At 69.2% G+C, this 55257-nt stretch carries 56 protein-coding genes, 1 tRNA gene and 1 riboswitch (1 of these 58 only partly in view); of the genes, 25 read left to right on the forward strand and 32 right to left on the reverse strand.

From position 1 onward, the window contains the following. Nucleotides 1-98: 98 nt before the first annotated feature. Nucleotides 99-187, reverse strand: a tRNA-Ser gene (locus AB0M51_RS14900). A 252-nt stretch (nucleotides 188-439) separates the two neighbouring features. Here AB0M51_RS14900 and AB0M51_RS14905 point away from each other — a divergent pair. The 3 genes from AB0M51_RS14905 to AB0M51_RS14915 all read left to right on the forward strand — a co-directional run bounded on the left by AB0M51_RS14905 (nucleotide 440) and on the right by AB0M51_RS14915 (nucleotide 3816). Further along, nucleotides 440-1711 carry an MFS transporter gene (locus AB0M51_RS14905; protein ID WP_363749478.1) on the forward strand — a complete coding sequence of 424 codons (1272 nt, stop codon included), beginning with the start codon at nucleotides 440-442 and terminating at the stop codon, nucleotides 1709-1711. 42 nt (nucleotides 1712-1753) lie between these two features. After that, a complete protein-coding gene (locus AB0M51_RS14910) occupies nucleotides 1754-2971 on the forward strand; it encodes an MFS transporter (RefSeq protein ID WP_344188941.1) in 1218 nt (405 codons plus the stop codon). Nucleotides 2972-3216: 245 nt separating this feature from the next. After that, complete coding sequence (locus AB0M51_RS14915; RefSeq protein ID WP_344188940.1) at nucleotides 3217-3816, forward strand: gamma carbonic anhydrase family protein; 600 nt, start codon at nucleotides 3217-3219, stop codon at nucleotides 3814-3816. Here AB0M51_RS14915 and AB0M51_RS14920 read toward each other — a convergent pair. The 5 genes from AB0M51_RS14920 to AB0M51_RS14940 all read right to left on the reverse strand — a co-directional run bounded on the left by AB0M51_RS14920 (nucleotide 3788) and on the right by AB0M51_RS14940 (nucleotide 8515). Then, nucleotides 3788-4759, reverse strand: coding sequence for a sucrase ferredoxin (locus tag AB0M51_RS14920; RefSeq protein ID WP_344188939.1), 972 nt, complete (start codon nucleotides 4757-4759; stop codon nucleotides 3788-3790). The two genes, AB0M51_RS14915 and AB0M51_RS14920, sit on opposite strands and share 29 nt — an antisense overlap. After that, a complete protein-coding gene (locus AB0M51_RS14925) occupies nucleotides 4756-6003 on the reverse strand; it encodes a cupin domain-containing protein (protein ID WP_344188938.1) in 1248 nt (415 codons plus the stop codon). The genes AB0M51_RS14920 and AB0M51_RS14925 overlap by 4 nt, the downstream gene beginning before the upstream one ends. Next, a complete protein-coding gene (locus AB0M51_RS14930; protein ID WP_344188937.1) occupies nucleotides 6000-6515 on the reverse strand; it encodes a hypothetical protein in 516 nt (171 codons plus the stop codon). Before AB0M51_RS14930 ends, AB0M51_RS14925 begins: the two co-directional genes overlap by 4 nt. A gap of 124 nt (nucleotides 6516-6639) precedes the next feature. Continuing rightward, a complete protein-coding gene (cobC, locus tag AB0M51_RS14935; RefSeq protein WP_344188936.1) occupies nucleotides 6640-7668 on the reverse strand; it encodes an Rv2231c family pyridoxal phosphate-dependent protein CobC in 1029 nt (342 codons plus the stop codon). Between the two features lie 55 nt (nucleotides 7669-7723). Next, nucleotides 7724-8515 carry a carbon-nitrogen hydrolase family protein gene (locus AB0M51_RS14940; RefSeq protein ID WP_344188935.1) on the reverse strand — a complete coding sequence of 264 codons (792 nt, stop codon included), beginning with the start codon at nucleotides 8513-8515 and terminating at the stop codon, nucleotides 7724-7726. 97 nt (nucleotides 8516-8612) lie between these two features. On the opposite strand from AB0M51_RS14940, the gene AB0M51_RS14945 reads away from it, so the two are divergent. From AB0M51_RS14945 to AB0M51_RS14955, 3 genes are read left to right on the forward strand one after another with little or no spacing between them, the layout of a single operon-like run. Beyond that, complete coding sequence (locus AB0M51_RS14945) at nucleotides 8613-9134, forward strand: NTP transferase domain-containing protein (RefSeq protein WP_363749847.1); 522 nt, start codon at nucleotides 8613-8615, stop codon at nucleotides 9132-9134. Between the two features lie 33 nt (nucleotides 9135-9167). Continuing rightward, nucleotides 9168-10025, forward strand: a complete 858-nt coding sequence (locus AB0M51_RS14950; RefSeq protein WP_344188933.1) for an aminoglycoside phosphotransferase family protein — start codon at nucleotides 9168-9170, stop codon at nucleotides 10023-10025. A gap of 10 nt (nucleotides 10026-10035) precedes the next feature. Beyond that, nucleotides 10036-11013: an NAD(P)H-quinone oxidoreductase gene (locus AB0M51_RS14955; protein ID WP_344188932.1), complete on the forward strand. Its 978-nt coding sequence runs from the start codon at nucleotides 10036-10038 to the stop codon at nucleotides 11011-11013. 114 nt (nucleotides 11014-11127) lie between these two features. Here AB0M51_RS14955 and AB0M51_RS14960 read toward each other — a convergent pair whose 3' ends face one another. Continuing rightward, a complete protein-coding gene (locus AB0M51_RS14960; RefSeq protein ID WP_344188931.1) occupies nucleotides 11128-11547 on the reverse strand; it encodes a VOC family protein in 420 nt (139 codons plus the stop codon). 73 nt (nucleotides 11548-11620) lie between these two features. On the opposite strand from AB0M51_RS14960, the gene AB0M51_RS14965 reads away from it, so the two are divergent. The 6 genes from AB0M51_RS14965 (at nucleotide 11621) to AB0M51_RS14990 (ending at nucleotide 17440) form a co-directional block, all read left to right on the forward strand. Then, nucleotides 11621-12193: a TetR family transcriptional regulator gene (locus AB0M51_RS14965; protein ID WP_344188930.1), complete on the forward strand. Its 573-nt coding sequence runs from the start codon at nucleotides 11621-11623 to the stop codon at nucleotides 12191-12193. Nucleotides 12194-12227: 34 nt separating this feature from the next. Further along, nucleotides 12228-12800 (forward strand): helix-turn-helix transcriptional regulator, encoded by a 573-nt coding sequence (locus tag AB0M51_RS14970; RefSeq protein WP_344188929.1) that lies wholly within the window; start codon nucleotides 12228-12230, stop codon nucleotides 12798-12800. Beyond that, nucleotides 12797-13513 carry an ABC transporter ATP-binding protein gene (locus tag AB0M51_RS14975; protein ID WP_344188928.1) on the forward strand — a complete coding sequence of 239 codons (717 nt, stop codon included), beginning with the start codon at nucleotides 12797-12799 and terminating at the stop codon, nucleotides 13511-13513. The genes AB0M51_RS14970 and AB0M51_RS14975 overlap by 4 nt, the downstream gene beginning before the upstream one ends. Beyond that, on the forward strand, nucleotides 13513-16122 hold the full coding sequence (locus AB0M51_RS14980) for an FtsX-like permease family protein (protein ID WP_344188927.1): 2610 nt from the start codon (nucleotides 13513-13515) through the stop codon (nucleotides 16120-16122). Before AB0M51_RS14975 ends, AB0M51_RS14980 begins: the two co-directional genes overlap by 1 nt. A gap of 169 nt (nucleotides 16123-16291) precedes the next feature. Then, complete coding sequence (locus tag AB0M51_RS14985; RefSeq protein ID WP_344188926.1) at nucleotides 16292-16828, forward strand: CGNR zinc finger domain-containing protein; 537 nt, start codon at nucleotides 16292-16294, stop codon at nucleotides 16826-16828. 9 nt (nucleotides 16829-16837) lie between these two features. Continuing rightward, nucleotides 16838-17440: a bacterial proteasome activator family protein gene (locus tag AB0M51_RS14990; protein WP_344188925.1), complete on the forward strand. Its 603-nt coding sequence runs from the start codon at nucleotides 16838-16840 to the stop codon at nucleotides 17438-17440. A 6-nt stretch (nucleotides 17441-17446) separates the two neighbouring features. Here the strand turns inward: AB0M51_RS14990 and AB0M51_RS14995 are convergent, their stop codons facing one another. Next, nucleotides 17447-18256, reverse strand: a complete 810-nt coding sequence (locus AB0M51_RS14995) for an HAD-IIB family hydrolase (protein ID WP_344188924.1) — start codon at nucleotides 18254-18256, stop codon at nucleotides 17447-17449. Nucleotides 18257-18877: 621 nt separating this feature from the next. Between AB0M51_RS14995 and AB0M51_RS15000 the strand changes: the two genes are divergently transcribed. Then, nucleotides 18878-19384, forward strand: coding sequence for a WhiB family transcriptional regulator (locus AB0M51_RS15000; RefSeq protein WP_344188923.1), 507 nt, complete (start codon nucleotides 18878-18880; stop codon nucleotides 19382-19384). Between the two features lie 122 nt (nucleotides 19385-19506). Here AB0M51_RS15000 and AB0M51_RS15005 read toward each other — a convergent pair whose 3' ends face one another. Then, a complete protein-coding gene (locus tag AB0M51_RS15005) occupies nucleotides 19507-20295 on the reverse strand; it encodes an HAD family hydrolase (protein ID WP_344188922.1) in 789 nt (262 codons plus the stop codon). Next, nucleotides 20292-21566 carry a serine--tRNA ligase gene (gene serS / locus AB0M51_RS15010; RefSeq protein WP_344188921.1) on the reverse strand — a complete coding sequence of 425 codons (1275 nt, stop codon included), beginning with the start codon at nucleotides 21564-21566 and terminating at the stop codon, nucleotides 20292-20294. Before serS ends, AB0M51_RS15005 begins: the two co-directional genes overlap by 4 nt. 93 nt (nucleotides 21567-21659) lie before the next feature. Between serS and AB0M51_RS15015 the strand changes: the two genes are divergently transcribed. Continuing rightward, nucleotides 21660-23255 (forward strand): diacylglycerol kinase family protein, encoded by a 1596-nt coding sequence (locus AB0M51_RS15015; RefSeq protein WP_344188920.1) that lies wholly within the window; start codon nucleotides 21660-21662, stop codon nucleotides 23253-23255. Between the two features lie 74 nt (nucleotides 23256-23329). On the opposite strand, the gene AB0M51_RS15020 is transcribed toward AB0M51_RS15015, so the two are convergent. Then, nucleotides 23330-23809: a DUF4446 family protein gene (locus AB0M51_RS15020; protein WP_344188919.1), complete on the reverse strand. Its 480-nt coding sequence runs from the start codon at nucleotides 23807-23809 to the stop codon at nucleotides 23330-23332. A 113-nt stretch (nucleotides 23810-23922) separates the two neighbouring features. Here AB0M51_RS15020 and larB point away from each other — a divergent pair, with 113 nt between their 5' ends. After that, complete coding sequence (gene larB / locus AB0M51_RS15025; protein ID WP_344188918.1) at nucleotides 23923-24639, forward strand: nickel pincer cofactor biosynthesis protein LarB; 717 nt, start codon at nucleotides 23923-23925, stop codon at nucleotides 24637-24639. Further along, entirely contained in the window at nucleotides 24639-25901 is a 1263-nt protein-coding gene (larC, locus tag AB0M51_RS15030; RefSeq protein ID WP_344188917.1) for a nickel pincer cofactor biosynthesis protein LarC, read from the forward strand. Before larB ends, larC begins: the two co-directional genes overlap by 1 nt. Here larC and AB0M51_RS15035 read toward each other — a convergent pair whose 3' ends face one another. Then, complete coding sequence (locus AB0M51_RS15035) at nucleotides 25902-27446, reverse strand: DUF2029 domain-containing protein (RefSeq protein WP_344188916.1); 1545 nt, start codon at nucleotides 27444-27446, stop codon at nucleotides 25902-25904. It abuts the gene before it with no gap. Further along, nucleotides 27446-28252, reverse strand: coding sequence for a glycosyltransferase (locus AB0M51_RS15040; protein ID WP_344188915.1), 807 nt, complete (start codon nucleotides 28250-28252; stop codon nucleotides 27446-27448). Before AB0M51_RS15040 ends, AB0M51_RS15035 begins: the two co-directional genes overlap by 1 nt. 171 nt (nucleotides 28253-28423) lie before the next feature. Between AB0M51_RS15040 and AB0M51_RS15045 the strand changes: the two genes are divergently transcribed. Together AB0M51_RS15045 and AB0M51_RS15050 are read left to right on the forward strand one after the other, a co-directional pair. Further along, complete coding sequence (locus AB0M51_RS15045) at nucleotides 28424-29014, forward strand: dihydrofolate reductase family protein (RefSeq protein WP_344188914.1); 591 nt, start codon at nucleotides 28424-28426, stop codon at nucleotides 29012-29014. 68 nt (nucleotides 29015-29082) lie between these two features. Continuing rightward, a complete protein-coding gene (locus tag AB0M51_RS15050) occupies nucleotides 29083-30282 on the forward strand; it encodes an arginine deiminase (protein WP_344188913.1) in 1200 nt (399 codons plus the stop codon). 220 nt (nucleotides 30283-30502) lie between these two features. On the opposite strand, the gene AB0M51_RS15055 is transcribed toward AB0M51_RS15050, so the two are convergent. The 9 genes from AB0M51_RS15055 to AB0M51_RS15095 all read right to left on the reverse strand — a co-directional run bounded on the left by AB0M51_RS15055 (nucleotide 30503) and on the right by AB0M51_RS15095 (nucleotide 37610). After that, nucleotides 30503-31474: a DUF5926 family protein gene (locus AB0M51_RS15055; RefSeq protein ID WP_344188912.1), complete on the reverse strand. Its 972-nt coding sequence runs from the start codon at nucleotides 31472-31474 to the stop codon at nucleotides 30503-30505. A 61-nt stretch (nucleotides 31475-31535) separates the two neighbouring features. After that, nucleotides 31536-31952, reverse strand: a complete 417-nt coding sequence (locus tag AB0M51_RS15060) for an ATP-binding protein (RefSeq protein WP_344188911.1) — start codon at nucleotides 31950-31952, stop codon at nucleotides 31536-31538. 240 nt (nucleotides 31953-32192) lie between these two features. After that, complete coding sequence (locus AB0M51_RS15065; RefSeq protein WP_344188910.1) at nucleotides 32193-32972, reverse strand: glycerophosphodiester phosphodiesterase family protein; 780 nt, start codon at nucleotides 32970-32972, stop codon at nucleotides 32193-32195. An 85-nt stretch (nucleotides 32973-33057) separates the two neighbouring features. Further along, the gene (locus AB0M51_RS15070; protein ID WP_363749479.1) at nucleotides 33058-34395 is read right to left on the reverse strand and encodes an LLM class flavin-dependent oxidoreductase; all 1338 of its coding nucleotides are present in this window, start codon (nucleotides 34393-34395) and stop codon (nucleotides 33058-33060) included. Continuing rightward, complete coding sequence (locus AB0M51_RS15075) at nucleotides 34392-35105, reverse strand: ABC transporter ATP-binding protein (RefSeq protein WP_344188908.1); 714 nt, start codon at nucleotides 35103-35105, stop codon at nucleotides 34392-34394. The genes AB0M51_RS15070 and AB0M51_RS15075 overlap by 4 nt, the downstream gene beginning before the upstream one ends. Next, entirely contained in the window at nucleotides 35081-35917 is an 837-nt protein-coding gene (locus AB0M51_RS15080; RefSeq protein WP_344188907.1) for an ABC transporter permease, read from the reverse strand. Before AB0M51_RS15080 ends, AB0M51_RS15075 begins: the two co-directional genes overlap by 25 nt. Next, entirely contained in the window at nucleotides 35914-36948 is a 1035-nt protein-coding gene (locus AB0M51_RS15085) for an ABC transporter substrate-binding protein (protein ID WP_344188906.1), read from the reverse strand. The genes AB0M51_RS15080 and AB0M51_RS15085 overlap by 4 nt, the downstream gene beginning before the upstream one ends. Then, nucleotides 36938-37468 carry a flavin reductase family protein gene (locus AB0M51_RS15090; protein ID WP_344188905.1) on the reverse strand — a complete coding sequence of 177 codons (531 nt, stop codon included), beginning with the start codon at nucleotides 37466-37468 and terminating at the stop codon, nucleotides 36938-36940. Before AB0M51_RS15090 ends, AB0M51_RS15085 begins: the two co-directional genes overlap by 11 nt. A gap of 61 nt (nucleotides 37469-37529) precedes the next feature. Continuing rightward, nucleotides 37530-37610 carry a putative leader peptide gene (locus AB0M51_RS15095; RefSeq protein WP_363749849.1) on the reverse strand — a complete coding sequence of 27 codons (81 nt, stop codon included), beginning with the start codon at nucleotides 37608-37610 and terminating at the stop codon, nucleotides 37530-37532. An 84-nt stretch (nucleotides 37611-37694) separates the two neighbouring features. Here AB0M51_RS15095 and AB0M51_RS15100 point away from each other — a divergent pair, with 84 nt between their 5' ends. Then, nucleotides 37695-38177, forward strand: coding sequence for a sigma-70 family RNA polymerase sigma factor (locus tag AB0M51_RS15100; RefSeq protein WP_344188904.1), 483 nt, complete (start codon nucleotides 37695-37697; stop codon nucleotides 38175-38177). Continuing rightward, on the forward strand, nucleotides 38170-38736 hold the full coding sequence (locus tag AB0M51_RS15105) for a methylated-DNA--[protein]-cysteine S-methyltransferase (RefSeq protein WP_344188903.1): 567 nt from the start codon (nucleotides 38170-38172) through the stop codon (nucleotides 38734-38736). Before AB0M51_RS15100 ends, AB0M51_RS15105 begins: the two co-directional genes overlap by 8 nt. Nucleotides 38737-38824: 88 nt before the next feature. Here the strand turns inward: AB0M51_RS15105 and AB0M51_RS15110 are convergent, their stop codons facing one another. Beyond that, on the reverse strand, nucleotides 38825-39511 hold the full coding sequence (locus AB0M51_RS15110; protein WP_344188902.1) for a methyltransferase domain-containing protein: 687 nt from the start codon (nucleotides 39509-39511) through the stop codon (nucleotides 38825-38827). A 136-nt stretch (nucleotides 39512-39647) separates the two neighbouring features. Next, nucleotides 39648-39971, reverse strand: a complete 324-nt coding sequence (locus AB0M51_RS15115; RefSeq protein ID WP_344188901.1) for a hypothetical protein — start codon at nucleotides 39969-39971, stop codon at nucleotides 39648-39650. A 512-nt stretch (nucleotides 39972-40483) separates the two neighbouring features. Here AB0M51_RS15115 and AB0M51_RS15120 point away from each other — a divergent pair. Next, the gene (locus AB0M51_RS15120; RefSeq protein ID WP_344188900.1) at nucleotides 40484-41140 is read left to right on the forward strand and encodes a helix-turn-helix transcriptional regulator; all 657 of its coding nucleotides are present in this window, start codon (nucleotides 40484-40486) and stop codon (nucleotides 41138-41140) included. A 2-nt stretch (nucleotides 41141-41142) separates the two neighbouring features. Here AB0M51_RS15120 and AB0M51_RS15125 read toward each other — a convergent pair whose 3' ends face one another. Next, nucleotides 41143-42045: a pyridoxal-phosphate dependent enzyme gene (locus AB0M51_RS15125; protein ID WP_344188899.1), complete on the reverse strand. Its 903-nt coding sequence runs from the start codon at nucleotides 42043-42045 to the stop codon at nucleotides 41143-41145. Nucleotides 42046-42162: 117 nt separating this feature from the next. Between AB0M51_RS15125 and AB0M51_RS15130 the strand changes: the two genes are divergently transcribed. Beyond that, nucleotides 42163-42738 (forward strand): HD domain-containing protein, encoded by a 576-nt coding sequence (locus AB0M51_RS15130; protein WP_344188898.1) that lies wholly within the window; start codon nucleotides 42163-42165, stop codon nucleotides 42736-42738. 63 nt (nucleotides 42739-42801) lie between these two features. Further along, complete coding sequence (locus AB0M51_RS15135) at nucleotides 42802-43347, forward strand: flavoprotein (protein ID WP_344188897.1); 546 nt, start codon at nucleotides 42802-42804, stop codon at nucleotides 43345-43347. Nucleotides 43348-43514: 167 nt separating this feature from the next. Here AB0M51_RS15135 and AB0M51_RS15140 read toward each other — a convergent pair whose 3' ends face one another. The 5 genes from AB0M51_RS15140 to AB0M51_RS15160 all read right to left on the reverse strand — a co-directional run bounded on the left by AB0M51_RS15140 (nucleotide 43515) and on the right by AB0M51_RS15160 (nucleotide 48555). Beyond that, complete coding sequence (locus AB0M51_RS15140) at nucleotides 43515-44843, reverse strand: cytosine permease (protein WP_363749480.1); 1329 nt, start codon at nucleotides 44841-44843, stop codon at nucleotides 43515-43517. Then, nucleotides 44839-44955, reverse strand: a riboswitch (TPP riboswitch). It overlaps the preceding gene by 5 nt. A gap of 17 nt (nucleotides 44956-44972) precedes the next feature. Next, entirely contained in the window at nucleotides 44973-45632 is a 660-nt protein-coding gene (locus tag AB0M51_RS15145; RefSeq protein WP_344188895.1) for an alpha/beta hydrolase, read from the reverse strand. Next, entirely contained in the window at nucleotides 45629-46441 is an 813-nt protein-coding gene (locus AB0M51_RS15150; RefSeq protein WP_344188894.1) for a hypothetical protein, read from the reverse strand. The genes AB0M51_RS15145 and AB0M51_RS15150 overlap by 4 nt, the downstream gene beginning before the upstream one ends. Before the next feature lie 29 nt (nucleotides 46442-46470). Continuing rightward, a complete protein-coding gene (locus tag AB0M51_RS15155; protein WP_363749481.1) occupies nucleotides 46471-47313 on the reverse strand; it encodes a DUF3152 domain-containing protein in 843 nt (280 codons plus the stop codon). A gap of 48 nt (nucleotides 47314-47361) precedes the next feature. Continuing rightward, nucleotides 47362-48555, reverse strand: a complete 1194-nt coding sequence (locus tag AB0M51_RS15160) for an ATP-binding protein (RefSeq protein WP_344188892.1) — start codon at nucleotides 48553-48555, stop codon at nucleotides 47362-47364. A gap of 150 nt (nucleotides 48556-48705) precedes the next feature. Between AB0M51_RS15160 and AB0M51_RS15165 the strand changes: the two genes are divergently transcribed. Continuing rightward, nucleotides 48706-49719, forward strand: coding sequence for a (p)ppGpp synthetase (locus AB0M51_RS15165; protein ID WP_363749482.1), 1014 nt, complete (start codon nucleotides 48706-48708; stop codon nucleotides 49717-49719). On the opposite strand, the gene AB0M51_RS15170 is transcribed toward AB0M51_RS15165, so the two are convergent. Then, a complete protein-coding gene (locus AB0M51_RS15170) occupies nucleotides 49691-51109 on the reverse strand; it encodes a DHA2 family efflux MFS transporter permease subunit (protein WP_363749483.1) in 1419 nt (472 codons plus the stop codon). The two genes, AB0M51_RS15165 and AB0M51_RS15170, sit on opposite strands and share 29 nt — an antisense overlap. 55 nt (nucleotides 51110-51164) lie before the next feature. Continuing rightward, on the reverse strand, nucleotides 51165-55037 hold the full coding sequence (locus tag AB0M51_RS15175) for a S8 family serine peptidase (RefSeq protein WP_344188887.1): 3873 nt from the start codon (nucleotides 55035-55037) through the stop codon (nucleotides 51165-51167). A gap of 114 nt (nucleotides 55038-55151) precedes the next feature. On the opposite strand from AB0M51_RS15175, the gene AB0M51_RS15180 reads away from it, so the two are divergent. Continuing rightward, on the forward strand, nucleotides 55152-55257 hold the start of the coding sequence (locus tag AB0M51_RS15180; RefSeq protein ID WP_344188886.1) for a helix-turn-helix domain-containing protein. 842 nt of this gene lie beyond the right edge of the window; the window shows 106 of its 948 coding nt (coding positions 1-106); its start codon is at nucleotides 55152-55154; the stop codon falls past the right edge of the window.

The raw sequence follows: 55257 nt of genomic DNA on the forward strand, positions 1-55257 counted from the left end.
AACCCACCGGCAGACCACCCGGCCCCGTCCCCAAAAAGAACAGGTGAACCCACGAATCGTGGGTTCACCTGTCGCCGATGTCTTGAGACATCACACAGCGGAGGGCGTGGGATTCGAACCCACGATGACGGTCACCCGCCATACCGGTTTTCAAGACCAGCGCACTCGGCCACTATGCGAGCCCTCCTGGCGGAATCCGCCGAAGGTCGAGGATAGCGCAGGGAGCGTGGGCAGAATCGGAGTGCGGGGGCGGGGTGCGGCCGGTACGGTGTGCGGAGCGGCGGGTCGTCGCGGGTACGGACGGAGGTGGGAGCAATGTCTACGTCGTTCGAGGACATGGCACACACCGTCCGGTCGGTGCGCTGACGCGGCTGACCGGGCGGACCGCCGGCTGGAGAAGCCGGTGTCCCGTCGTTCCGTCATGCCCTCAGGAGTTCAGATGCGTTCCCTTGGCGCGTACGTCGTTCCGGCCGAGCTCGGAGCCGACTTCCGCAAGATCTTCCCGGCCGCGATCATCTCGAACCTCGGCGACGGCGCCATGCTCGCCGCCGGGCCGTTGCTGGTCGCCTCGATCACCACCCAGCCGGCGGCCGTCGGAGCCGCCGCGTTCGTCCAGCAGTTGCCGTGGCTGCTGTTCGCCCTGTTCAGCGGCGTCCTGGTCGACCGGCTCGATCGGCGCCTGATGATCGTTGCCGCTGGCACCTTTCGCGCACTGGTGCTGGCCGCGCTCGGTGCCTCCGTACTGTTCCACACCGCACCGCTGTGGGCGGTCTATGCTGCCCTGTTCCTTCTAGGCACCGCGGAAACGCTTGCAGACAACGCATCCGGCGCACTGCTCGTCAGCGCCGTACCGAAGGAGCATCTCGGCCAGGCCAACGCACGACTGTTCGCCAGCGGCACCGTGCTTCAGCAGCTCGGCGGCCCGCCGCTCGGTGCGTTGCTGTTCGCTGCCGGCGCCGGCATCCCGCTCGTCTTCGACGCGGTCACCTTCGCGGCGGCCGCGGCCCTTGTAGCGCGTGTCGCCGTGCGGCCGCCGCTGCCCGACCCTGCGACCCGTTCGGCGCTCTGGGGCGAAGTACGTGAAGGTGTCCGCTGGCTCTGGCAGCACTCCGGCGTACGGACGTTGGCCTTGTCGATTCTGGTCATGAACATCACGTTCTGTGCCGGCTTCGCGACCTGGGTGTTGTTCGCCCGCGAGCGGCTCGGGCTGACCGACACCCAGTTCGGTCTGCTCGTGTCGGTCGGTGCGGTGGGCGGGGTGCTCGGCATGCCGACGTACCACTTCCTGGAGCCGCGGGTCGGCTCGGTGACGTTGCTGCGCGTCGGGCTGGTCATCGAGACGGCCGTCCATCTCATCCTGGCGCTCACCAGGAACCCGTGGGTGGCCGGCGCGACTATGGCGGTGTTCGGCGTCCACGCGGTGGTGTGGGGCATTGTGTCGACCACTACGCGTCAGCTGGCCACACCGGATCAGCTGATGGGCAGGGTCAACAGCGTGTACCTCCTCGCGTCGGTGGGCGGTGCTGCGGTCGGCTCCGCGCTGGGCGGCGTACTGGCGCAACGCTTCGGTCTGGCTGCACCGTTCGCGATCGCCTTCGGGGCGATGGTGGTGACGACACTGGTGGCGTGGCGTCCGTTGCGGCACGTCGCAGCACGACGGTACCCGCTACGGAGTGAAATCGGCTGGATGGGCCCGCCGAACGCTTGCTAGTGTTCGCCAGCCGCCGAGATGACCCGATGGGAGCGCTTCGCCATGCCCGCAGCCGCGTCACTCGGCCTCCCGAACGTCCGTGGCCGGGTACCGCTGCTGGCCGGGCTGGCGATCGACTCGTTCGGCGGCGGCTGCGCCGGTCCGCTGCTGCTCCTGTACTTCAACAAGGTCGCGGACATCCCGCTCGGCACGGCCGGCGTGATGCTGACCGTCGCGACGCTGTTCTCGATCGCGGCACCGGCCGCGGTCGGGGTGATCATCGACCGGATCGGACCGCGGAACATCGTGGTCGGCGCGCAGTTCGCCCAGGGGCTGGCCTTCACCGGCTTCTTCCTGGGACGGTCGATCTGGCTGCTGTTCCTGTGCTCACTGGTGATGTCCACCGGGCAGCGGGTGTTCTGGTCGGCGATCTTCAGCCTGCTCGCGGACGTCGCCGACGAGGGCGAGCGCGACAAGTGGTTCGGGCTGGGCGGGATGATGCAGGCCGGCGGTGTGGCCATCGGCGCTCTGGCCGCGGGCTGGCTGCTGGCGATCGGCGGCAACGGGCCGTTCCTGATCGCGATGGCCGTGAACGCGCTGAGCTTCTACCTGGCCGGTCTGCTGCTCCTACGCCTGCACCCGTCGCACCACGAGCGCACCAGGCAGGACAGCGGCCCTGCGCCACTGCTGCGGAAAGACCGGACGTTCCTGGTGCTGATCGGCGCCAACACCTTGCTGGCGCTCTGCACGATGATGCTCGGCGTCGGCCTGCCGGTGTATGTCACGGAAGCGCTCACGGTGCCGAAGTGGCTGGTCGGCGTACTGATCGCGGCGACGGCCGTCGTACTGGCGACCGGCCAGACGCTCGTAGTACGCCACACCGAGCAGCGACGCCGTACGAACGTCATGGTGGTTGCCGGGATCACGTACGCCGCCTGGGCTTTGCTGATGGCGCTGCAGGTGCACATCCCGGGCGGGTGGGTCGTGCCGGTGCTGGTGCTGGCCACGGCCTGTTTCGCATTCGCCGACGTACTGCATGCGGCGACCAACAACGCGCTGTCGGCTGCTATCTCGCCGGCGGTCGGGCGCGGAAAGTACCTGTCGTACTGGCAGTACTCGTTCACGTTCTCGAGCGTGCTGGCGCCGGGATTCTTCGCGCAGCTCTTCGAGGTGCACCACGAGCTGCCCTGGGTGGTGCTGGCGGGGCTGGCGCTGCTGGCGAGCCTGACGATCTACGTGCTCGCCCGGGTCGCTCCGCGGCTCAGCGCCGAGCGGATCTGAGCGGCGTTTCCTGACCTGTCAGGATGCGTTGCAATCACTCGAACATCTGTTCTAATGTTGGCTCAGTTCGCGGTTCTCCACCCCGGATTGTCCGACGGACCGAGCCTCCCACCTCGACGTGGACGGCCCGGAGGACACCGCCGCCCGGGTTGTGAGGACCCGGGCAGTGGAGAGTCCGCACGCAGATCGGGTACAGCTGGAGGAGGTCAGGCTAGGAGAGGACACCGACAGATGTTGATGGTCAGATGTTGATGGAACACCGCGGCCGCCGACCGGTCGTGCCTGCCTCCGCGTACGTCGCCCCATCGGCCGTGCTCTGCGGCGCCGTCATCCTCGGCGAGGGCAGCAGAGTCCTGCACGGTGCGGTGCTGACGGCGGAGAACGGCGAGGTCCGGCTCGGCGAGAACAGTGTGGTGATGGAGAACGCCCTGGTGCGCGGCCGGGCGGATCATCCCGCAGTGATCGGCGACGCGGTTCTGGTAGGTCCCCATGCACACGTCAACGGCGCCACGGTCGAGGACGAGGTCTTCATCGCCACGGGCGCCGCGTTGTTCCCCGGTTCCGTCGCCGGCGCAGGCGCGGAGCTTCGGATCAACAGCGTGCTGCATGTGAACTCGCGGCTGGCAGCAGGCACGGTCCTCCCGATCGGATGGATCGCGGCCGGCGATCCGGCACAGCTCTTCTCCCCGGACCGGCACGAGGAGCTGTGGCAGGTCCAACGCGAGCTGGACTTCCCGGGCACGGTGTACGGCGTGCCCCGCGGTACGCCGATGCGCGAGCTGATGGCCCGCCAGTCGGAGTACTACGGCGCGCACGTCACGGACCGCGCAGTGGATCCGGGCTGAGCTGGTCGAGCTCGAACCGGCGGACCTGCGCAGGAGAGGAACCTGCACAGGTCAGACGGGCCTCGACGGTGTCGAGGTGAGCCGAGACCTCGACGGCCAACGGGCCGTTGGTGGATGCGAGGAGGATCCGCCAGCGGTTCACGGAGAGCTGCTCGATCCTCCGCGGGAGAAGGTTGCCAAGAGCAAGCGAGTGACCGGCGGTCCGGGCGAAGTGCTGCGCGGCCTGTACGGGCGGGACGAACGCGCCTGATCCACGGAGGAGATCGGGTACGACGACACTCCGGTCGTACTGTGTCGCGAGCTCGACGGCGCGCGCCGGTGGGACCTGCCCGTAGAACAGGCTGTGCGGCAGCAGGACCACGTTCGCCGCGAACCGGTCGCCTCCGATGTGACTGCACTCCCAGGTCCGCTCCGGGTACACCGCTGCTAGCGCCGCCGCGACCGGCCGACCCCACACGGCACAGCAGGCGTCGTGGCGACCGTGGGTACAGACGAGGTACACCGGCTCGGCGCTATGCGTGCCTGGATCCTTGCCGTCCAGAACATCCAGCAGGTGTTCGTCCGACGGCAGGTCGCCCCACCGCACGCTCTCCCGGCCCGGACGGCAGTCGACCAGTCCCCACCGGCGCCGGCGGGCCGGATCCACGCGTCCGGATCGGCGTATCAGCACGGGCCGGATCCCCAGCTCCGCACACCGCCGCGACACCACGTGTCCAGTTGAGCGCTCCGAGAGTGCGGCCACGGCTCGGCCGGGCAAGGGTGTGCGGGACGCCATGGGGGTTTGCGAGCGCGACCCGCCGTGGAGTGCGGTCAGCGCCTGGCGGGGCCAGGGGGTGCGGGACTCGATGAGGAGCCAGCGTTCGGCGGGTGGAGCGGTGGCGATCAGCGGCTCCCGGCGGAGGATTGCCTGGGCGGCGCAGCCGGTCTCCGGGCGGTACTTCATCGGTGGTCGGTGACAAGAACAGCTTCGGTGAGGAGACGACGTACGAGCACCAACTGGTCTGATTCGTCCAGCGCAGGCAGCTCGCCGACCTTGCAGTCGGCGCCGGAGATCAGTTGCCCAACGGCGGCCGCCGTGCTCGGCGGGAACGTGATCGTCCGGTCCGGGAGCTGCAGTACGAGCGGGTCACCAGGCACCAGACGGCAGCGGAGGCCCGCGCGCAGGCGGACCGTCGTACCGACGGCGAGCGACGCGATCGCCGCGGCGTGGGCGAGAGGCGCAAGCGGTGCGGGGCGGTTGCTGGACCAGGTGCGGCGACGCAGGCGCTCGGACAGGGCCTCGGGCGTCTCGGACTGGAGTTGCTGCGTGAAGAGGTCGATCACCTCGGGCAGTACCTGTGCCAGCTGGTCCGGATCACCAGGGTCGAAGCCGAGCGGCAACGCAGTCCGCAGCGATGCCTCGTTCGCGGCCAGCGCGGCCAGCTCTTGGACCAATAGGTAGCGCGTCATGGTGTGCAGGCCCACCGTCAGGTGCGCGCTGACACCACCGAGTGCCTTGGCCGAGTGCAGGAACCCACGCGGTACGTAGAGCGCGTCACCGGGTCGCAGTACCTCGTCAACCACGGGAGCGGTGTCGCGGGCGGCCCTCTCGACAGCACGCGCGTGGTCGGTCCACGGCTGGTTTCGGAGCGGGTCGACATACACGGGCTCGTGCACGGTCCAGTGTTTCTCGCCCGCGACCTGAAGGACGAACACGTCGTGGACGTCGTAGTGCGCGGAGAAACCCTGCGACTCGGGCGGGGTGATGTACGCGTTGATCTGGACCGGATGGCCGGTGTCGGCGGCCAACTGCGTGGAGAAGTCGACGAGCGCCGGCCACGTGCGGTGCAGCGCCTGGAGTACGACGGTGTGCCCGCCCGCGAACAGCGCGGCCACCTTGTCGTCGCGGACCTGGTCGGCGATCTCTGCTCCAGCACCGGCCGATCCGGTGAACTGGTTGTCGCCGACAACCGATCCGTTCTTCGCAATGCGCAGGAACGGGGTACGCAGCCCCCGGCGGGACAGCAGTTCGTCGACCGCGTCGAGGCTGAACAGGTCGTCGTACGGCGCGGGGAGGTCCGGACCGCGGGACAGCAGCGCGCGGGAACCCCAGTGGGAGTTGGCGAACTCGTCGAGGTCGCCTGCTACACAGCGCCGGAGTGCCGGGCGCTCATCCCGCAACGACCCGGCCTCCGGCACCGTACTCACCAGCTTCCGGAGTTCCCGCCGGCGCCGCCGTCCGCGCCACCGTCGGCACCGTTGTCCGAGCCACCAGACCCCGAACCTTCGCCGTCTCCACCACCAGAACCTTCACCGTAGCCACCGCCGCCACCGGATCCGGAGTCGCCGCCGGCCCCGCCATCGGCACCGCCGTCCTGACCGCCCTGCGAAGCGCCACCGTCAGCAGGACCTTCGCCGGCCCCACCAGAACCTTCACCGTATCCGCCGCCACCGCCGGAACCGGAGTCACCGCCGCCGTAGCCGCCCGCGCCACCGTCGGCGCCGCCGTCCTGACCGCCCTGCGAGGCTCCACCGTCAGCAGGTCCCTCGCCGGGACCGCCCTCGGACGAGCCGCCGTAGCCGCCGCCCTGCTCGGCCGACTCGCCGGACGAGCCTTGGCCGTACCCGCCCTCCGACCGTTCGCCTTCGTTCGAGCCGCCGTACTCGCCTTGGTTCTCGCCCCCGGAGGAGGTGTTCATGTCATCGTCGTTGAGACCCATTGTGCTGCTCCCTTCGCGAACGGCCAGAAAGTTGCCCGGTGAAACCGAACGGGCACCTGGCCATCTTGTGCGCAAAGTGGACCTCAGCTAAACCCCCCGCCGCGTTACAGCGCCAACTCGATTGTCACCGCAGCAGATCCGACAGCACCTTCACAAATCCGTCGGTGACATCCTCCGGCCGTACGGCGATCCGCAACCAGTCCGGCCCCAGCCCCGGGAACGTGTCACCCCGCCGGACCGCAAAACCCTGTGTACGCAGGGATTCCCGCACTTCGGCAGCATCCGGAACTTGCACCAGCACGAACGGCGCCCGCGGTACGCCGTACATCGAAACGCCGGGAACCGTACCGAGACTGTCAACCAAATGGACACGTTGCCGTTCGATGTCGAGCGCCGCCTGAGCCGCCTCGGCAACCGAACGCTCGTTGCTGCAGGCAATCGCCGCCGCGAGCGCAGGAGTGGACACCGGCCAGTGCGGTTGTACAGCCGCCAACTGCTCGATCAGGCTCGCGTGCGCGAGCACGTACCCGATCCGCAGCCCGGCCAGACCCCATGTCTTCGTCAGGCTCCGGACCACCACCAGCCCCGGGATCGACGCACCGGCGAGCGACTCGGGCTCACCGGGTACGGCGTCCATGAACGCCTCGTCGACGACCAGGATCCGGTCCGGCCGCGCGAGCTCGCGCAGATCGTCGGCGCGATGCAGTACCGAGGTCGGGTTGGTCGGGTTGCCGACAACGACCAGATCGGCATCACGCGGTACGGCAGCCGGATCCAGGACGAACCCGTCCTCCGGCCGCAGGAGCACCCGGTCGACCAGGTGCCCGGCCGAACGAAGCGCCGCCTCCGGCTCGGTGAACTGCGGATGGACCACCACCGGATGCCGCGGCCGGAACGCCCGCGCGATCAGGACGAACGCCTCCGCCGCTCCGGCGGTCAGCAGTACCCGATCGGATGCGACCTCGTGCCGCCCGGCGACCGCGGCGACCGCTGCGGCAGGTCGTGGGTACGCCGCCAGGTCGGCCAGGCTCGCGGTGATCGCGGACAGCAGCCACGGCGGCGGAGTGCCCGCGCGGACGTTGACGGCGAGGTCGACGAGCCCCTCGCCGACCTCGAGATCGCCGTGATGTTCCAGATCAAACCCATCCAGCACGCTCAGGAGGTTAACGCGTCAGCGGGTTTTCCGGACCAGGCGGTCCGCTCACTGGTCAGCGGGGCGTGACCGAGTACCGGCGGTTCTGCAGGGACGGGTTGCGCTTCCGTACGTCGGCCAGCCGCTCGGCGGTGATCTCGGCGTACGCGATGCCGTCCGACTCGCCCGCGGAGGCCAGCGCGACGCCTTGCGGGTCTACGACCTGGCTGAGGCCGCAGTACTTCTTGCCGTTCTGTGCGGCTGCGGCGACGTAGCAGGTGTTCTCCACAGCGCGTGCCGTGAGCAGGGTGGTCCAGTGGTGTTCCTTCAGCGGTCCACGGACCCAGGCGGCTGGGACGACCAGTACCTCGGCGCCTGCGTCGACCAGCGCGCGTGACAGCTCCGGGAACCGTAGGTCGTAGCAGGTCATCAGCCCGAGCTGGTGATCCCCGACCTGGATCACCACCGGCGCTACGTCGCCAGCCGTGAGCTGATCGGACTCCTTGTACCCGAAGGCGTCGTACAGATGGATCTTGCGGTAGGCGCCCAGCAGGACGCCGTCGGCGCCTACGGCAAGCAGGGTGTTGTACGGGCGGTGCTGGTCGCAGCTGAGCTCGAACATGCCGGCCACGATCGCCACGTTGTGTTCGACGGCCGCCTTCCGGAGCGTTGCGACGAACTCCCCGTCCAGGGACTCGGCGGCGTCCGCGACCGAGTCTCCTTCGACGGCGAAGTCGGACATCATCGCTTCCGGCAGTACGACGAGATCCGGCCGACTCTGCGCGGCCTCCGCGACCAGGCGGGTGACCAGGTCCCGGTTGGCGACCTTGTCGTAGCTGCTGGCGGTCTGCACCACGGCGATCCTCATCTCTCCATGGTGCCGCACAACGCACGGCCAGATGCGCCGAGCACGCGAGGAGCTGTTCCACAGGGAGTAGCGTGCCGGGGTGGACTTTGATGCGGTGGTGTTGGCCGGGGGTGGGTCTACGCGGTTCGGCGGAGTGGACAAAGCGATGCTCGTGCTGGACGGGGTGTCGTTGCTGGACCGGGTGCTGACGGCCACGACAGCGGCAACTTCGACCGTGGTGGTGGGGCCCGTGCGTACTGCGTGCCGGCCCGTCCAGTGGACTCTCGAGAACCCGCCGTCCGGCGGACCCGTGGCGGGCTTGGCCGCGGGGCTGGCGTACGGCGTGGCGCCGGTCGTCGTGGTGGTCAGCTGCGACCTGCCGTGGATCACCGCGGCCGACGTGCAGAACCTGGTGGACGGACTCGGCGAGCACGACGGGTTCGGCCTCCGCGACACCTCGGGCCAGGAGCAGCAGCTCGCCGCGGCCTACCGCCGTACCGCCCTGGCCGCTGCCGTCGCCCAGGTAGGCGACCCGCGCGACAAGTCGGTACGCCGTACTCTCGCCGCCCTCGACGTCGCCTGGACCGAGCCGACCCGCGCCGGCGACGACGTCGACACCTGGGCAGACCTCGACGACTGAAACCCGCTGGACGGCACCCATAGGTTCGACGGCATGGATGTCGCGCGACTGGTCGAGGACGCACTCCACGTCAAGGCCGGCACAGCAACGGAACGCACCGGCGGCCAGCTGAGCACCGTGTACGAGGTGCAGACCGCGGACGCCCCGGTCATCGTGAAGGTCTACGCGCCCGAGTGGCGCTGGAAGCAGGCCAAAGAAGTCCACGTCTACGGGATGCTCGAGCCCGAGGTCGGCGGGCAGATCCCGAAAGTCCTGCACGTCGGCGACGGCGTCACGATCCTCAGCAAGCTCGACGGCGTACCGCTCTCGCAGGCAGAACCGGCCGATTGGCGTACGACGTACGCACAGCTCGGCGAGCTGCTCCGGAAGATCCACCGCATCGGGCAACCGGAGTACGGCTACCTGACCGACCGGATCCTCGACCCGGTGCCGGACAACGACCAGTACATGCGCCGCCAGTTCACGAAGAAGCTGCACGAATTCGAGGAGCTGGGCGGCGACCCGCACCTGCACACGAAGATCGCCGAGCACGTCGAGCGCCACCAGCACCTGTTCGCGGACAACCAGGCCGCCGTGCTCTGCCACAACGACTTCCACGAAGGCAACATCCTCGTCGACCCGACGACCTGGCGGATCAACGGCTTCATCGACGTCGAGAACGCGATCGCCGCCGACCCGCTGGTCGACCTGGCGAAGACGATCCAGTACTCGGCCCACGACAACGCCGCCAAGCTCGCGGGGCTGACAGACGGGTACGGCGCCGTGCCACAGGACCGGGTCGACCTCTACCGGCTGTACCACTCGCTCGAGCTCTGGGACTGGTTCAAGTCGACAGGCGAAACCACTTACCTGGACAGCATCGCCCAGGACATGGAGAAGCTCGTCAAGTAGGTTGAACATCATGCGAGCTGTCGTGGTTGATGGTGCCGGTGGAATCGACGTGCTCGGGATCGGCGAGATCCCGGATCCGGAACCGGCTGTCGACGAGGTCGTCATCGACGTCGTCGCGGCCGGCGTGAACCGTGCGGATCTGCTGCAGCGCCAGGGCTTCTACCCGCCGCCACCCGGGGCCCCCGGCACGATCGGGCTGGAGGTGTCCGGCCGGATCGCCGCGGTCGGCGCCGAGGTCGAGGGCTGGTCGGTCGGTGACGAGTGCTGCGCGCTGCTGGCCGGCGGCGGGTACGCCGAGAAGGTCGCCGTACCGGCGCCGCAGGTGATGCCGGTGCCGGACGGGCTCGACCTGGTCAGCGCGGCCGCGCTGCCGGAGGTCGTGGCGACCGTCTGGTCCAACGTGTTCATGACCGCGCATCTGAAGGCCGGCGAGACGCTGCTCGTGCACGGCGGCTCGTCGGGGATCGGGACGATGGCGATCCAGCTCGGCGTGGCGCACGGCGCGCGGGTGCTGACCACAGTCGGGACCACGGAGAAGATGGAGTTCTGCACCCGGCTCGGCGCGGACGTCGCGATCAACTACAAGGAAGCCGAGTGGGCGTCCGTGGTCGACGAGGCCACCAAGGGCGCGGGCGCCGACGTGATCCTCGACATCATGGGCGCGAAGTACCTCACCGACAACGTGAAGACGCTCGCGTACGACGGGCGGTTGGTGGTGATCGGGATGCAGGGCGGCGCCAAGGGTGAGCTGGACCTCGGCCGGCTGCTCAGCAAGCGCGGCTCGGTGATCGCGACCGGACTCCGGTTCCGCTCGGTCGAGGACAAGGGCCGGATCATCTCCGAGGTGGTCGGCCACGTCTGGCCGCTGATAGCGGAGAAGAAGGTCCGCCCGATCGTGCACTCCACGTTCCCGCTCGCCGAGGTCGCCAAGGCGCACGAGACGCTGGAGCAGTCCACCCAGCTCGGCAAGGTTCTCCTCACCGTCTGAGGCGGACCCCCAACACTCACCAACGCCGGGCGGCGCGGTCGTCTCAGGCTCAGCGAGCCGCCGTCCGCGCCGCTCAGACGGACTTGGTGAGTGCCGGAGGTCCGCAACGGCGGATCATGGGGCCGTGGGTAGGTTGGCCGCGACCCAATCCGGGTCGGGTTCGACCAGCTGGATGACGTCGATCCAGGTGCCGGCCGGGTCGCGGACGAAGAAGTGCCGCTGGCCGAAGGGCTCCGTCACCGGTTCGCCTTCCAGCCGCACGCCGCCTTCGCGGAGCGCGTTCGCGACCTTGTCCGCGTCGTCCACGACGAAGCCGAACACCGTGCCGGTCTCGGTCAGCGCCGACACCGCGGCCGGGATCGTCGGGTGCCCGCGCTCCATGATCGCGAGCTCCCAGTCGGCCGCACCACGGCGCACCGTGATGAACCAGCCGAGGTCGATCCCGAGCTGCAGGTCGAGGTACTGCGTGTAGAACGCGGCGACGTCCGCGGGCCGGTCGGTGACCACGGTCGCGCCGAATGCTGCGGGTTGCATACGCTCTCCTAAGTACTACAGCTGTTGTTGTTGTGTACGACAGTTGTAGTGGATCACCTGCTATCCTGTCAACATGCCCCGGAACCCGGAACGCCGTACCCAGCTCGCCGACGCCGGTCTCGACGTACTCGCCACCCAAGGCGCCCGCGGCCTGACCCACCGCGCCGTCGACGCGGCCGCCGGACTCCCGGCCGGTACGGCGTCCAACTACTTCAAGTCCCGCGACGCCTTGCTCGGCGCCCTCGGCGAGCGGATCTTCGAACGCCTCGCCCCCGACGAGGCCGTCCTCGAACCACTGGCGGAGCGCGAGCCGGGTCTCGACCTCGCGATCGACTACGTGCACTACATCGTCGAGCGCCTGCTCGCCCGCCCCGACCTCACGCTCGCCCTGTTCGAGCTGCGCCTCGAAGCGGCCCGCCGGCCCGGCCTGCACGAGATCCTGTCCCGCACGCTTAGGCAGGGTTTCGACGCGGACGTCGCCTTCAACGCTCACGCCGGCCTGCCGGGCGGCGCGGAGGAGATCCGGCTGCTGCACTTCGCGATCGACGGCCTGATGCTCGACCAGCTGACGCCGGGCACCGGCCGCCCGTACGACGTGGACGCGATCACCGAGCGCCTGGTCCGCCGCCTGCACCGCGAGGATTGACGGCAGGCATACCCGGTATGCATACTCGGTATCCATGTCGATCAAGCATGGATTGCTGGCGCTGCTCCAGGACGAGCCGAAGTACGGCTACCAGCTCCGCGGCGAGTTCGAAGCCGCCACCGGAGCGACCTGGCCGCTGAACATCGGGCAGGTCTACACCACGCTCACCCGCCTGGAACGTGACGGCCTGGTCCGGGCCGCGTCCAGTGAGGGCGACGGACGGTCGATGTACGAGATCACCGACGCCGGCCGGACCGAGCTGGCGAAGTGGTTCGCGACTCCGGTGACCCGGGAGTCCCGGCCGCGCGACGAGCTGGCGATCAAGCTCGCGCTCGCTCTCGCCGTACCGGGGATCGACGTCAGCGCCGTGGTCCAGCGGCAGCGGATGTCGACGATGCAGTCCCTGCAGGAACTGACCCGGCTGAAGCGGAACAGCACCGAGGCCGAGATCTCCTGGCAGCTCGTGATCGAGTCGATGATCTTCGGCGCCGAGGCCGAGATCCGCTGGCTCGACCACTGCGAGGCGATGCTCTTACGCCACCGCGGCAAACCCCGCGCCGTACCACAGAAGTACGACGCCCCGGCGGAGCAGGAGACCCGCTCATGATCCTCGACATCCGCAACCTGACCAGGACGCACGGCGACGGCGAGCAGGCCGTCCACGCCTTGCGTGGCGTGGATCTGGGCGTCGCCGCCGGTGAACTGGTCGCGGTGATGGGCCCGTCCGGATCCGGCAAGTCCACGTTGCTGACGTGTGCCGGCGGTCTCGATCGCCCGACCGGCGGCGAGGTGCTTGTCGACGGCAACGACCTGGCCACGCTGAGCACGAAGGCCGTGGCCGCGCTCCGGCGGCGCCGGATCGGCTACGTGTTCCAGGACTTCAACCTGATCCCGGCACTGACCGCCGCCGAGAACGTCGCGCTGCCGCTCGAACTGGACGGCACCCGCAGCCGCACCGCACGCAGGTACGCCGTCGCCGCGCTCGAGGAGGTGGGCATCGGCGACCTCGCCGACCGCTTCCCCGACGACATGTCCGGTGGCCAGCGGCAACGCGTGGCGATCGCCCGCGCGATCGTCGGCGAACGCCGGCTGCTGCTCGCCGACGAGCCGACCGGCGCACTCGACTCGGAGACCGGCGAGGCCGTACTGCGACTGCTCCGCGATCGCTGCGACCAGCACGGTATCGGCGGGGTACTCGTCACGCACGACGCCCGCCATGCCGCCTGGGCGGATCGCGTGGTCTACCTGCGCGACGGCGTACTGGTCGGGCAGGCAGGTCCGCTGCTCGAGGCGGATGCGCTGCTGCAGGACAGCAACTGATGGGCCAGTGGGGTCCGCCGCTCCGGATCGCTCGCCGGACGGCACGACGATCGCTCGGCCGGACGCTCCTCGTCGCGGCGCTGATCGGTCTACCGGTACTGGCGGCGACCTGGCTCGGCATCGTGTTGAAGAGCGCGCACCCGAGCGGCGAAACGCTCGCGAACAACACGATCGGGCGGGCGGACGCACGCCTCGACGTCACGCAGTACGACAAGGTCCAGGTCGTCCCGGGGCAGGAGATCTACGGCGAGCCGCCGCCGGCCGACGGACACGACAAGGCAGTACGGACACCGGGTACGTTCGACCCGCTGCCGCTGCTGCCGCCCGGGAGCAAGATCGCGCGGCAGCTCGTCGACGGCGGGATGGCCGAGCTGCGGACGCCGGACTCGAGGACCTCCGCCACGCTGATCGTCGGCGACGGCGCGAGTCCGCTCGCCGCCGGGACCGTCAAGGTGGACAAGGGCCGGATGCCCGCGAAGGCCGACGAGGTTGCGATCTCGCCGGCACTCGCCGAGAAGCTCGGGTCGACCGGCACCGTGGTCAGCGCCGACGGCACGAAGTACACCGTCGTCGGCATCGCGCGGATGCTCCTCGGCCAGAGCCTGCCGACCGTCTTCGGTACGCCGGACATCGCCCTGGCCGAACCTGATCCGACCCGCACTGTCTCCTACCTCGTGGACCTGCCGGACTCGGCCGACCCCGGTCGGCTCGGGCCGAAGCTCGTCGACCAGGGCCTCTTTCTCTTGCCGCGGGCAACTATCATCGATCCGCCGCCGGCGCCGTACGGCACCTCCGCGGCCGACATCGGTCCGTACGCCGCGATGGCGCTGGTGATCGGTTTCGGCATCCTGGAGATCGTGCTGCTGGCCGGAACGGCGTTCGCGGTCGGCGCGCGCCGGCAGACGCGGGAACTCGGCCTGGTGATGGCCGCCGGCGGTACGCCGGGCGACGTCCGGCGGATCGTCCTGGTGCAGGGGCTGTTCGCCGGACTGGTCGGGGTACTCGGCGGGCTCGTGGTCGCCGGCGCGGCCGTGTTCAGCGCGAAGCCGCTCTGGGAGGCGATGACCGACTCGATCTTCACCGCCTGGCAGATCCCGTGGGGCACGACCGCCGGGATCGCGGTCCTCGGGGTCGGCGCCGGGCTCGCGGCGGCCGTCGTACCGGCGATCAGCGCCGGGCGGCAGGCACCCATGGCAGCGCTGGCCGGCCGGTTCGCGGTGACCGCGAAGGCGGCCCGGATTCGGGTCGTCGCCGTCGTGCTGCTGGTCGGCGGACTGGTCTGCGTGTTCGCGGGCAGCGCCCAGATCGCCGCGGCGCTGAAGTCGGCGCGGAACTCACAGCTGGGGACCCAGGCGACCGCGACGCCGAACGGCCCGATCGCGCTGGTGCTCGTCGGGATCACGGCGGCGGTCATCGCGCTGGTGTGGATGCTTCCGAGCCTGGTCGCGAAAGCGGCCGGTCTGGCCCGGGTGCTGCCGTTGAGCGGCCGGATGGCGCTCCGCGACGCGTCCCGGCACCGGCACCGCACAGGCCCGGCGACCGCGGCGATCATGATGGCGGTCGCCGGCACCGCGGCGGTCGCGTTCGCCGCCGCCAACTCGATCGCGGCGGACGAGGCGAACTACGTCGCGGTCAGCAAGCACGGCAACGCCGTCCTGCGGTTCGACAACGGCGTCCCAGGGGCGCAGGCGTATCGTCCGGAGTTGATCACCAGCCTGGACGGGATCCTTCCGGTGCGGCAGCAGTACGAGCTCGGCGACGTACTGTTGCCGAACGCAAAGGCCAACCAGTACGGCTACACGCCGGTCCTCGCGGTGGCCACCCCGCAGAACTTCGAGGGATCCAACGGGTTCGCGCTGCTGTCGGTGGATCCGGCGTTCGTCGCGAAGTTCGGTGCGTACGGCGAGCAAGCGGCGGCTGCGCTGCGGGACGGCAAGGTGGTTCTGCCCGGCGTACCGTTGAAGGCCGGACAGAAGGTTGCCCTGCACAACGATGACAGCGATCGCATGCTGAAGAACCTGGACGCGGTCTCGTTCGGGACGCCGCCTGCCGTGCACTTCCTGCGCGACACCGCGCTGATCAGTCCGGCGGCGGCGCGGCAGCTGGGCACGATCCGGGTCTCCGAGGTGCACTTCGAGCTGACCCGCGATCCGTCGAAGGACCAGCTCGCCGCGGTCAGCCGGCTGCTCGGGACGGATGACGGCCTGAAGGTGGAGAAGGGATACCAGAATCCGGGACGGCTGTTCCTGATCGGGGTCCTGGCCGCGGCCACGGTGGTGACCCTGCTCGGGGTCGCGATCTCGGTGTCGCTGTCCGCCGCCGAGGGCCGGGCGGATCTCGCGACGCTGGCCGCGATCGGCGCCCCGCCGCGACGCCGGCGATCGCTCGCGGCGGCCCAGGCGTGGGTGCTCGGTCAGCTGGGCTGCGTGCTGGGCGTGGGGGTCGGCGCGCTGTACGGGTTCACCGCGCACGCCGCGTTCGGGTCGCCGCGCTTCACCGTCCCGTGGGCGGAGCTCGGCGGGATCGTGGTCGCCGTACCACTCTTCGCCGGTCTGCTCGCCTGGCTGCTCACGCGGTCGCGGCTACCGATGGTCAGTCGTGTCGACTAGGGCGACCTCGGGGTAGGCGACGGGGTACGGGGGTGTGCTGGTGATGCGCCATTGGCCGCAGGCGCATCGCTGGTACACCACCAGGCCTTCGCTGACCTGATGACTGGAGACGGCGGTCCAGCGGTGCCGGTGGGTGTCTGTCATGGATCCATCGTGATGTAATGGCATTATGCATCTCAACCCTTACGGCGCCGACGCGGTGCTACTCGCGGTGAACCTCGCCACCCGGCCGGCACACACGCCGGAGGAGCTGGCGGAGCGGTGCGAGGAGAGCGGCGTCGAGAGCCGTCTGGTGCGGGAGCGGCAGGTGACGGCCGCGGACCTGGCCGCCGTACGGACTGCGCTCGACGAGTGGCTGCAGGTCGTGGACGCCGCCGACGAGCAGACCCGGGTGGATCTGGTGAACGCGATGCTCGCGAAGTACACCGAGCATCCGCGGCTCACCAACCACGCCGGCGACGGCTGGCACATGCACTACCGACCGGACGACGTCCCGGTCGGACGACTGGTCGCGACGCTGATCAGCACCGGCACGGCGCTGCACCTGGCGGGCCGCGGCATCACCCGGCTCGGCCGCTGCGCGACAGAAGGCTGCGACAACGTCTACGCCGACCTCTCCCGCACCGGCCGCCAGCGCTATTGCACCCCCGCCTGCGCCAACCGGGACGCCGTACGTCGCCATCGTGCCCGCAGTGCGGACGCCTAGGATGGGGGGATGAGCGAGAGCAGCAGCGAGGGCCAGGAAGTTCCGATGGCCGGGGCGCGGACCGAAGACGGCAAGGTGCTGATCGTCGGGCCGGACGGCATGGCCGTCGAGGGACCGCCGCGCTCCGACAAGGACCACGACGACCACGACGACGAGCCCCGTTCGGTGACCGAACTGGTGGAGCAGCCGGCCAAGGTGATGCGGGTCGCCAACATGATCCGGCAGCTGCTGGAGGAGGTGAAGTCGGCACCGCTCGACGAGGCCTCCCGGGCGCGACTGCGGTCGATCCACGAGGCCTCGATCAAGGAGCTGGAGAGCGGCCTGGCGCCGGAGCTGGTCGAGGAGCTGGAGCGACTCAGCCTCGACTTCACCGACGACAGCACCCCCACCGACGCCGAGCTGCGGATCGCACAGGCACAGCTGGTGGGCTGGCTCGAGGGTCTGTTCCACGGCATCCAGACGGCGCTGTTCGCGCAGCAGATGGCCGCGCGGCAGCAGCTCGAGCAGATGCGCCGGGCACTCCCCGGCGGGCAGCAGCTCCCTCCGGACGGGCAGTTCCCCGACACCCCGCAGGCCCGCAACCCCGACGGCTCCGGCGGGATGTACCTGTAAGACCTCTTATTTCAAAGGCTGGAAGAACTCTTCGAGGACGGCGGCGACGCCGTCCTCGTCGTTCGAGGGGGCCGTGCGGTCGACGACCGCGAGTACTTCCGGGTGCGCGTTCGCGACGCCGTACGACGTACCGGCCCACGCCAGCATCGGCAGATCGTTGACCGAGTCACCGAAGGCGATCGTCTCAGCAGCCGAGATTCCTTGTGTGGCGGCGAAATCGGCGAGCATCGCGGCCTTCGAGACGCCGGTGGCGGAAATCTCCACCAAACCGTGACCTCCGCTGTGACTGGCGGTCACTCGTTGGCCGACCAACGGATTCACCAGCGCGAGCAGGTCGTCGGACTCCAGACTCGGATGCCGCACCAACAGTTTCGCGGCCGGCTCCGTGAGCAGTTCCTCGACGCTCGCGACCAACGTGTCGTCGGGTTTCGGCCAGCGGTTCAGGTAGACCGGTTCCTGTCCGTAGCGGTTCGGTCGCTCGATGGCGAACTGTACGTCGGGAACCGCGGCCCGGATCGCCAGCGCGACCTCGAGCCCGACGGCCGGATCGATCAGCCGGGTCCGGATCGCCCGCCGATGCGGGACGTCGTACAGAATGGCGCCGTTGGCAACAATCGCGACACCGTGCTCGCCGACGAGGTAGGAGAGGTCGTGCAGCCACCGAGGTGGCCGGGCGGTGACCATTACGAAAACACTTCCGGCAGCTTGCGCCGCGAGCACTGCGGCACGGGTCCGTTCGGACACCGTTCCGTCACTGTGCACGAGCGTTCCGTCGAGGTCGGTGGCTATCAGGCGGGGTTGGTGCGAAGCCGTCACAGGGTCACCGTAGCGTCGGACGACCCGGTCCCGCATTACCCTTCCGAGTACGCCGGGCGCAAGCGGTCGAGGCCCGGATTGAGACCTTTTTGACTTATCTGATTGAGCTTTTGACAACGTCATCAGACCGTTACGGCAGGATGCTGCAAAGGCAGCAAGTTCCCCTGCATCGCACGGTTGGCGCGTGATTTCATGCGGAGGTCTGGCGGGGAACCGGGGGCTGTTCGGCCGCGTCGTATGCGTGTTCTGGATCAGCGCGACTGATGCCGCCCCACCTCCGGAAGCACACACAAACGTCGAATAACTGTTGCTGAATTGGCTGCAACCAAAACCGCGGCAGTGGCGTCAAGAGTTATGGATCGGTGCGTCCCACGCCCGGGACGACACGGTGGGCCGGCAACAAAGTGTGGGTCCACCAGCTAGTGGAGCCGTGCGAACGAACGTCGTTCACCGTTCGTTCACTCGGGTCCTGATACTTGGGGAGCCTTGATGACCGTCAACAGCGCCAATCTAGCGGGGCCGGGGGGCAGAAGCTCTCGAGCGGCTGTCGACACATCTTCCAACAGGGAAGGGGCAATGACCGGCTGTATTGCCCGCACGGATATCTTTCAGCACCGCCTGATGGAAGAGCCGCCGCCCGCCTCTGCAACCCGCCGTACCCGCGAGCGCTACGAGCAACTCGTCCGCGAGGCGAAGGCGCTGTGCGCCTCCTGCCCGCTCTTCACCGACTGCCTGTACAGCGCGGTCGCGGAACACGACGTGAGCGGTTTCGTCGCCGGAACCACAGCTGCACAACGGCGTTCGATCCGGAACCTGCTCGACGTCGAGGTGCAGGCCGACGACTTCGACCAGCTTGCCGGCGCGCGGGGGACGCGCCGGCCGGTGAGCCACGAAGAAGTCCTGCGGCTGCGCACCCAGTACCCGAACGACAGCCTCGAGTCGCTGGCCATGCGTCTCGGCTGCTCGCTGTCGACGGTGAAGCGGCACCTGCGGCGCGCGCGTCGCGGTCAGAGCCCGGCTGCCAAGACCCCGCGGCCCCGGCCGCAGGTCAGCGCGGTGCTGGACGCGTTCGACACGGTCGTCGAGCAGCACCAGCAGCGCCGGACGGGCAGTACCCGAGTCGCCTGACCTGACAGTCGACCCGCCAGCTGACTGTCAGGTCGAAGGCCCGGAAAACCTGTGCACGCAGGGTTTCCGGGCCTTCACTTGTCAACTGTCAAGAATTTCGGCGGTCGCCGAAAGGGCTTGCTTCAGAACCAGCGGTTCAGTACGGCGGCGGCGCCGTCGTCCTGGACCGACTTCGTGACCTCGTCGGCGGCCAGCTTGACCTCGTCGGGCGCGGACCCCATCGCGACGCCGTGACCGGCGTACGTGAGCATCTCGATGTCGTTGCGGCCGTCCCCGATCGCCAGCAGGCCCGACGGATCCAGGTCGAGCTGCGCGAGCGCGACCTTCAGCCCGGTCGACTTGTCCACGCCTTCCGGTGCGATGTCGAGCCACGCGGTCCAGCCGACGAAGTAGCTGACCCCGTGCAGGCCGAGGCGTTCGGCCAGCTGGACGAAGTCGCTCTCGGACTGTTCCGGGTCCCGGATGATCAATCGGGTCACGGGTTGCGGTGCGAGCTCGTCGTCGGTGACCACGCGCATCCGCGCGTTCGCGCCGAGGTCGCCGTCCGGAAACGGCGCGGTGACCAGGTAGCTGCCGTCCGCGTCCTCGACGGCCATCCGGGCGTTCGGCGCATAGCGGCGTACCGACCTGATCACCGTCGCCGGGTCGAAGGTCCGCTCGTCGACGACCGTGCCGTCCGGGTAACGCATCGTGCGCGCACCGTTGCTACAGACAACGAATCCGTCCGCGGGCAGCCGGAGCCGCTGGGCGATCGGCGCGGTCGTCGACCAGGCGCGGCCGGTGGCCAGCACGACGGGCACTTGCTGGGCGGTACGCCGGACCGCGTCGATGACTGCCGGCGACAGGCCGTCGTCGTGGTCGATCAGGGTGCCGTCGATGTCCAGGGCAACTACTGTCGGCTTATCTGTCATTTAGCGACCGGTTCGAGAACCTCACGGCCGCCGACGTACGGCTGCAGTGCGGTCGGGACCCGGACCGACCCGTCGGCCAGCTGGTGCGTCTCCAGGATCGCGACGATCCAGCGGGTGGTGGCGAGCGTGCCGTTCAGCGTCGCGACCGGCTGCGTCTTCCCGTCGGCGTCCCGGTGCCGGATGTTCAGCCGGCGGGCCTGGAAGTCGGTGCAGTTCGACGTCGAGGTCAGCTCGCGGTACCGGCCCTGCGTCGGCACCCACGCCTCGCAGTCGAACTTCCGGTACGCCGAGACGCCGAGGTCGCCGGTGGCGGTGTCGATCACCCGGTAGCTGAGCTCCATCTTGTCGAGCATCTCCTTCTCCCAGGCCAGCAGCCGCAGGTGCTCGGCGGCCGCGTCCTCGAGTGGGCAGTAGGAGAACATCTCGACCTTGTCGAACTGGTGGACGCGGATGATCCCGCGGGTGTCCTTCCCGTGCGACCCGGCTTCCTTCCGGTAGCAGGACGACCAGCCGGCGTACCGGATCGGGCCGTTGCTCAGATCGAGGATCTCGTCCATGTGGTACCCGGCGAGCGCGACCTCCGACGTACCGGTCAGGTACAGCTCGGGGTCCTCGAGCCGGTAGACGTCGTCGTGCGCCGACAGGTAGCCGGTGCCGCCCATCACCTCGGGCTTGACCAGCGTCGGGGTGATCATCGGGGTGAAGCCGGCCTCGACCGCCTGCTGGATCGCCAGCTGCAGCATGCCGAGCTGGAGCAGCATCCCGGCGCCCTTGAGGAAGTAGAACCGCGAGCCGCTGATCTTCGCGCCGCGCTCCATGTCGATCGCGCCGAGCAGCTCGCCCAGCTCGAGGTGGTCGCGAGGCTCGAACCCCTCGGCGGCGAAGTCGCGCGGCTTGCCGACCTCCTCCACCACGACGTAGTCGTCCTCGCCCCCGACCGGGGCCTCGTCGGACACCAGGTTGGGCAGCGCGGCGGCGAGCTCGTCGTACCGGCTGCCGGCCTCGTTGGCAGCGGCTTCGTTGGCCTTCACCTCGGCGGCCAGCGCCTTGGTGCGCTCCAGCAGCGCGGTCCGCTCGTCGCCCTTGGCCTGGGCGACCTGCTTGCCGAGCGACTTCTGCTCGGCCCGGAGCGCCTCGAAGGCGGAGATGGACGATCGACGCTCACTGTCGGCGACCAGGATCTGGTCCACCACATCGGTACTCTCGCCACGCTTGGTCAGGGCGGCGCGCACGACATCGGGGTTCTCACGGAGCAGTTTCGCGTCAATCACACCCTGAGGGTATCGGGGCGTGTCTGAACCGGCGAAGTCTATTCGGGATGATGGGCTGGCAACAGCCATCATCGAGGGGGATCCGAGCGGCCGATGAACCACCACCCACCCAGTACCGCGGTCGGCCGTGCGCTCACGGTCGTGCTGGGTGTTCTGCCGTTCACTGTGATCACGCTGCTGGTGTTCGGCGATTGGCCCCCGCTCGCCCACTGGGACCAGTCGGTCGCTGCGCGTGCCTCGGCGTACGGCGCGGCGCACGAGGGGCTGGTCGACTTCTGGCAGGTCGTCGGCGCGGTGGCGGTGCCGTGGACGGCGCGGGCGGTGATCGCGATCGTCGCGGCATACCTCTGGCACCGGCGGGCGCGGCTGCTGACGATCTGGCTGCTCACGTCCGCGGCCGCGGAGCTGGTGCTGGTCCAGGTCGTGAAGGCGGTCTTCGAGCGAGAGCGCCCGGCAGGGATGCTGGTCGAGACAAGCGGGTTCTCGTACGTCTCCGGACACGCCACGGCCGCGTTCGTGCTGGCCGGAGCGCTCGGCGTCGTACTGCCGTCGGTGCGCGGCTGGCGGCGGCGGTTCCGGCTGCTGGTGGTGCTGCCGGTGATCGCGGTGGTGTGGATCGTGTCGGCCGACCGGATCGCGCTGGACGTGCACTACGTGTCCGACGTACTCGGCGGCTGGGCGCTCGGGCTGGCGATCCTGACCGCGACGTCGATCGGCTTCGGCCTCCGGCCCGGGCTGCGGCGGCGCAGGCGACGTACGGCCTCCGAGGGCGACGGTACGACGGCCCCGCCGCGGGCAGCCGTCATCGTGAACCCGATCAAGGTGGGGGACGGGGTCGCGTTCCGCCGGAAGGTGACGCGGGCGCTCGCGGTCCGCGGGTACGACGACCCGTTGTGGCTGGAGACCCGCCAGGACGACGCCGGCAACGCGATGGCGAAGCAGGCGATCGAGTACGAGTCGGACCTGGTGCTGGTGGCGGGTGGCGACGGTACGGTCCGGGTGGTCTGCTCGGCGCTCGCGCACACCGGCATCCCGGTCGGCGTGATCCCGGCCGGCACCGGGAACCTGCTGGCCCGGAACCTGCACATCCCGCTCGACCTGGACGACGCACTGGAGCGCATCCTCGAGGGCCGCGACCGGCGGATCGACCTGGTCGCCGTGCACGGCGACGAACTGGACAACGACCGGTTCGCCGTGATGGCCGGGCTCGGGCTGGACGCCGCGATCATCTCCGGCGCGCCGCCGCACCTGAAGAAGCAGATCGGCTGGACCGCCTACCTGGTGTCCGCGGCGAAGAACGTGAACCACCCGTCGGTCCGGGTCCAGATCACCATCGACGACGCCGAACCGATCGAACGCCGCGTCCGCACGGTCGTCGTCGGCAACGTCGGCATGCTCCAGGCGAACATCCCCCTGCTCCCCGACGCCCGCCCCGACGACGGCCTGCTCGACGTCGTGGTGATCGCACCGCGGCGGGTGACGCAGTGGCCGATCGTCCTGTGGGGGATGATGACCCGCACCAAGCGCACCGACATGTACCTCGAGCGCTTCACCGGCCGCAAGGTCGAGCTCCACGCCGCCGTCGACGTCCAACGCCAACTCGACGGCGACCCCATCGGCCCCGGCCGCTACCTGTCCACCGAAATCGAACCAGGCGCCCTGACGGCCCGCGTCCCCAAGCGCCGCTAGCTCGAGGATGACCTGCCCGTTCCCCCAGCAACCATTCGCCACGGGGAGACTTACGCACCGCCTCCGCACGTTTCTCAGTCGACGGTTGGGCCGGCTTCTTTGTGGAGGGTGTTGATGGCTTCTTCCTCTTCAGGGGAGAGTTTCGACTCGCTGGCGAAGGACTTGATCTCCTTCGCGTAGGTGCGGGCGTCGGCGCGGCTGTTGATCGACGTGAGGACGACGCCGTCGCCGTTGTCGTCGAGGATCGCCATCGACCAGGAGAGCTTGCCGCCGGTGTCGCCGAACGCGTCGTACCGGACGACTGCCAGGTGCTGGAGGGTCTCCTTCAGCTCGCCGCGGGTGACCTCGAGTTCCTTGTCGAGTCTGCGGAGCTCGGACTTGACGGTGCCGGGCTTGGCCTCCGGCTGGGCGGGCTGCGGTTCCGGCGCGGGCTGGGTGCTGGGCTGGTCAGACGGGCCCGTCCGGGCCCGGAGGGCCTGGATCGCGAACACCAGGGCAAGCACCGCCACGAAGAGGGCGGCGACCCCGAAGGCACCGGCTAACGTCGAAGACACAGAACTAGAGCCTAAGGCATCGTCTGGTCTGCCTGAGTGTTCAGGTGATCGCGGAGCGTAGGTGCCCGGGGACGGATGCGGTACGTCGGGCCGCGGCAACGTAGATTCACGGCGTGACACATTTGCCTGATCAGGGTCCACAACCGGGCGTCCACGACCTCGGATACGCCCGGCTCGACACCGACCGGCTGGAACGCACCGGCGACGCCGAGGTGGTGTACGGCGCGGGCAAGACGCCATCTCAGGTCGTGGAACTGCTCCGTACCCTGCACGCCACCCATCCCGGGCACGCCGTTCTCGCGACCCGGTTGACGGACGAGGCGCAGGACGCGGTGGCGTCCGCGCTGCCGGAGGCGGTGATCGATCCGGTCGGGCGTACGGCGGTCCTCGGTGAGCCGCCGCGGCAGGCCGGGACGGTGGCCGTGGTGGCTGCCGGTACGTCGGACGCGCCGGTGGCGGCCGAGGCGGCGACGACGGCCCGGGTGTTCGGGGCCGGCGTGGACGTGATCACGGACGTCGGCGTGGCCGGCCTGCACCGGATCCTCGGGGTCCGCGAGCGGCTCGCGGAGGCGGACTGCCTGATCGTGGTCGCGGGGATGGAGGGCGCGCTGCCGAGCGTCGTCGGCGGGCTGGTCGGCGTACCGCTGGTGGCGGTGCCGACGTCGGTCGGGTACGGCGCTTCGTTCGGAGGGCTGGCGGCGCTGCTCGGGATGCTGAACTCGTGTGCGCCCGGAGTGACGGTCGTCAACATCGACAACGGGTTCGGGGCCGGGGTGTTCGCGGCCCGGGTCGCCCGGCAGTCGGTCCCGCGCGAGACGAAGGACGCCTGATGCGCACAGCCTGGCTCGACTGCTCCGCCGGCGCCTCCGGCGACATGCTCCTGGGCGCGCTGCTCTCCGCCGGCGCCGACCTGGAGTACGTGAACGCGGCGGTTGCCGCTGTGGACCCGTCGTTGTCGGTCACGGTCGCCGGCACGTCCCGCCACCAGATCGCCGCCACCAAGGCGACGGTCGAGGTGAACGGCACGCCCCACCCGGAAAACATCCCGGACGCAGGCCACGGTCACGGGCATGGCCACGGTCACGGTCATGGCCATGGGCATGGTCACGAGCACTCCGGTCCGACGCGGGCGTGGGCCGATGTGCGGCGGTTGCTGGAGGAGGCGGAGCTCGACGAAAGGGTGCGGGAGCGGGCGCTCGACACCTTCGGGCGGTTGGCTCGGGCTGAGGCCTCGGCTCATGGTGTGGAGCCGGACACCGTGCACTTTCACGAGGTCGGGGCGCTGGATGCGATCGCGGACATCGTGGGGGTTGCGGCTGCCGCTGTCAGCCTCGAGCTCGAGCGGGTCGTGGTGTCGCCGATCGTGCTCGGCGGCGGGAAGCAGGTCCGCGGTCAACACGGCGGCATCCCGATCCCCGGACCGGCCGTGTTGCACCTGGTCTCGGAGGCGGGCGCACCGGTGGTCGGCGGCACAGCGCCGTACGAGATGACCACGCCGACCGGCGCCGCGCTGCTCGCCACGCTGGCCGACGAGTACGGGATGCTTCCGCCGATGCGGATCGAGCAGACCGGTGTCGGGGCCGGCGGCCGGGACCCGGTCGAGGTGCCGAACATCCTCCGCGTGGTCCTGGGTGAGTCTCTCGAGCAGTCGTCGACCGAGCTCGTCTACGAAACCAACGTCGACGATCTGGACCCGCGGATCTGGCCGCAGGTGCTGGCCCGGCTGATGGAGGCCGGCGCCGCCGATGCGTGGCTGACGCCGATCCTGATGAAGAAGGGCCGCCCGGCGCACACGCTCTCGGTCCTGGTCGGCGGTGCGAACGCCGAACTGGTCCGGTCGGTGATCCTGTCCGAGACGTCCGCGATCGGTCTGCGCGAGTTCGGCATCCGCAAGCACGCGGCCGACCGCGAGTTCGCGACCGTCGAGGTCGACGGCCAGCGCATCCACGTGAAGATCGCCAGGTACGGCGGACAGGTGGTCAACGTCCAACCGGAGTACGACGACGTCGCGGCGGCGGCGACCGTGCTGCGCAAGCCGGTCAAGACCGTCCTGGCGAAAGCCATCGCCGCCGGCCACGAGCTCTGGAGTTGACTAGCCGACCTCGGCGGCCTTCTGCGGCGCGGTCTTCTGTTTGCGGCGTGGCCAGTCGTACGGCCACCACTGGGCGCCGTTGCGGCGGGACCAGACGATCAGGCCGATCAGCACGGCCAGCTCGATCGCGGGGCACAGCGTGTCGCGGAGCCGCTGGCTGAAGAAGTCCAGCGAGTCGGACAGGCTCGCGGCGACCTGGCGCGCGTGCGGGTCCCGCCCGGGTACGTACGCGATCGCGAGCATCGTCGTACGGACGACCATCAGCCCGTCGACCTTCGACGCGGCGACCGCGGCCAGGGCGGCCCAGGCGATCACGTCGTACCAGGGCAGCGAGTACATCGCGGTCAGCGACCAGGCGATCGCGTAGATCGCGGTGTACCGGATCGCGGCCGGGGTCGGGTCGTCGGGATGTGTTTGCGGCACCAACGACTTCGGGAAGACCTGCGACAGCAGGATCGCGAGCACGACCAGCCCGACCCAGGCCAGGATCGCGATGACGGTCCGGACCAGGCCGTTCGGCAGGAAGAGTGTGAAGAAGCTCAGCAGCACCTTGTGCGGCGTGCCGGTGGAGATGAACGACGTCTGCGACCGGGCCTGCTGGAACGCCTGCAGGCCGACGATCGCGTACAGCCCGCCCATCGCGATCGCCCCGCCGCCGCAGAAGTACACGCACTTGCGCCGGTCGGCCCGCAGTGCCCACAGCATCGCGACGCCGACCAGGCCGATCGACAGCTTGGTGCAGCCCGCGACGCCGATCATCAGGCCGGCCAGGAACACGTGCCGGCGGAACAGCACCAGCGCGATCACCGCGAACATCACCGCGATCGAGTCGTTGTGCGCGCCGGCGAGCACCGCCCAGAGGAGCAGCGGGTTCGCCAGGCTGAGCATGATCACGCGCCGCTTGGCCGGCAGGTCCTTGCCGACCAGCTTGACCAGCAGCAGCCCGGTGACGACCAGGCTGATCGCGATCGACAGCTGCAGCATCCACACCGTGAGCTGCGCGGAGTCGCCGCCGATCAGCGAGGACAGCCACTGCACCCAGGTCGCGATCGGTCCGTACACACTGCGGGCGCCCTGCCACGGCCGCTCGGTCGCGGTGATCACCGGGTCGTACCCGAGCCGGATGGTGTCCGCCGGGGAGTTCGTGTACGGGTCGCCGCCGAGCGCCATGATCCGCCCGTACGCCGCGTAGATCAGCACGTCCCCGGACGCCATCGGCGGGACCAGCGTGACGGCCACCGTCGTACCGATGCCCAAGGCAATCAACCGGTCGACGCGCGGCGCCCAGCCGTGCCGCAACGCCTTGGTGGCGAGGTAGACGCCGTACCCGCCGAGCAGGATCGCGACGTAGATCATCACCGACACGAGCCAGTCGTTCGGCTTCGCGTCGAACCAGTACGACGGGAGCCACGGGTGCCGGTTGGTCAGCGTCAGCACCACGACGGACGGTCCGAGCAGGCCGACCGCGACGATCAGCGCCGTACAGGCGAGATAGAGAGCGACGGCGCGGCGACCGTACTTCCGTCCGAGTTCGAGGTCGCTCATTACGCCGACTTCCGCGGGAACAGGCTGCGCAGCGTCGGTCCACCACCGTCCGCGGGCAGCGCACTGCGGGCGGCGAGCGCACGCCGGACGTGCAGGTACTGCTTGGCGCGGTGCAGTTGCCCGCGCAGGTCGCTCCCGGTCGCGCGGTGCCGGACCTCGATCGGCACCTCGACGATCCGGAAGCCCTTCCGGCCGAGATCGATGGTCAGCGCGGTCTCCACGCCGAACCCCGCGGCCAGCGGTACGGCGGAGTCGAACGCGGCGCGGGTCAGGCAGCGCTGCCCGGACAACGGCTGCTCCGGCGCCCAGCCGGTCGCCTCCTGGATCCCGGCGCGCGACAGCCGTACGACGAACCCGTGGCCGCCGGCCTTTGTCCCGTCGGCGCGCACCTGCGCCGGCAGCGTCCCGACGGTCATGTCCGCGCGGCCCGTCTGCACCGGCTCGATCAACGGCCCGGCCGCGGTCGCGGTGTCGGTCAGGTCGGCGTCCAGGAACAGCAGGTGCCGCGGGCGGGCGCCGTCGCGCTCGGCGACCGCCGCCGCGCCCGTCTCCATCGCCGCGGCCTTCCCGCGGTTGCGCTCGTGCCGGACGACGACCGCGCCGGCCTCCTCGGCGACCTCGGCGGTCCGGTCCGTGGAGCCGTCGTCGACGACCACGACCAGGTCGACGCCGATGATCTTGTGCACCGCGTCGACGGTCGCCGCGATCCGGTCGGCCTCGTCCTTGGCCGGGATCACGCAGGCGACGGCGCGCTCGAACGGTTCCTTGTCGTCGGGCTTGTCGTTGGGCACAGCATCACCGGGCACAGCACCGCAGCCTAGTTCCTCGGCAGTCGATCGATCTCCTCAGTATCGGCCACCTGTGGATTTCTCGTTCTTTCGAACGATCGGCGATATCGGCCAGGTGGCAGATGTTCCGCCACGGCGACCGCAGCAGCATGAGGACATCAGCACAACCGAACCGGAAGAGGTACCGAAATGACCCGCATCGTGGTTGCGAACATCTCGCTCTCGCTCGACGGCCGTACCAACGGCGCCGGCGGCGACTACGACATGAGCTGGATCGTTCCGCACGCGATCACCGAGGGCGCCCGTGAGCACATGCTCCGGGTCACCGGCCCGGCCACCACCGTCCTGCTCGGCCGGAAGAACTACGAAGGCTTCGGCAGCTTCTGGCCGTCGGTCGCCGACGACGAGAACGCCGCTCCCCAGGACCGGACGTTCTCCCAGTGGCTGAACGAGACCGAGAAGGTCGTCTTCTCGACGACCCTGACCGAGGCCGCCTGGCAGAACTCCCGGATCGCCGACGGCGAACCCGCGGACGTGGTGAAGGAGCTCCGCGCCCAGGACGGCGGCGACATCATCGTGCTGGCCAGCTCCAGTGTGATCCGCGCCCTGCTCGCCGCCGACCAGCTCGACCGGCTGAGCATCACCCTCGACCCCGAGGTGGTCGGCGGCGGCGCCCGCCTGTTCGAGGACGGCCTGCCGGCCACCTCCTGGAGGCTGGCCGACTGCAAGCCCACCGAGTCCGGCGCCCTCTGCCTGTTCTACGACCGCATCCGAGACTGATATTGTCGGACAATCAGACACATTGGCGGGAGTAGCGTGGTGCGTACACGCGACCGGAGGGTGGACGGATGGCTGGGAGTACGTACGGCGTCGACAGTGAGGTCGGCCGGCTGCGAACGGTGATGCTGCACCGGCCCGGCAACGAGCTCCGGCGACTCACTCCGCGGAACAACGACAAACTGCTGTTCGACGGCATCCCGTGGGTCGGCCGCGCGCAGGACGAGCACGACGCCTTCGCCCAGACCCTCCGCGACCGCGACGTCGAGGTGCTGTACCTCGGCGAACTGCTCACCGAGTCCCTGGACCACCCCGAGGCGCGCCACCAGGCGGTCGCCGGCGCGACGGAGGACCTGCGGCTCGGTGACACCCTCCGCGACTACCTGCGGGCCTACCTCGGCGACCTCGACCCCGGCGCGCTGGCCGAGGCGTTGATGGCCGGCGTACGCAACGACGAGGTGCACTCCGGCGGGTTGGTGACGTCGCTCCTGGCGCACGAGGACTTCCTCATCGACCCGCTGCCGAACCTGCTCTTCACCCGCGACTCCAGCGTCTGGATCCGGGACTCGGTCGCGGTCACCTCGCTGGCGATGCCGGCCCGGATGCGCGAGACGCAGCTGACCGAGCTGATCTACACGTTCCACCCGCGGTTCGCCGGCGCGGACAAGGTGTACGACCACCAGCTGGAGCACGTCGAGGGCGGCGACGTGCTCGCGCTCGGTCCCGGCGTACTCGCCGTCGGGGTCGGGGAGCGAACCACGCCGGCCGGGGTGGAGCGGCTGGCGCGACGGGTGTTCGCGAAGGGCCTGGCGCACACGGTGCTCGCCGTACCGATCGCACAGCAGCGGGCGACGATGCATCTCGACACCGTCTGCACGATGGTCGACACCGACGCCGTGCTGATGTATCCGAACATGGCCGAGGAGATGCGCGCGCTCGCGGTCACCACCGACGGCGAGGAGCTCCACATCGCCGCACCCGAGCCGTTCCTGGTCGCGGCCGCGAAGGCGCTCGGCATCGACACGCTGCGCCGGATCGACACCGGCCTGGACCCCGTCACCGCCGAACGCGAGCAGTGGGACGACGGGAACAACACCCTCGCCGTCGCCCCGCGGGTCTGCATCGCGTACGAGCGCACCGTCGAGACCAACGCCCGCCTCGAGGAGTCCGGCATCGAGGTCGTCCGGATCTCCGGCTCCGAACTGGGCTCCGGCCGCGGCGGCCCGCGCTGCATGTCCTGCCCGGTACTGCGGGCCCCGCTGACTCCCTGACGCAGTCCCGTGAGGTTCGCGACACGCGGAGTGAAATCGGGGGTTGTGGCGGACGGGCTTCCTGGGTAATCTTCATGCCTAGGCCCAGGCCCTGTTGCTCCCCCGTCAGCAGGACTTGGGCCGTCCACGTTCCTGGGCCGATTCGAACGATCATGGCCTAGACCACTGTCAGTGAACAGAACGCCCCCTCAGCCGTAGCTGAGGGGCGTTGTCGCGTGCGTCAGCGGATGGTGAGCTGGCGGCTGGCCAGGCCGGCCTTGGCGGCCCGCTCCTCGGTGGTCAGCGGCGCCTCGGTGGCGAGCGCCTTCTCCAGCGCGGTGGCGAAGTCCGCGGCGGGCTTCTCCACGTCGGCGGCCTCGGTGCCGGCCGGCAGCTCCCAGACCGGGGCCAGTACGCCGAGGGCGCGGAACGAGCCGATCAGCCGGCTGCCGTCGACCAGCGCGGACGAGCCGGCGGCGTGCAGCCGGGCCAGGGCGTCGAGCAGGGTGTCCTCGGTGTGCGGCATGACCCAGCGGAGGTAGATACGGTCGCCGATCTGGGTCCAGTACGCGGCGTCGACCGACTCCAGCCGCACCGTCGGGGCAGCGGCGGCGTTCGCCCGCTCCAGCCCGGCGGCCACCTCGCCGGTCGGGTCCTCGACGTTCTCGCCGACCCAGAAGTCGAAGCCCTCGTGGACCTTGACGTCCAGCGGCTTGCTGGTGTCGATCAGGTCCTGCAGCCGCGGGCCGTCCTTCATCAGGTCGCCGAGCTGGATCGGGTTGCCGGGCTCGGTGTGCAGCGCGGCGGTGATCGCGTGCCCGAGGTCGCGGCTCGGGTCGCCGGACGAGGCGTGCGTCTGGAGGCCGATCCAGATCGTCTCGTCGTCGCGGACCAGGCCCGGCATCGCCATCGGGAGCAACGTGACAAGGTTGACGGTCTTGCCGGCGTTGTCGCCGACCAGCTCGACCTGCACGCTGCCGGACGGGACGATCTCGCGGAACGCGATCAGATCACACTCCGACGGCAGCCCCTCGAACGGCCGGACCACGAACGCGTCCGCCGACTGGGCGCGGTCCTTGCCGTGGCACTGCTTGAACCGCTTGCCGGAGCCGCACGGGCAGGGTTCCCGCGGGCCGACGTCGACCAGGTCGGCCGGGTCGAGCGTGACGGTCGGAGTCGTGTTCTTCGCGCGTTGCCGCGACTTCTTTCCCATAACCCCGCAGTCTTACAGCCAGCCCCACCCGAGGGCCAACCAGCGGGGTCTAGGACGTGCCCTAACTCGGGATCACCGCGTGCACGGTGCGGTGGTTGGCGGCGGTACGGACACCCCAGCCGGAGGTGAGGATGTCGACGATCGCGAGGCCGCGGCCGCCGATCGACTCGGGGTGCGGGTCGCTGATCCGCTGCGGCTCGGTGTCGCCGCGGCCGTCGGTGACCTCGACGTGGATCCCGGCCTTGTCGATCCACCAGGCCGCGCGGACCTCACCGGCCGGCAGTGGCGGGGCGTACCGGATCGCGTTCGAAAGCAGCTCGGACAGGACGAGCTGGGCGTCGTCGGAGGCGGCGCGGGCGACCCGGTAGCGCTTCAGGTAGACGCCGAAACGGCGCCGGGCATCCGCTACCGCGGACACTTCGTGCGGCAGTACGACGTCCACGACGCTGACGTCGGCGGGCAGGGTCGCAGAGGACAAGCAGGGTCTCCTCGATGATCGGTTCAGCCACTGGGACTTCTGCCCACGAACCCGGCCCTGAAAACACCTGCAGGTATTCCGTTACACAGCCTCTGCGAAGCGCCCCCTAAACACTCGGAAATTGTAACGAAATCGACGGAATTGAACGTTGCAATAACCCGCCGCATTCACCTCGCTACGTATCCACACCACGTGACACAAGCCACACAATTCCGTCTCGGCGTGTCACAAACCCGCAGGTCAGCCCGGGCGTCCTACTTCTTCCCGCAGCACCCGCAAGGCCATGTCCGGGTGGTCGCTGATCACCGCGTCGACGCCGATGTCGCGGCAGTGCCGGACGTCGTTCTCGGCGTTCACGGTCCAAACGTGCACCTGATGCCCGTGTTTGTGCGCGCGGTCGACGTACTCCGGGTTCGCGGTGACGATCGCCAGGCTCGGGCCGGCGTACGAAACGCCGCCCGGGAGGGTGCCGTCGCGGAAGCGCAGCGGGATCTTGTCCATCAGCAGGACGGTGCGCAGGCCGGGGGCCAGGCCGCGCATCCGGCGGAGCGAGAGCCAGGAGAAGCTCATCACCCGGACCGGCGACTCCGTTCCGAGCCGCGGGCGGGCCCACCCGAAGCGGTCCAGGGCCTCGACCAGCCGGCGTTCGACGAGGCCGGCGTACTTGGTCGGGTGCTTGGTCTCGACCGCCAGCTCGACCGGCCGGCCGGCGTCCCGGACGGTGGCGAGCAGCGTCTCGAGGGTGAGGACGGGCTGGACGTCGTCCGCGTTCTTCCAGGAGCCCCAGTCGTACCGCTCCAGCTCCGCGAGGGTCAGCTTGGACACCACGCCGGTGCCGTTCGAGGTGCGTTCGATGGTCCGGTCGTGGACGCAGACCAGGTGGCCGTCGGCGGTCAGCCGGACGTCGCACTCGAGGCCGTCGGCGCCGTACTCGATGGCCCGCCGGTACGCCGCGAGCGTGTGTTCAGGATCGACCGCGCTGGCTCCGCGGTGGGCGACAACGCGCGGGATCGTCGACATGGAGAAACTCTTTCACAGCGTCGGCCAGAACGGCCGCTCCGGGCTGGTGCTGGGCCGGCCACCTGACGGGCCCAGCACCAGCGGATCAGGCGGTCGCCTCCTGCAGGGCGGCCGTGCGGCCCGCGGGGCGGGGGAGGCCGTAGTGGTCGCGCAAGGTGCTGCCGGAGTACGACGTGCGGAACAGCCCGCGCGCCTGCAGGATCGGGATCACCTCGTCGACGAAGGTCTCCAGACCGGACGGCAGCACCGGCGGCATCACGTTGAACCCGTCCGCGGCGCCCGCCTCGAACCAGTGCTGGATCGCGTCAGCCACCTGTTCCGGCGTACCCGTGAACGTCCGGTGCCCGCGTCCGCCGCCGAGCCGGCCGATCAGCTCGCGGACGGTCAGCTTCTCCCGGCGAGCGAGCGTGACGATCAGCGTGTACCGGCTCTTCGCACCCTCGATCTCGTCCTCGTCCGGGAGGTCGGCGGGCAACTGCTGGTCGAACGGCAGGTCCTCCGGCGCCACCCGCAGCGTCCGCGCCAGCTGCAGCCGCGCGTACTCGGGCCGGATCAGCGAGTCCAGCCGATGCTCCAGCCGTTCCGCCTCCTCGACCGTGGACCCGATCACCGGCACGATCCCGGGCAGGATCTTCACCGTCGACGGGTCCCGCCCGAGAGCGACCGCACGCGCCTTGAGGTCCCGGTAGAAGTCCTGCGCGTCCTCGAGCGTCTGCTGCGCGGTGAAGACCGCCTCGGCGTACCGCGCCGCCAGCCCCTTGCCGTCCTCCGACGATCCGGCCTGCACGATCAACGGATGCCCCTGCGGAGAGCGCGGCAGGTTGAGCGGCCCGCGGACCTGGAAGTGCCGCCCGACGTGGTCGATCGGTACGACGCGCTCCTGCACGGCCCACACGCCCGAGTCCTTGTCCGCGATCGCGGCGTCGTCCCGCCAGGAGTCCCACAACTGGTACGCGACCTCGAGGAACTCGGCCGCCCGCTCGTACCGCTCCGCATGGGCCGGCTGGTCGGCGAGGTTGAAGTTCCGCGCCGCCTCCGGCCCGGCTGTGGTGACGACGTTCCACCCCGCCCGCCCACCGCTCACGTGGTCGACGCTGGCGAACCGCCGGGCCAGGTTGTACGGCTCGTTGTACGTCGTGGACGCAGTCGCGATCAGCCCGATCCGCGACGTCACGGACGCGATCGCGGTCAGCAGCACGGTCGGCTCCAGCGAACCCGCGGGCCGCCGTCCGACGTTCCCGAACAGCACCGGTGAGTCCGCGAAGAAGATCGAGTCGAACAGTCCGCGCTCGGCGAGCTGCGCCAACCGCTGGTAATGCTCGACCGACGTGTTCGCGAACGGGTCGCTCTCCGGGAGTCGCCAGGACGCCTCGTGGTGCCCGGTACTCATCAGGAACGCGTTCAGGTGCAACTGCCTGCTCATACCAAAACTCCCAAAGCGTCGAGAAGCCGCGCACGGATCGCGGCGAATCCTGGATCGGCCGCACTCCGCGGCGCACTCAAGTCGATGATTTCGGACGTGACGATCCGGCCGGCGTCGAGGACGATCACCCGGTCGGCCAGCACGATCGCCTCGTCGACGTCGTGCGTCACCAGCAGTACGGCGGGTTGGTGTGCCGCGCACAGCTGCCGCAGCAGCGCATGCATCTTCAGCCGGGTCAACGCGTCCAGCGCGCCGAACGGCTCGTCGGCGAGCAACAGCTCCGGCTCGCGGACCAGCGACCGGGCCAGCGCGACCCGCTGCTGCTCACCACCGGACAACTCGTTCGGCCATGCCTTCTCACGCCCCGCGAGCCCGACCTCGTCCAGGCTCCGGCGACCGCGCTCCTCGGCACCACTGAGCCCGAGCACGACGTTGTCGAGAACTCTTGCCCATGGCAACAACCGCGAATCCTGGAAGACGACCGAGACGTTCGCGGGTACGGCGACCTCACCGGAGCCGTCGACGTCGGGGTCGAGCCCGGCCAGTGCCCGGAGCAGCGTGCTCTTCCCGGACCCGCTCTTCCCCAGCAGCGCCACGAACTCCCCTGGCGCGATGTCCAGATCCAGCCCGTCCAGTACGGCGCGCTCGTCGTACCGCCGCACCAAATTGCGGACCTGGACCGTGGTTACGAGGCTAGTGTTCGGCGCCATGACAGGGCCCTCCTCTGGATCAGGCGGACGGCCGCGTCGGAGAGCAGGCCCAGGACGCCGTACACGACCAGGCCGACGATGATGATGTCGGTCTGCCCGTACGTGCGGGCCAGCTCCATCATGTAGCCGATGCCGCTGGTGGAGTTGATCTGCTCGACCACGACCAGCGACAGCCACGCGCCGGTGACCGCGAACCGCAGGCCGAGCAGGAACCCGGGCAACGCACCCGGGAGTACGACGCGCCGGATGAAGTCCCACTGCGAGAGCCCGACGGTCTGCGCGAGTTCGACGTACCGGCTGTCGATCGTGCGGAGGCCGTTGTGGGTGTGGAGGTAGATCGGCACGAACACCCCCAGCAGGATCGTGACGACCTTCATCGACTCGCCGATGCCGAGCCAGAGGATCAGCAGCGGCAGTAACGCCAGCGACGGGATCGCCCGCTTGATCTGGATCGGGCCGTCGAGCACCGCCTCGCCGATCCGGGACAGTCCAGAGATCAGCGCGAGGACGACGCCCGCGACGATGCCGAGCGCGAGTCCGATCAGCGCCCGCTGGGCGGAGGTCCACAGGTTCGACTGCAGCCGGCCGTCGGAGATCAGCTCGCCCGCCGTACTGACCACCGTCCACGGCGCGGACAGGATCCGTTGGTCGATCCAACCAGCAGCGGACCCGATGCTCCAGACCACCAGCAGCAGCACCGGTCCCAGGGCGGCACCGAACCTGATCGGCTTCCCCGGCCCGAGCCGTCGACGCCGTACGGCGGAACTCGCCGCGCCTCTGGTCCGCAGACCGGGCAGGGTGGTCGCACTCATTTGGCACCTGCCTTGATCGCGTCCGCGGCAACGGTCTGGAACCGCAGGTCGTACAGGTCCTTCGCCTGGATCACCGGGTTGCCGGTCTCCTTGGCGAGCAGCTCGATGGTCTGCTGCTGACGCTGGATGGCGTCACTCCAGTCGGCCGGGATGTCCGGGTGCCCGGCGTTGTCGACCAGCCACTGCCCGTCGGCCGCACTCAGGCCTTGGTCCTTCACGTAGTACCCCTCGATCCATTCCTTGGGGTGCCGGTCGATCCACTCCTGCGCGACGCCCCAGGCCTCGACGTACGCCCGGATCGCCGCCGCCTTCCCGGGATCCTCGAGAGACTCGACCGGGCCGTACAGATGGCCGGCGTCGTCGCGCAGGCCGTGGTCGACGGCCGCGGCGCCGTCTTTGCCGTACTTCGCGAGGTACCGCTTGATCTGTACGCCGCCTATCGGCGCGACGTCCACCTGCTTGGCCGCGAGCGCGTTCGAGTAGACGTCACCGGTCGACGGCAGCTCGACCAGCTTCACGTCCTCCTTGGTCAACCCGGCCTTCTGCAGCACCTTCAGGACCAGGGCGCCCTGGGCCTGTCCCGGGCTGTACGCGATCTTCTTGCCGCGCAGGTCGCCGAGCGTCTTCACTGACACCCCGGGCGCGACACCGAGCTTGTAGATCGGGTGGTCGATCGGGTCCTGCCGGAACTTGGACGCGACGATCTTCACGTGCAGGCCGGTCCAGGTCGCGTTGATCGGCGGGATCTCGGCGACCGAGCCGAGGTCGAGCGCGTGCGCCCGGAACGCCTCGGTGGTCTGCGGGCCGCCGCTCAGGTTCGCGAACTGTACGTACTTCGCGACCTTGTCGTACTGGCCCGAGAGCTTCAGCGCGACCTCGGTGGCGGGATCGCCGACGACGATCTTGGTGCCGTCCGGGACCGCGGTCGGGAGTGATGCGTCGAGCGAGAGCTTCGCTTCGGCCTCCGAGGTGCAGCCGGTTACGGCGACGGCGAGGAGAGCGAGGGCGGTCAGGAGACGTCTACTGGACATGGTGGGCTTTCGCGTAGGTGCCGTCGTGGTAGAGCAGCGGCTCGTGCTCACGGCGTTCGGTATGGGTGGCGAGGCGGGCGACGACCAGGTAGTGGTCGCCGACCGCGAAACGGTGCTCGACCTGCGCGCGCAGGAAGCTCGGGGCGTCGTCGAGGGCGGGTTCGCCGGTGGCCAGCCGGGACCAGCGGGTCGGCTCGGCGAACCGGTCGATCCCGCCGGTCGCGAACCGGCCCGCGATCGCGTGCTGGTCGGCGGACAGGAAGTTGATCACCAGGCTGGTCGCCGTACTGACGGTCGGCCAGCTGGAGGCGCTGGTGGCGATCGCGAACGAGACCAGCGGCGGCAGCAGGCTCACGGAGACCAGCGAGGTCGCGGTGAACCCGACCGGGCCGTGGCCGGCGTCCGCGGTGATCACCACGACACCGGCGGCGTGGCGACGGAAGACGGACTTGTAGACGTCGGCGTCCACGATCCGTTCTTCGGCGCAATCGGGTACGACGGAAAGGGCGGGTACGGACATGACTCTCCCTTGGATGGGAAGGGGTGAGCGGCGAGAGTTCGCCAGAGGTACTGGGGGCGCGTCACCGACAGGTGGCGCTCGCCGTCCGCAGCAGGTCGATGACGCGACGGCGGGTGAGGTGGGTCGTCGTCATGTCAGCCATCTTCGCATCATTGTCTACTGATCAACTAGACAATCTCGTGATCCGGACTCACACGCCGGACCGGGCGTGCGTTGTACTTACGTGATGACTACCGGGTTGCCGCCGTTCCAGGCGTTGGTCGACGAGCACTGGCGGGACGTCGCCCGGCTGGCGCGGGCGATGGCCGGGCAGGACGGGGACGACGTCGCGCAGCGCGCCTGGGAGAAGGCGTACGCGGCGTACCCGACGCTGAAGTCGGCGAAGAACCTGCGCGGCTGGCTGCTCACGATCACCGCCCGGTGCGCGACCGACGTCCACCGGGCACGGAAACCGCAACGCCCGCTGGAGGATGCGCCGCCGGTCGCGGTCGACGGCCCGGAGGCCGCCGCCTGGCCGGACCCGGACCTCTGGCGGGCGGTGAACGAATTGCCGGAGCGGCAACGCTTCGCGATCACGCTGAAGTACGTCGGCGACCTGGACCACCACGGTGTCGCCGCCGCTCTGGACACCACGCCCGCCGCGTCGCGCCGACTGGTCAGCGACGCGCTGGCGACCTTGCGCACGAAACTCGGAGTATACGATGACTGATCTCGAGAGCCGGCTCATCCGGCTGACCACCCCCGACCTGCGGCCGCCCGTCCTGCCGGACGCCGACGTCGCCTACACGCTGCACGACACTCCGATCGGGACGATGCTGCTCGCCGTCGCACAGGGGAAGGTCGTCGCGAGTTCGTTCGGTGACGAGGAGACGATGACCGCCCGGCTCGCCCGCGCGGTGTCCCCACGGGTACTGCGCCAGCCGCGGCCGCTGGACGACGTACGACGGCAACTCGACGAGTACCTCGCCGGGCGCCGGCACACGTTCGACCTGGACGTGGACCTGGTGCTCGCGTCGCCGTTCCAGCGGCTTGTGCTGGAGGATCTTCCGGAACACACCAGCTACGGGCGGACCACGACGTACGGCGCCGTTGCCGTCGGCATCGACAAGCCGAAGGCGGCGCGCGCGGTCGGTACCGCGCTGGGCGCGAACCCGGTCTGCGTCGTCCTGCCGTGCCATCGGGTGATCGGCGCGAACGGCGCGCTCACCGGGTACGCGGGCGGGCTGGAGGCGAAACGCTTCCTGCTGGACCTGGAAGCAAAAAGCTGACATTTCCGGAGTCGTCCGGAACGGATCTAGACTCGACCGCCAAGGAGCAGATCCCCAGTGTGGAGTGGGGATCTGCTTCTTTTACACGTCAACTAGCTGCTGCCGGGGCGTGGATCTCGAGGATGAGCCGGCGGCGGCCGCCCCAGTCGCGTTTGTAGACCTTGTAGTCGTCGATCCCGGCGGCCGAGCAGAGCCGGCCGTAGCTGATCTCGTCGTGGATGAAGTGCACGCTGCTGCGGTTGTCGTCGTGCTCGGTGGTGACGATCCGGTGCTCGGGCCCCTGCCGCATGCCGTTGGCGATCTCGCCCGCGGTCGCCGGTCCCCACACCGGCCCCTCGATGATCGCGATCCCGCCCGGCTTCAGCACCCGGGAGATCTCGCAGATCGTGGAGATCTGCTCGTCCTCGGCGAACAGCTCGTGGAAGGCCGTCCACAGGCAGATCACCGCGTCGAACGAGTCCCACCTGTACGGCAGGTCGGTCATCGAACCGATCGCCCAGTCGATCGCGAGCTCCTCCTCGGCCGCCCGCGCCCGACCGGCCTCGACCAGGTTCGGCGAGATGTCCAGCGCACGGACAACCTTCCCCGCCCGCCGCAGCGGCAACGCGATCCGCCCGTACCCACAGCACAGGTCCAGCACGGTCTCCCGCCCGACCAGCAGCTCCTCGACCGCCTTAACGATCACCGCGTCCCGCTCAGGCGTCGTACGCGCGGCCAACCCGTCGGCCCCAAGTTCCGCATACTCGGCCCGACTACGCAGTGCGGAGTTCAGCATGAGCGTCAGTATTCCGTTGCACCCGGGTCAGTTGTCCAGCGGCCCAGCCATCCGGAGGAAGAGGTGATGAACGCACCCGCCGACCCGCAGCACGAAAGCGGTGCAGTCAACCGGGGCGTGCCACCGGGACCACATGTCAGGGATGCACCGGTTCGCAGGTGAGTCGGCGTCGGGGCAGACCTTCGATGCGTCGACGGGTCAGGTCGGCGTAGCGTTCGGCCGACGGGGCCGGCGCGACGTGCTCCTCGACGAGGAGATCGCCCAGCCACAACCGCACCCTCCACAGGCATTCCGCCCGAATTTCGGTCGGGTTGAGGTCGGGTTCGATCGGGTCGCCGTCGAGGTGACGCTCGCCGCGCAGCCAGCCCTCGAACGCCCATCGGTTCTCGGTAGCGCATCGCTCCACATATTCGTGGATCTGTTCCTCACTCAGGGGCGCATCATCACCCGGCCGGGTCAAGGCAGCTCCGGATCGTATGCCGTTCCCAAGTCGAGGCCCGCAGTACCGGCCAACCTCGGTCAGTGCACTCGACCGGTACCGGCGGATCTGGCGGATCAAGCACCCGCCGGATCGCCCGAATCGTCTGCTGCGCCGGCCGTCCCTCGTCGAGAATCCGGCGCACCCCGGCAAGTACGTCCTGAGCTAACGGCTCGGTCATCACTGTTCCCGTCGTTCGAAAGGTTTGCTTGGAACGGCCAGGGCGACAGGGCAGGAGAAACGACGCACCCGCCTGCGCGTTCGGGGCTCACCCGCCGCCCTGACCTACCCACAACCCTCCCGTCAGCCATCCCGCGAAACCACCGAGACGACCGATGAGCCTTCCCTTAACTCCTCCCCGTTCAACGGGGATATTCCGTGGCATCATCAGTACGGTGAGTAAGAGTCCAGCAGCCAATCCCAGTGGTGGGCCGAGCCTGCGGCAGGCGCGTAGGCGATGGGCGGCAGACCTGCGTTCGCAAGGTTCCACGTGGGTGGAGATCGCCGAGACGTTCGCCGACGGGTACGGCGTCAACCCGCGCGTCGCGTTTCGTCTGGCGCATGGCTGGAGCCAGCGCGAAGCCGCCGAGCAATGGAACCAGCGATGGCCGGACGAGCCGAAGACTTTCAAGAACCTCTCGTATTGGGAGCAATGGCCGGCCGCGACCGGCTACACGCCATCGCTGGATGTGTTGTCCAGACTCGCGCAGCTGTACCAGTGCTCGGTGGCAGACCTCGTAGTCGATGTGGCTGACTTCCGCGAAATGGACTCCGCGCAAACGGTCGGCGGGAACCTGACCGGCTTATGGCGCTCGACGTACAGCTACTTCTCGTCAGGTCGCGGAGAGGAACTCCACGGGGAGCACACGATCCGGTTGCGCCACGCGGGCGGCCGCATCGTCGGTGCGAGCGACTGTGGTGACCGGGAGTCGAAGCTCGGCCTCGAACTGTCCCTCCGAGGAGCAATCGCTACCGGGACCTGGACCGAACGGACCTCACCGTCCGGCTACTACCGCGGTGCGGTCTACCACGGAGCCATCCAACTCGTCGTCAGTCCCCACGGACGCGCCATGACAGGCCGCTGGCTCGGCTTCGGCAAGCAGTTCAACGTCAACACCGGCGACTGGCATCTGGATTGGCTGGACGACTGAGCTCACGCCTCGAGGACCTCGGCCGATCCGTTGATCAGGGCAACAATTGTCGTTCCTGAAGCGAACGCTCTGCGCTGAACGAGGTCGAACAATGCGTACATCATCTTCGCCTCGTAGACCCAGTCCAGCAGCACGCCGTGCCGCTTCTCGAAGTCCTCGATGAACCGGTCCAGTTCGGCTGCTCGCTTCGCGTAACCGCCGAAGTGGTAGTCACACTCGAGTCGCCATGTGCCCGAGCGCGCCCCGAAGGCCGCGGTCTGAAGGTCGATGACCTCCTGCTCCAGATAAGCGCCGCCCTTCAGCACCGCCACGCCGATGGCCGACTGCTGCGGACTCAGGCCCGCGGCGGCGCCGGCCAAGGTTCCACCCGTGCCAACCGCGCAGAACAACACATCGAACGGCTCTGCCAGCTCCGCCGGCGTCTCCGCGCACCCCCGTACCGCCGCTGTGTTGCTGCCGCCTTCGGGCAGCAGATAGAACTCGCCGAACTCCCGACGCAGGCGGCTGATGACCGCGTCCGAGGTCTTCGCCCGATAGGTTGTCCGGTCCAGGTAGGTCAGGCGCATACCGCGGCGTACGGCGTACTCGAGGGACGGGTTCAACGGCAGATGCTCCTCGCCGCGGACCACCCCGATCGTGGTGAAGCCTCCGTAGTACCCGGCCGCGGCCGTTGCCCGGATGTGGTTCGAGTACGCGCCGCCGAACGTCAGCAAGGTACCGAGACCGAGCTCCCGCGCGGCAGCGACGTTGTACTTCAACTTCCGCCACTTGTTGCCCGGGAACTCCGGATGAATCAGGTCGTCACGCTTCAGCAGGACGCGCACACCTGCTGCCGCCAGTCGATCGTCTCCAAGCTCCTGTACCGGAGATGGCAATCGGAGACTGAGTGACTCGATTTCACTCACCGCCCCAGCATGGCACGACCGTGCTGGGCGACAACGCTGACGGCGGCAGCGCCTTAGAGTTGACCACTCCGTGGCGTGCAATGCAGGTGGCCGACCGATGATGGAAACGGAGTACTCGTGACCGATGACGCTACCGACCGGGACGCAGCAGGAGTCGTCGCCTTCGCCTACGAGATGGGCGTACTGAAGCGGCTCCGTCGGGCCGGATGGTGGCATGTCGGTGTCCGTGATCCCGAGTCCGTCGCGGAGCACAGTCTGCGCGTTGCCCAGCTGGAGGCGCTGATTGCCAGCGAGGAGGGTGGCGACCCGGCGCGGGCCGCGTACCTCGGGATGTGGCACGACTCGCAGGAGACCCGGATCGGCGACATCCCGCACAGCGCTAAGCCGTACTTGGAGGTCGCGAGCAACGAACGCATCACCGAGGACCAGGTAGCCGTCCTTCCCGAGGCGGCCGCCAAGAGCATCCGCGAAGCCGTTGCCGAGTATGAGGCCGCCGAGACGATCGAGGCCCGCTGCGCCAAAGACGCGGACCGTCTCGAGTGCCTCATGCAGGCCGTCGAGTACGGCGAAGCTGGCTACAAGCGCGTGACCGGCTGGATCGAGTCGTCCCGCGCCCGCATCCAGACCGACTTCGGCCAACGCCTCGCTGAAGCAGCTCTTCAAACCTCTCCGCTCGCCTGGCGCGACCGCTGACAAACTACAACCGTCAGTCGACGATGTCCGACTGCCTTCACTAGCCCGGACGGGTGATCCTGTATGAGCGAACCTGCCCTGCTGCTGGTCGTCTGTGGCGCGCCGCTCGCCGCTCGGGTCGGGGACGGGGTCCGGGCGGCGCGGGGCCGAGGGTGGGATCCTTACGTTCTTCCAACCGACGCCGCGCTGCCCTGGCTGGAGGAGCAGGATCTGTCCGATGTTCCGGTCATCGTCGGTAATCGCAGGCCCTCTGAGGCTCGACGTACGCCGACTGCTGATGCCGTGGCTGTGGTGCCGGCGACTTTTCACACGGTGAATGCGTGGGCGACTGGAAACGCGGATTCGTATCCGCTGACCACACTCTGCGCGGCCCTCGGCTCGCGGACTCCCACGGTCGCTGTTCCGTATGCCAGTCAGGAGTTGACGAATCATCCAGCCTGGTCGGCGTCGCTCACCGTACTTCGCCGAGCAGGCATCCGGATCGTCGATCCGCAGAACGGCTCGGCCGAGTCTCTCGCCTCCGTTCCGTCCGGAACTGGCGGGCGGATCGTCAAGGACTTCGACTGGGATTGGGTCTTCGAGAGGATTACTGCTCGCCCCACGGTCTGATGTGAGGACCGTCCGTTGCTGGCGGGGCCTTTGCCAGGTGGGATCTTCACGGGTGCGGCGCGGGCGACCGGGTGGGACGTTTCGGGCCGTGGGGCGTCCCGACAGTCTGGGCGGGAGCGCGCGTAGCACCGCGTGGGCTCACCACCTCTCCCTCAACTACACCCGACTTATCCCCTCTTGTTTGTTTTTCCTACCTGGCCGAGGATTACCGCGGCGATCATTGAGATCAGGATCGAGGTGTAGGTCGCGCCGAGCCAGGCGGGGACCGGGTGGTGGTTGAAGAGGGCTTGCTGGATGTTTGTCCAGAGGGGGGACCAGCCGGCTACGGTGCCCGGGTTCACCAGCTGGTAGGCGATGAAGCCGATCAGCCAGGCGACGGCTGGTTGCCAGCGGAACTTCGCCGTGTCCGACACGTCCCAGCGCATCTTGCTGACCAGGAAGAAGTCGGCGATCGCGACCGCGAACAGTGGGACGAAGACCGAGCCGATCAGGTAGAGGAACTGCGTGTAGTTGCCCAGGTCGATGAACATCGCGATGCCGGTGGCAACGACCCCGATGGCGACCGAGATCCAGCGGCGGTCGATGTGGCCGACGAGGTTGTGCAGCGACATCGTCGTCGAGTAGACGTTCGCGTAGGCCTCGTCCACCTCGTCGACCAGCAGGACGAACAGCGCGATCGCGCCGGCCGGCAGCGTGACGAGGGCGGTGATCACGTTGTCGGTGTTCGTCTGCAGGGTGGCGACCGCGAACACGCCCAGCGCGTAGTAGATGATCGCGGCCAGGCCGTACCCGAGCGCCGAACTGCTGAACGCCGCCTTGTTCGTGCGCGAGTGCCGGGTGTAGTCGGCGGCCAGCGGGGCGAAGGACACCACACCGGCGGCGGCCAGATCCACCGCGGGCCAGAAGCCGTACACGTTGTCCTGCGGCAGGCCGTGCACCGGCTTGATGAGCACCTCGACGAAGAGGTACGCCGAGGCGATCAGCACCAGCCAGACCATGAACTTCCGCAGCAGCTTCACACTGCCGAGCGGACGTACGGCCATCGAGGTGGCGACCAGACCGGCCAGCAGCACGAACAGCCAGCGCCATTTCGGACCGGTGACCGCGACCGCGGCCTGCGAGATCACGATGATCTCCATCGTCGCCCAGCCGATGTTCTGCGCGATGTTCAGCACGGTCGGCGCCATCGACCCGCGGCGCCCGAAGATTCCCCGGAGCGCCGCCATCGCCGGCGCACCGGTGTGCGAGCCGAAGACGGCCGAGCCGCCGAGTACGAGGGCGCCGAGCCCACAGCCCACGACGATCGCGAGCAGACCCTGCCCCAGTGATCCCGTGTACGCGGCCACCAGCGCACCGGTCACCGGGCCGAACAGCGAGATTCCGAGGTTCGCCCACAGGGTGAACTGCGGGAAGAACCCGAGCGTGCGCGGCGCATCCGTGGTGAGGACCAGCGGCGCCTCGGTCTGGCTGGCAGGACGAACAGTCGTATCGGTCATGAGTGACCCCACTCCCTACGCCGGCATTACCCGGTCAGGTTCAGGCGGTCGGCGACCCAGCTGTCGCCCTCTCAGCCCGCGCGCTTCGGTGCGAGCTCCCGCATAGGTTTGTCCGAAAAGCTTAACGCGTCAGCTGGTTTCCGGTAGCGCGGCGGCTCGTTCTATGAGAGCGGCCACCTCCGGACCGTTCGTGACGACCGGCATGTGGGAGCCGGTGTCCAGGGTGCGGGCCTCCCCGTGGCTGAGCTGGGCGAGCCGTTCGAGCCACTCCGCCGTGCACACCAGGTCGTACCTGCCGCGGACGAGGACGACCGGCGCGCGGACCTGCGGCATCACCGCCGCCAGGTCGTGGTGCCTGGACGCCTCCCCGGCGCGGGCGATCGACGGCAGCGTCGTACGGGCGTACTGCGGGCTGATCCGGACCAGCTTCGGCGCGTCCGGAATGGCCGAACCGACCAGCCGGACCGCCCGGTCGACCCAGCTCGACAGCCGGATGTCGCCGGTCGGCGCGATGAGGACGAGAGCGTGCACGAGGTCCGGGTACCGCACCGCCGTTTCGACGACGATCTGGCAGCTCGCGGAGTGGCCGACCACCACGGCCCGGTCGCGGATCTTGTCTCCCAGAGCGACCGCGAGCGCACGCGGATGCAGGTCCTCACGGGCGCCCGCGGGTTCGCCGTACCCGGGAAGAGTCACCACGTGGTACGGCGTGGTGAGGTGTTCGACTGTCCTTGCGTACGACTCGGGACCGAGGCCCAGACCGGGTACGAGGACGACGGGCGCGTTCACTCCCAGGGAGCCTTGGCCGGAGGCGCCTTGACCACCGGGTTCGGTACGTCGGGCCGCAGCTCGCGGTACCCGAGGAAGAACCCGACGGCGAGGATCAGCAGACCGAAGCCGCCCCAGCCGTACGCCGTGGGCAGTCGGTGGACGGCGCCGTCGTCGCCGCCGAGGCCGGTGGACAGAACCATGATCAGCCAGACCAGGATCGGGATCGCGGACACGGCGACGACCAGGAGCCCGATCAGCTCGGACGGCTTCGGGCCGGTGCCGGCCTTCCGGCGGGCGAGCAGGTCGCGGATCCACATCACGAGGCCGGCAGCGCCGACGATCACGAGCAACAACTGGCCGATCGCGTCCAGTACGTCGGTGCGGAGCGGGTGGTTCAGCGGCGAGCCCGGCGCCTGCGAGATCTCGCGGAGCGCGACGCGTTGGACAGTGAGGACGAGCAGCCCGTAGATCGCGGCGACGAAGGCGGCCAGCCCGAGGACGCGGGATACACGGGGATCACGTGCCGTGTCGGCCCGGCCGTACGTCGGGAGCTCGTGCGGCTGCGGGCTCGCCGGCGGGCCGTACGGCGCTCCCGGGCGGTAGGCCGGGGGCTGGACGTACGACGGGTTGGTCGGCTGCTGCGGATGCTGACCGCCGTACGGCTGGGGTTGTGCGTACGGGAACTGCTCCTGCGGCGGTTGGTGACCTGGCCCGTACGAGCCGCCGCCGTACGGCGTGGGCGGCGCGTAATGGTGCTCCTCAGCGGGCGGCTGCTGCTTGTCGGGCTCGTTGTCCCGGCCGTACGTCGGGAAGTCCTGTGACGACATCGGCTGCTCCTCCCGTCCGTATCAGTCTCTCAGGTCGCCTTGACCGTCGGCCAGGCGTTCGGCAGGCAGCCGGCCAGGCCCTTGGTCTGCTGCATCATCACCGGCGCGGGGGTCTTCGGGGTGGTGCACGTCGAGTGTCCGTGGCCGAGCGCGTGGCCGACCTCGTGGTTCACCAGGTAGCTGCGGTACAACTCGACCTGGCCGTTGTACGCCGGGATCGCGTAGACCCAGCGCTTCGCGTTCAGCACGACGCGGTCCTCGACCCGGCAGGAGACCTCGCCGCCGGTGTCGAGCGGGAGGCACAGCTTGTCGGTCAGCGCCGGCGTCGCCAGGATGATCCGCAGGTCCGCGTCCGGCTTGTCGGTGCGTTCGAAGCTCACCGGGTGCAGCGCCTGCCAGCCGCGCGGGTCCGTCAGCGTCTGGTGGATCTTCGCCGCCACCGCGGCGCCGTTCACCGTGACGCCCTGCTCGATCTCCACGCGGTACGTGAGCTTGTCGCGGACGCCGTTCGCCTTGCTGAAGCCGGGCACCACGGCGAGCTTCCCGCTGGACACGAGCACGTTCGGCTTCGAGCTCTTCGGCTTACGCGTCAACGAGGGCGCCGGCCGCAACGGCGTGGTGAACTTCTGCGTCGGTACCGCGACCGGCGTCGGGGTACGTGTCGGGATCGGCGTCTCACGCGCCACCTCGTCGACCCCGGCAATCGCCTGCGTCGCGAGACTGTTGCGCCGGGCCACATCCGGATGCACCACCACGGCAGTCGCCAGCACCGCCAGCACGGTCACCACCAGCCACTGGCCCTTGAAGCCCTTCCGCCGACTGTGCCGCCCACGCCGCCGCCCAGACACGGTCGTCTGCTGGCGGCGGGTCATGACAGTTGACCCTACCGATTGCTGCGGGGGCATGAAAGTGGCGTTGTGTTAAGCCGTTCGGGTGCGGAGGAATTTTCCGAAGTGCGGGACGGTGAAGGCGACTGTGCCGCGTTCGGCGGAGAAGACGAGGCCCTTCTTGATCAGGCCGTCGCGGGCCGGGGAGAGGGACTGGGGTTTGCGGTTCAGGGTGGAGGCGACCTCGGAGGTCGGGACCGAGCCGTCGTCGACGCCGATGCCGAGCTCGGCCATCGCGCGCATGTACTCGCGTTCGGCGGGAGTCGCGCGTTCGTAGCGGGAGCCGAAGAAGCCGACGGTCAGTTCGGCCGAGGCTTCGGGGGCGGCGACGGCGACGTCCTTGATCGTGATCGGGGACGTCGGCGCGTGGTCCCAGGTGGAGTGCGCGAACGCCTGCACGAAGTACGGGTAGCCGTCGGTCTGCGCGTACAGCTCGTCCAACGCCTCCTCGTCGTACCGCACGCCTTCGCTCTCGGCCGGGATCATCAGCGCGCGGTCGCAGGCGTCCCGGGCCAGCCGGTCGACGCGGATGTAGCGGAAGAGGCGCTCGGAGTACGACTTGCTGGCGGACAGTACGGCGGGCAGATGCGGAAGGCCGGCGCCGACGACGACCAGCGGCGCGCTCTGCTGGGAGATCTCGTGGCAGGCCGCACACAGCGCGGACAGGTCGTCGGTGCTGATGTCCTGCATCTCGTCGATGAACAGCCCGACCCCGACGGTCAGGTCACCGGCCAGGTCGGCCGCGTCCGTGAACAGCTCGATCAGGTCCATCTCCAGGTCACCGGAGTCGGCCCGGCCCTTCGCCGCGGCCACGTCGACCGGCGGGTGCCAGCGGATCCCCTTCCGGTCGTTGGCCGCCGTACGCAGGGCAAAGGCCTTGAGTACGGCGCTGAACTGGTCGACCTTCTCGTCGTCGCGGTGCCGGTGGCCGAGCTCGCGCATCGCGGTGTGCAGCGCCTGCGCGATCGGCAGCCGGATGCTCTGGTCCGGGCGGGCCTCGATCTTCCCGGTACCCCACGCGCGCTTGATCGCCTGCGAGCGGAGTGTGTTGAGCAGGACCGTCTTGCCGACGCCCCGGAGTCCGCTGAGCACCAGGCTCCGCTCCGGTCTGCCTGCCGCGACCCGTTCGAGCACTACCTCGAACTGCCGCACCTCGGTGTCGCGTCCGGCCAGCTCAGGCGGCCGCTGACCGGCGCCGGGCGCATAGGGATTCCGGATCGGATCCATGCTTTCACTGTATGAGGCCGTCTAGCGTTTTCCGTAGATTGACGAATCGAACACCAGCGGCGTGTCGCTCGCAGTGTCTACGGCTTTCTAGCGAAATGACTAGACAACGATAGACAGCATGAGCGACGCCAAGACCACTATGGTTCCGCCATGGTGGAGTGGGCTCCGCAGGCAGGGGCGTTGTACGAGCGGGTGCACCAGCAGTACGTCGGCGGTGCGCGCAAGCTCGAGGCGCTGATCAACGAACTGATCGGCGAAGAGGAAGGCATCAACTACCTGAGCGCGACGGCCCGGGCGAAGGACCCGGAGTCGTTCCTCGCGAAGGCGTCGAAGCCGCATCCGGACGATCCGGCACGGCCGAAGTACGACGACCCGCTGAACCAGATCACCGACCTGGTCGCGGCCCGGGTGATCACGTTCCTGGTGGAGGCCGTGGATCGGGTCTGCGAGGTGATCGAGGAAGAGTTCGAGATCGTCGAGCACACCGACATGGGCGCGCACACCCGGGCGCAGGGCGTCTTCGGGTACGCCAGCAAGCACTACCTGGTCCGGCTGAACGAGCACCGCCGCGAGCTCCCGGAGTACGCCGTACTGAAGAACCTGGTGATGGAGATCCAGGTCCGTACGGCGGTCCAGCACGCGTGGGCGGAGTTCGAGCACGACATCCGGTACAAGCTGGACATCCCGCCGGACCGCAAGCCCGAGTTCGACCGGAGGTTCCTGCTGGCGGCGGCGTTGATGGAGCTGGCCGACAACGAGTTCACCGAGATCGACCGGCTGTACCGCGAGCTCGCCGCGACCGCGTCGGACAAGGCCCCGCTGGACCTCACCACCGCGACGCTGACGACGTACCTGAACCGCCGCTACCCGGACGCGCCGCACGCGAAGACCACGCACTACGCCTGGATCCTCGGCATCCTGCACCGCCTCGGCGTGACGACCGAGGAGCAGCTCACGGACCTGCTGACCGGCATCGACAGCGAAGCAGTCCAGGCCGCCATGACCCACCGCGCCCCGGCCGGCACCGTACGCCGCCTCGACGACGACCTGCTCGCCGCCAAGGGCCCCACCTACCTGGACCTGTTCCCGGAGGAAGAACGCCGCCAGAAGATCCTGAAAGGCCGCCTCAAGGCCCTCACCCGCGCGGGGCTGATTCACCCGTGACGGTCGTGCGCCGGGCCCAGGCGCTCGTGGTGATCAGCCCCAACGCCAGCACCAGGACGCCGCAGCCCGCGATGATGAACCAGCAGAGTTGGGCGGCGTCGACGAAGCCCTTCTCGAAAGGACCGACCAGGCGGGCGGTGAGAACTGTGCCGGCGACAGCGACGCCCAGGGACGCGCCTACCTGGCGGCTGGTGGAAGCGATGGCTGCTGCGACGCCGGCCTGGGCGCGGGGCATGCCGGAGACGGCCGCGTTGGTAATAGGTGCGTTCAGCATGCCGAAACCGAGCCCGAAGACCAGATAGGCCACCAGCAGGTGCAGTGTGGCCGTGGTTGTGCTCAGCTGCGACAGGATCAACCCGGAGGTCGCCAGCATCGTCCCGGCGACCACGAGCGGTATGCGCGGACCACGGTGACCCACCAGCCACCCGGAGATCGGCGCGAACACCACCGTCATCGCCGCCATCGGCAACGTCAGCAGGCCGGCGTGCAGCGCGGTGAAACCGCGCACAGACTGGAGATACAGCGAGTTGAGGAACAGGAACCCGGACAGCGCCGAGAACCCGCACACCGCGATCAGCGTCGCCCCGGAGAACGGTGCGCTCCGGAAGAACCGCGGATCCAGCAGCGGCTCCTCCCGTCGGCTCTCGTAGTACACGAGCGAGACCAACGCCGCCACACACACCACGAAGCACCCGACGATCAACGGCGACCCCCATCCCGCCGACCGGCCCTCGATGATCCCGTACGTCAGCCCGCCGAGCAGCAGTACGACGAGCACCTGCCCGACCGGGTCGATCCGCCGCGGCACAGCGGCCCGCGACTCCGGGACGAAGAACGCCGTCATCAGTACGGCGGCCACCGCCACCGGCACGTTGATCCAGAAGATGAACCGCCAGCCGGCCGCGTCCACGAGGGTCCCGCCGACGACCGGCCCGACCGCCATGCTCAGCCCGACCACGCCGCCCCAGATCCCGATCGCCTGGGCGCGCTCCCGCGGGTCGGTGAAGGTGTTGGTGATGATCGACATCGCCACCGGGTTCAGCATCGACCCGCCGACCGCCTGCAGCACCCGGAACAGGATCAGCAGGTCGATCGTCGGCGCCACCCCGCACAGCAACGACCCGATCCCGAACAGCACCAGCCCCGCCTGGAACGTCCGCCGCCGCCCGACCCGGTCCGCGGTCGACCCGGACACCATCAGCAGGCTGGCCAGCACCAGCGTGTAGGCGTCGATCGTCCACTGCAGCTTCGCGACCGACGCCCCGAACTCGGCCCGGATCGCCGGCAACGCCAGGTTCACGATCGTCGAGTCCAGCCCGACGATGAACAGACTGGAACAACAGATCGCGAGCACCAGCAGCCGCCGCCCGCGGCCGGTCTCGTTGTTCATCGCCCACGAATGTATAACGTTGAACAACTTGACCGGCCACGGGCGGCGGATCGTCTCAGCGGACGCCGACCATCGAGTCGATCGTCTGCCTGACGGTGTTGCCGTTCCCGTCGGTCGCCTCGACGTGCACCGACACGGTCGCCGTACCGCGGGGCGGCACGAGCAGCGCCTGGTACGCCTTCCGCAGGTTGGCGCCCAGGACCGGCTGCCAGGTCTTGCCGCCGTCGTAGCTGGCGGTGACCTTGACCGACGTGAACACCGGCGGGCTGCCCGCGGCGGCAGTGCGCTCGTAGTACGGCGTGATCTTCAGCGGCACCACCCCGTGGCGCACGGTGTTGTCGGCGTCGGTGGGGGTGGAGTACCTGAGGTACAGCAACTGCTGCGGCGCACAGGTCACCGCGGCGGCGGGCTCGACGTACCCCTGGAGGCAGGTCGTGTTGCCCATGTTCGACGTACCGGAGTGTGCCGACCCGAAGGTCCACTCGGTGTGCTGCTTCGCGCTGTACTTGTACAGGTTGAAGGCCTTCTGCGGACCGGTGTTCAGGTCCGAGTCGAGCACGAGCCGGTAGCGGCCCGGCTCGGGCGGCAGCGTGAAGGACGGGAAAGCCCCGACGTACGTCGACCCCGGGATCTCCTGCCCGTCGCGGTACAGCTTGGCCTGTGCGCCGTTGACCAGCAGCACAGCGTTCACCAGCGGGTCCGGGTTCGCGTACTCCGGTACGACGACGAGCCGGTCGCCGTCACGGCACGCGAAGCAGAAGCCCATGTGACCCAGGTTCGTCGCGGCCGGCGGTACGTCGGACGGCCCGATCCCGCGCGGCGCGGCCAGCCACCGCTCGTCCGGGTTCCGGCCCTGGTGCAACGTCGCGCGCCGGTCCTCCAGGGTCTGCTGGTGGGTGTCCATTCCCGCGGCGCGGACCCACTGCACCTTCGGCCCGACCGGCCCGTACAGCTCCTCGCGCGTCTGCGGGTAGGCGTCGAGGTGGTTCGGCCAGGTGAAGAAGGTGTGCGCCTCGTCGGCCGCGTCGAACCGGCTGCCGACGACCTCCTGACCGCCGCCGTAGGACGTCGGCTGCCACTCCGGCGTGTAGCTGGTCCTGACCCGGGCCAGGTCGCGGTCGTGCACCCGGAACGTCGCCGAGTCCGGGAACCGCCCGGACGACAGCTGCGACACGTGGTACACGAGCGGCGAGTTCGGCGTACCGGTCAACGACACCGTCACCGGCCCCCGGGCCAGCGCGTCCCGTAACTGCGCGCCCTCGGTCGCATCGATGCCCGCGACCGGCAGCACGACCGGAGACTCCCACGACATCGGCACCGGATACGGCTCACAGCTCCCGGACTCCTTCAGTACGCCGATCGCACCGGCCGCCTTCAACGCCGCCAGGTCGTCGTCGTGCAGCACGCACTCCCACCCGCCGTGACCCCAGGTGAACGACATCAGCACGAGCTTGCCGCGAACCTTGGCCAGCTCGTCCGGCTCCAGCGACCAGCCGACGTCGATCAGCGGCAGCTTCCGGTAGCGTCCGTCGAAGCGCACCGCGGGAGGTTGGGCGTCCCAATAGTTGGGGTCCATCCTGAGCCCGCGGCCGTTGGCCGAGTCCACCGCCAGCTGGACGGGCGGCACCGCCCGGGTCGCGCTGAACTTGAGCGAGAACGCCCCGACCGTGACCTTCTTGGTCGGCGCGAAGTAGAAGTCGCCGTCGCGGTACTTCGTGAACGGCAACGTGACGGTGAGCCGATCGGTCCCGTCGGCGGTCGTACGGTAGACGACGACGCCACCGCCGATGCTCTGCGTGTGCGTGTCCGTGGCGAGCCGGTACGGCACCGCGTCCTTGTCGTCGAACGTCAGCGACACGGGCCCCTGCACGGACAGCTCGGGCTCGGCGAACATCACGTTCTCCAGCCGCCGGTTCGGCAGCTCGCGGTCGTGCGTCACGAAGATCGCCCAGCGCCCGGGCTCCAGGTCGAGCGTGAACGAGCCGCTCATCCGATCCGGTGCGATCATCGCGTTCCGCTGCACGACGAGCTTGGCGGTGTGATCGTCGAGGTTGATCGCGCTGATCAGCCCGCCGAACATCACCGGCGCGCTGAAGTTCACATGTACCTTCACCTGGTGGCCCAGGCGGGCCCTGTTCAGCGCCACCGCCGTCCGGATCTGTACTCTGTCCGCGGTCGCCACCACCGCACCGGACGAGTACCCGGCGGGCAACTGACTCGCGTGGACGGTCACGTCGACGCTCGCGGTCGAGTGCGCCGGTACGACGACCTGCCCGGGGACACTGGCCGAGGACAGCGAGCTACCGAGGTTCAACGTGACGTCGGAGTCGCCGTCGTTGCGGTAGCTGATCGGCCGTACGACGTCGCCCTGCTCGGTGTCGGCGATCCGGCCGAAGTCGACGCCATCCGTCACGCCGTACACCTGCTGCGCCACGGCCCGGGCGACGTCCACCCGGCCGGCGCCCTGCTCGAACACGGAGTACCCGTCGTCCTTGCTACTGCTCATCAGCGCGGCCTTGAGCTGGGCGGCCTGCCAGTCAGGGTGCTCCTGCGCGAGGATCGCCGCGGCTCCGGCGACGTGCGGTGTGGCCATCGACGTACCGGACAGTGAGGTGTAGTTCGCGTCGACCGGGTCGCCGAGGCTGGTGCCGGCGGCGCGGGCGGCGACGATCGCCGAGCCGGGTCCGGCGATGTCGGGCTTGCTGACCCGGTCCGGGTACGGCAGCGGTCCGCGGCTGGAGTAGTACGCGAGCTTGTCGCCCTTGTCGACCGACGCCACCGTCAGCGCGGACGCGGCGACGCCGGGCGTGCTCACGGTCGACGTACTGCCGTTGTTGCCGGCCGCGACCACGAACAGCGCGCCGGTGGCGGCGGTGATCCGGTCGACCGCGAGGGCGCCGACGTCGTCCGCCTCGTCGACGGTCGGCTCACCGCCGAGGCTCATGTTGATCACCTTGGCGCCCTGCGCCGCGGCCCATTCCATCCCGGCGATGATGTCGGAGTCCTGCCCGAGGCCCTTGTTGCTCAGCACCTTGCCGATCACCAGCTGGACGCCCGGTGCCACCCCCTTGTACCTGCCACCGGAGGCCGCGCCGGAGCCGGTGATGATCGAGGCGACATGCGTACCGTGGCCGTAGCCGTCCGAGGTGTCCGGATCGGTGGTGAAGTTCTTCGACTCGACGACCTTGCCCTGCAGGTCCGGGTGGTTCGCGTCCAGGCCGGTGTCCAGGATCGCGACCTTGACGCCCTTCCCGTCGTACCCCGCGGCCCACGCCTGCGGCGCGCCGATCATCGGCACGCTCTGGTCCAGCGTGGCGTGCACCTTCCGGTCGAGCCAGACGTGCGCCACGCTGCGAGCGAAGGCCCGCCGCCCGGTCTGCGCGATCGACCCCCAGAACGCACTCGCCTGGCTCTTCGGTATGTCGGCAGCGGTCGCATGCACGCTGTCGAGCTGCACCGTGGGCTTCAGACCCGGTACTGCGTCCGCCTGGCTGCGAAGCTTCGCAGCTGGTACGGCCGTGGACAGCTGGGTGATGACGGGCAGCTGCGAGGTCGCGTCGTCGGCGTACCCGTTGGCGACCAGGTAGTTGATGTCGAACAGGCTGCGGTCGAGCACACCCGCCGAGAGGTAGGGCAGGGCGTCGTCCGGGACGACCAGGCGCTGCTGGCTGGTCTCCACCATCTGCAGGTGTGGTGTGTAGCCGTTGGGGCGGGCGACCGGCTGCATCTCGACCTGTGAACTGCCGTCCGCGTCAGGGGTCAGCGTGACCTTGTCGCCGGTGACCAGGGTGACGGTCGTCGGCTTGATGACGTGCGGCAGCTTCGGAGCCACCTGTGGTGGAGGTGCGGCGGCCGTGGGGTTCGGGGCAGACAGGACGGTGACCAGCAGCGCCGTACCGAGAACGGCGGCCAGGGCTGAGCGTGACATGGGCGGCTCCTGCGATATCGATTTCCCAGGAGCATCAGATGGCGCGTGAGCGGTGTAAAGCAGTCTCCGCGACCTGTCTAGGCCAATGACTGAGATCGGTCATACGCTGAGCCGGTGCTGGAGCGCCTGGGGATCGACGCGGAGCAGGAACGGGCGTACGAGCACGTGCTGACGCACCCGGGGCGTACGGCCGCGGAGCTCGCTCAGGACATCGCCGGCG

It is taken from the genome of Kribbella sp. NPDC051137, assembly GCF_040682535.1.
Classification (GTDB): Bacteria; Actinomycetota; Actinomycetes; order Propionibacteriales; family Kribbellaceae; genus Kribbella; species Kribbella karoonensis.

What these genes read in the sequence shown, in the direction of transcription:
- larC (WP_344188917.1), top strand. Translation starts at nt 24,639, where the DNA reads ATGCGCACAGCCTGGCTCGACTGCTCCGCCGGCGCCTCCGGCGACATG.
- AB0M51_RS15110 (WP_344188902.1), bottom strand. Translation starts at nt 39,511, where the DNA reads ATGCTGAACTCCGCACTGCGTAGTCGGGCCGAGTATGCGGAACTTGGG.
- AB0M51_RS15070 (WP_363749479.1), bottom strand. Translation starts at nt 34,395, where the DNA reads ATGAGCAGGCAGTTGCACCTGAACGCGTTCCTGATGAGTACCGGGCAC.
- AB0M51_RS15150 (WP_344188894.1), bottom strand. Translation starts at nt 46,441, where the DNA reads ATGTCGTCACAGGACTTCCCGACGTACGGCCGGGACAACGAGCCCGAC.
- AB0M51_RS15175 (WP_344188887.1), bottom strand. Translation starts at nt 55,037, where the DNA reads ATGTCACGCTCAGCCCTGGCCGCCGTTCTCGGTACGGCGCTGCTGGTC.
- AB0M51_RS15140 (WP_363749480.1), bottom strand. Translation starts at nt 44,843, where the DNA reads ATGACCGATACGACTGTTCGTCCTGCCAGCCAGACCGAGGCGCCGCTG.
- AB0M51_RS15105 (WP_344188903.1), top strand. Translation starts at nt 38,170, where the DNA reads ATGACTGATCTCGAGAGCCGGCTCATCCGGCTGACCACCCCCGACCTG.
- AB0M51_RS15080 (WP_344188907.1), bottom strand. Translation starts at nt 35,917, where the DNA reads ATGAGTGCGACCACCCTGCCCGGTCTGCGGACCAGAGGCGCGGCGAGT.
- AB0M51_RS14905 (WP_363749478.1), top strand. Translation starts at nt 440, where the DNA reads ATGCGTTCCCTTGGCGCGTACGTCGTTCCGGCCGAGCTCGGAGCCGAC.
- AB0M51_RS14960 (WP_344188931.1), bottom strand. Translation starts at nt 11,547, where the DNA reads ATGCAACCCGCAGCATTCGGCGCGACCGTGGTCACCGACCGGCCCGCG.
- AB0M51_RS14975 (WP_344188928.1), top strand. Translation starts at nt 12,797, where the DNA reads ATGATCCTCGACATCCGCAACCTGACCAGGACGCACGGCGACGGCGAG.
- AB0M51_RS15135 (WP_344188897.1), top strand. Translation starts at nt 42,802, where the DNA reads ATGAGCGAACCTGCCCTGCTGCTGGTCGTCTGTGGCGCGCCGCTCGCC.
- AB0M51_RS15065 (WP_344188910.1), bottom strand. Translation starts at nt 32,972, where the DNA reads ATGTCGACGATCCCGCGCGTTGTCGCCCACCGCGGAGCCAGCGCGGTC.
- AB0M51_RS15160 (WP_344188892.1), bottom strand. Translation starts at nt 48,555, where the DNA reads ATGGATCCGATCCGGAATCCCTATGCGCCCGGCGCCGGTCAGCGGCCG.
- AB0M51_RS15000 (WP_344188923.1), top strand. Translation starts at nt 18,878, where the DNA reads ATGGAAGAGCCGCCGCCCGCCTCTGCAACCCGCCGTACCCGCGAGCGC.
- AB0M51_RS15100 (WP_344188904.1), top strand. Translation starts at nt 37,695, where the DNA reads ATGACTACCGGGTTGCCGCCGTTCCAGGCGTTGGTCGACGAGCACTGG.
- AB0M51_RS15050 (WP_344188913.1), top strand. Translation starts at nt 29,083, where the DNA reads ATGGCTGGGAGTACGTACGGCGTCGACAGTGAGGTCGGCCGGCTGCGA.
- AB0M51_RS15090 (WP_344188905.1), bottom strand. Translation starts at nt 37,468, where the DNA reads ATGTCCGTACCCGCCCTTTCCGTCGTACCCGATTGCGCCGAAGAACGG.
- AB0M51_RS15075 (WP_344188908.1), bottom strand. Translation starts at nt 35,105, where the DNA reads ATGGCGCCGAACACTAGCCTCGTAACCACGGTCCAGGTCCGCAATTTG.
- AB0M51_RS15155 (WP_363749481.1), bottom strand. Translation starts at nt 47,313, where the DNA reads ATGACCCGCCGCCAGCAGACGACCGTGTCTGGGCGGCGGCGTGGGCGG.
- AB0M51_RS15005 (WP_344188922.1), bottom strand. Translation starts at nt 20,295, where the DNA reads ATGACAGATAAGCCGACAGTAGTTGCCCTGGACATCGACGGCACCCTG.
- AB0M51_RS14990 (WP_344188925.1), top strand. Translation starts at nt 16,838, where the DNA reads ATGAGCGAGAGCAGCAGCGAGGGCCAGGAAGTTCCGATGGCCGGGGCG.
- AB0M51_RS15095 (WP_363749849.1), bottom strand. Translation starts at nt 37,610, where the DNA reads ATGGCTGACATGACGACGACCCACCTCACCCGCCGTCGCGTCATCGAC.
- AB0M51_RS14965 (WP_344188930.1), top strand. Translation starts at nt 11,621, where the DNA reads ATGCCCCGGAACCCGGAACGCCGTACCCAGCTCGCCGACGCCGGTCTC.
- AB0M51_RS14955 (WP_344188932.1), top strand. Translation starts at nt 10,036, where the DNA reads ATGCGAGCTGTCGTGGTTGATGGTGCCGGTGGAATCGACGTGCTCGGG.
- AB0M51_RS14970 (WP_344188929.1), top strand. Translation starts at nt 12,228, where the DNA reads ATGTCGATCAAGCATGGATTGCTGGCGCTGCTCCAGGACGAGCCGAAG.
- AB0M51_RS15035 (WP_344188916.1), bottom strand. Translation starts at nt 27,446, where the DNA reads ATGAGCGACCTCGAACTCGGACGGAAGTACGGTCGCCGCGCCGTCGCT.
- AB0M51_RS14985 (WP_344188926.1), top strand. Translation starts at nt 16,292, where the DNA reads ATGCATCTCAACCCTTACGGCGCCGACGCGGTGCTACTCGCGGTGAAC.
- AB0M51_RS15055 (WP_344188912.1), bottom strand. Translation starts at nt 31,474, where the DNA reads ATGGGAAAGAAGTCGCGGCAACGCGCGAAGAACACGACTCCGACCGTC.
- AB0M51_RS15085 (WP_344188906.1), bottom strand. Translation starts at nt 36,948, where the DNA reads ATGTCCAGTAGACGTCTCCTGACCGCCCTCGCTCTCCTCGCCGTCGCC.
- AB0M51_RS14980 (WP_344188927.1), top strand. Translation starts at nt 13,513, where the DNA reads ATGGGCCAGTGGGGTCCGCCGCTCCGGATCGCTCGCCGGACGGCACGA.
- AB0M51_RS15015 (WP_344188920.1), top strand. Translation starts at nt 21,660, where the DNA reads ATGAACCACCACCCACCCAGTACCGCGGTCGGCCGTGCGCTCACGGTC.
- AB0M51_RS14910 (WP_344188941.1), top strand. Translation starts at nt 1,754, where the DNA reads ATGCCCGCAGCCGCGTCACTCGGCCTCCCGAACGTCCGTGGCCGGGTA.
- AB0M51_RS14915 (WP_344188940.1), top strand. Translation starts at nt 3,217, where the DNA reads ATGTTGATGGAACACCGCGGCCGCCGACCGGTCGTGCCTGCCTCCGCG.
- AB0M51_RS15170 (WP_363749483.1), bottom strand. Translation starts at nt 51,109, where the DNA reads ATGAACAACGAGACCGGCCGCGGGCGGCGGCTGCTGGTGCTCGCGATC.
- AB0M51_RS14920 (WP_344188939.1), bottom strand. Translation starts at nt 4,759, where the DNA reads ATGAAGTACCGCCCGGAGACCGGCTGCGCCGCCCAGGCAATCCTCCGC.
- AB0M51_RS14940 (WP_344188935.1), bottom strand. Translation starts at nt 8,515, where the DNA reads ATGAGGATCGCCGTGGTGCAGACCGCCAGCAGCTACGACAAGGTCGCC.
- AB0M51_RS15165 (WP_363749482.1), top strand. Translation starts at nt 48,706, where the DNA reads ATGGTGGAGTGGGCTCCGCAGGCAGGGGCGTTGTACGAGCGGGTGCAC.
- AB0M51_RS14930 (WP_344188937.1), bottom strand. Translation starts at nt 6,515, where the DNA reads ATGGGTCTCAACGACGATGACATGAACACCTCCTCCGGGGGCGAGAAC.
- AB0M51_RS14950 (WP_344188933.1), top strand. Translation starts at nt 9,168, where the DNA reads ATGGATGTCGCGCGACTGGTCGAGGACGCACTCCACGTCAAGGCCGGC.
- AB0M51_RS15045 (WP_344188914.1), top strand. Translation starts at nt 28,424, where the DNA reads ATGACCCGCATCGTGGTTGCGAACATCTCGCTCTCGCTCGACGGCCGT.